This is a genomic window from Haladaptatus sp. CMAA 1909 (assembly GCF_043952005.1).
GTDB lineage: Archaea > Halobacteriota > Halobacteria > Halobacteriales > Haladaptataceae > Haladaptatus.
Window position 1 is genome coordinate 230,687 of the sequence record NZ_JBIOAV010000003.1, and the last position, 57,671, is coordinate 288,357.

General features: G+C 60.1%; 49 protein-coding genes and 1 pseudogene (2 of these 50 running past the window's edge). 28 read left to right on the forward strand and 22 right to left on the reverse strand.

The features are described from left to right. On the forward strand, nucleotides 1–115 hold the 3' end of the coding sequence (locus tag ACGYLY_RS23100; RefSeq protein ID WP_395285123.1) for an ABC transporter substrate-binding protein. It extends 1,862 nt beyond the left edge of the window; only the last 115 of its 1,977 coding nucleotides appear in the window; its start codon lies beyond the left edge, outside the window; its stop codon occupies nucleotides 113–115. Between the two features lie 38 nt (nucleotides 116–153). Here ACGYLY_RS23100 and ACGYLY_RS23105 read toward each other — a convergent pair whose 3' ends face one another. Together ACGYLY_RS23105 and ACGYLY_RS23110 are read right to left on the reverse strand one after the other, a co-directional pair. Further along, nucleotides 154–375 carry a hypothetical protein gene (locus ACGYLY_RS23105; protein ID WP_395285124.1) on the reverse strand — a complete coding sequence of 74 codons (222 nt, stop codon included), beginning with the start codon at nucleotides 373–375 and terminating at the stop codon, nucleotides 154–156. Between the two features lie 31 nt (nucleotides 376–406). Beyond that, nucleotides 407–586 carry a hypothetical protein gene (locus ACGYLY_RS23110; RefSeq protein ID WP_395285125.1) on the reverse strand — a complete coding sequence of 60 codons (180 nt, stop codon included), beginning with the start codon at nucleotides 584–586 and terminating at the stop codon, nucleotides 407–409. 64 nt (nucleotides 587–650) lie between these two features. Between ACGYLY_RS23110 and ACGYLY_RS23115 the strand changes: the two genes are divergently transcribed. From ACGYLY_RS23115 to ACGYLY_RS23135, 5 genes are all read left to right on the forward strand, one after another. Further along, nucleotides 651–1,709, forward strand: coding sequence for an ABC transporter permease (locus tag ACGYLY_RS23115; protein WP_395285126.1), 1,059 nt, complete (start codon nucleotides 651–653; stop codon nucleotides 1,707–1,709). Then, nucleotides 1,696–2,778 (forward strand): ABC transporter permease, encoded by a 1,083-nt coding sequence (locus tag ACGYLY_RS23120; protein WP_395285127.1) that lies wholly within the window; start codon nucleotides 1,696–1,698, stop codon nucleotides 2,776–2,778. The genes ACGYLY_RS23115 and ACGYLY_RS23120 overlap by 14 nt, the downstream gene beginning before the upstream one ends. Continuing rightward, complete coding sequence (locus tag ACGYLY_RS23125) at nucleotides 2,775–3,023, forward strand: hypothetical protein (RefSeq protein WP_395285128.1); 249 nt, start codon at nucleotides 2,775–2,777, stop codon at nucleotides 3,021–3,023. Before ACGYLY_RS23120 ends, ACGYLY_RS23125 begins: the two co-directional genes overlap by 4 nt. A gap of 145 nt (nucleotides 3,024–3,168) precedes the next feature. After that, nucleotides 3,169–4,281, forward strand: a complete 1,113-nt coding sequence (locus ACGYLY_RS23130; protein WP_395285129.1) for an ABC transporter ATP-binding protein — start codon at nucleotides 3,169–3,171, stop codon at nucleotides 4,279–4,281. Further along, entirely contained in the window at nucleotides 4,278–5,417 is a 1,140-nt protein-coding gene (locus ACGYLY_RS23135; protein WP_395285130.1) for an ABC transporter ATP-binding protein, read from the forward strand. The genes ACGYLY_RS23130 and ACGYLY_RS23135 overlap by 4 nt, the downstream gene beginning before the upstream one ends. A gap of 1 nt (nucleotide 5,418) precedes the next feature. Here ACGYLY_RS23135 and ACGYLY_RS23140 read toward each other — a convergent pair whose 3' ends face one another. From ACGYLY_RS23140 to ACGYLY_RS23155, 4 genes are all read right to left on the reverse strand, one after another. Beyond that, nucleotides 5,419–6,534: a mandelate racemase/muconate lactonizing enzyme family protein gene (locus ACGYLY_RS23140; protein WP_395285131.1), complete on the reverse strand. Its 1,116-nt coding sequence runs from the start codon at nucleotides 6,532–6,534 to the stop codon at nucleotides 5,419–5,421. Between the two features lie 36 nt (nucleotides 6,535–6,570). Then, nucleotides 6,571–7,050 (reverse strand): zinc ribbon domain-containing protein, encoded by a 480-nt coding sequence (locus tag ACGYLY_RS23145; RefSeq protein ID WP_395285132.1) that lies wholly within the window; start codon nucleotides 7,048–7,050, stop codon nucleotides 6,571–6,573. Between the two features lie 1,245 nt (nucleotides 7,051–8,295). Next, nucleotides 8,296–8,922, reverse strand: a complete 627-nt coding sequence (locus ACGYLY_RS23150; RefSeq protein WP_395285133.1) for an IS607 family transposase — start codon at nucleotides 8,920–8,922, stop codon at nucleotides 8,296–8,298. A gap of 96 nt (nucleotides 8,923–9,018) precedes the next feature. Then, the gene (locus tag ACGYLY_RS23155) at nucleotides 9,019–10,023 is read right to left on the reverse strand and encodes a hypothetical protein (RefSeq protein ID WP_395285134.1); all 1,005 of its coding nucleotides are present in this window, start codon (nucleotides 10,021–10,023) and stop codon (nucleotides 9,019–9,021) included. Between the two features lie 251 nt (nucleotides 10,024–10,274). Here ACGYLY_RS23155 and ACGYLY_RS23160 point away from each other — a divergent pair, with 251 nt between their 5' ends. Beyond that, nucleotides 10,275–11,495, forward strand: a complete 1,221-nt coding sequence (locus ACGYLY_RS23160) for an aminotransferase class V-fold PLP-dependent enzyme (protein WP_395285135.1) — start codon at nucleotides 10,275–10,277, stop codon at nucleotides 11,493–11,495. Between the two features lie 3 nt (nucleotides 11,496–11,498). On the opposite strand, the pseudogene ACGYLY_RS23165 reads toward ACGYLY_RS23160, so the two are convergent. Together ACGYLY_RS23165 and ACGYLY_RS23170 are read right to left on the reverse strand one after the other, a co-directional pair. After that, nucleotides 11,499–12,566: pseudogene (locus ACGYLY_RS23165) on the reverse strand (glucose 1-dehydrogenase). Nucleotides 12,567–12,571: 5 nt separating this feature from the next. After that, nucleotides 12,572–12,958: a Rid family detoxifying hydrolase gene (locus ACGYLY_RS23170; protein WP_395285136.1), complete on the reverse strand. Its 387-nt coding sequence runs from the start codon at nucleotides 12,956–12,958 to the stop codon at nucleotides 12,572–12,574. Between the two features lie 513 nt (nucleotides 12,959–13,471). Here ACGYLY_RS23170 and ACGYLY_RS23175 point away from each other — a divergent pair. Continuing rightward, on the forward strand, nucleotides 13,472–14,647 hold the full coding sequence (locus ACGYLY_RS23175) for a sugar phosphate nucleotidyltransferase (RefSeq protein WP_395285137.1): 1,176 nt from the start codon (nucleotides 13,472–13,474) through the stop codon (nucleotides 14,645–14,647). Nucleotides 14,648–14,649: 2 nt separating this feature from the next. Continuing rightward, nucleotides 14,650–16,452, forward strand: a complete 1,803-nt coding sequence (glmS, locus tag ACGYLY_RS23180) for a glutamine--fructose-6-phosphate transaminase (isomerizing) (protein ID WP_395285138.1) — start codon at nucleotides 14,650–14,652, stop codon at nucleotides 16,450–16,452. Nucleotides 16,453–16,707: 255 nt separating this feature from the next. On the opposite strand, the gene ACGYLY_RS23185 is transcribed toward glmS, so the two are convergent. Then, nucleotides 16,708–16,869 (reverse strand): hypothetical protein, encoded by a 162-nt coding sequence (locus ACGYLY_RS23185; RefSeq protein WP_395285139.1) that lies wholly within the window; start codon nucleotides 16,867–16,869, stop codon nucleotides 16,708–16,710. Between the two features lie 470 nt (nucleotides 16,870–17,339). On the opposite strand from ACGYLY_RS23185, the gene lpdA reads away from it, so the two are divergent. The 4 genes from lpdA to ACGYLY_RS23205 all read left to right on the forward strand — a co-directional run bounded on the left by lpdA (nucleotide 17,340) and on the right by ACGYLY_RS23205 (nucleotide 23,453). Next, nucleotides 17,340–18,758 (forward strand): dihydrolipoyl dehydrogenase, encoded by a 1,419-nt coding sequence (gene lpdA / locus ACGYLY_RS23190; RefSeq protein WP_395285140.1) that lies wholly within the window; start codon nucleotides 17,340–17,342, stop codon nucleotides 18,756–18,758. 101 nt (nucleotides 18,759–18,859) lie between these two features. Continuing rightward, nucleotides 18,860–21,052 carry a thiamine pyrophosphate-dependent enzyme gene (locus tag ACGYLY_RS23195; protein ID WP_395285141.1) on the forward strand — a complete coding sequence of 731 codons (2,193 nt, stop codon included), beginning with the start codon at nucleotides 18,860–18,862 and terminating at the stop codon, nucleotides 21,050–21,052. A gap of 75 nt (nucleotides 21,053–21,127) precedes the next feature. Continuing rightward, nucleotides 21,128–22,609 (forward strand): dihydrolipoamide acetyltransferase family protein, encoded by a 1,482-nt coding sequence (locus ACGYLY_RS23200; protein ID WP_395285142.1) that lies wholly within the window; start codon nucleotides 21,128–21,130, stop codon nucleotides 22,607–22,609. A gap of 58 nt (nucleotides 22,610–22,667) precedes the next feature. Then, nucleotides 22,668–23,453 (forward strand): NAD-dependent epimerase/dehydratase family protein, encoded by a 786-nt coding sequence (locus ACGYLY_RS23205; RefSeq protein WP_395285143.1) that lies wholly within the window; start codon nucleotides 22,668–22,670, stop codon nucleotides 23,451–23,453. A gap of 42 nt (nucleotides 23,454–23,495) precedes the next feature. Here ACGYLY_RS23205 and ACGYLY_RS23210 read toward each other — a convergent pair whose 3' ends face one another. The 3 genes from ACGYLY_RS23210 to ACGYLY_RS23220 all read right to left on the reverse strand — a co-directional run bounded on the left by ACGYLY_RS23210 (nucleotide 23,496) and on the right by ACGYLY_RS23220 (nucleotide 27,452). Then, complete coding sequence (locus tag ACGYLY_RS23210; RefSeq protein ID WP_395285144.1) at nucleotides 23,496–25,364, reverse strand: glycoside hydrolase family 15 protein; 1,869 nt, start codon at nucleotides 25,362–25,364, stop codon at nucleotides 23,496–23,498. Nucleotides 25,365–25,533: 169 nt separating this feature from the next. After that, a complete protein-coding gene (locus tag ACGYLY_RS23215; protein WP_395285145.1) occupies nucleotides 25,534–26,211 on the reverse strand; it encodes an HAD family hydrolase in 678 nt (225 codons plus the stop codon). 23 nt (nucleotides 26,212–26,234) lie between these two features. After that, nucleotides 26,235–27,452, reverse strand: a complete 1,218-nt coding sequence (locus tag ACGYLY_RS23220; protein ID WP_395285146.1) for an NAD(P)/FAD-dependent oxidoreductase — start codon at nucleotides 27,450–27,452, stop codon at nucleotides 26,235–26,237. Between the two features lie 206 nt (nucleotides 27,453–27,658). Here ACGYLY_RS23220 and ACGYLY_RS23225 point away from each other — a divergent pair, with 206 nt between their 5' ends. From ACGYLY_RS23225 to ACGYLY_RS23240, 4 genes are all read left to right on the forward strand, one after another. Then, nucleotides 27,659–28,822, forward strand: coding sequence for an enolase C-terminal domain-like protein (locus ACGYLY_RS23225; protein ID WP_395285147.1), 1,164 nt, complete (start codon nucleotides 27,659–27,661; stop codon nucleotides 28,820–28,822). A gap of 113 nt (nucleotides 28,823–28,935) precedes the next feature. After that, entirely contained in the window at nucleotides 28,936–29,334 is a 399-nt protein-coding gene (locus tag ACGYLY_RS23230; protein WP_395285148.1) for an amphi-Trp domain-containing protein, read from the forward strand. A gap of 97 nt (nucleotides 29,335–29,431) precedes the next feature. Then, on the forward strand, nucleotides 29,432–30,295 hold the full coding sequence (locus ACGYLY_RS23235) for an MBL fold metallo-hydrolase (protein ID WP_395285149.1): 864 nt from the start codon (nucleotides 29,432–29,434) through the stop codon (nucleotides 30,293–30,295). A gap of 86 nt (nucleotides 30,296–30,381) precedes the next feature. Beyond that, nucleotides 30,382–31,167, forward strand: a complete 786-nt coding sequence (locus ACGYLY_RS23240; RefSeq protein ID WP_395285150.1) for an SDR family NAD(P)-dependent oxidoreductase — start codon at nucleotides 30,382–30,384, stop codon at nucleotides 31,165–31,167. A 168-nt stretch (nucleotides 31,168–31,335) separates the two neighbouring features. Here ACGYLY_RS23240 and ACGYLY_RS23245 read toward each other — a convergent pair whose 3' ends face one another. Beyond that, nucleotides 31,336–32,799, reverse strand: a complete 1,464-nt coding sequence (locus ACGYLY_RS23245; RefSeq protein WP_395285151.1) for an aldehyde dehydrogenase family protein — start codon at nucleotides 32,797–32,799, stop codon at nucleotides 31,336–31,338. Nucleotides 32,800–32,888: 89 nt separating this feature from the next. Here ACGYLY_RS23245 and ACGYLY_RS23250 point away from each other — a divergent pair, with 89 nt between their 5' ends. Beyond that, nucleotides 32,889–33,755, forward strand: a complete 867-nt coding sequence (locus tag ACGYLY_RS23250) for a fumarylacetoacetate hydrolase family protein (protein WP_395285152.1) — start codon at nucleotides 32,889–32,891, stop codon at nucleotides 33,753–33,755. A gap of 737 nt (nucleotides 33,756–34,492) precedes the next feature. On the opposite strand, the gene ACGYLY_RS23255 is transcribed toward ACGYLY_RS23250, so the two are convergent. Next, nucleotides 34,493–35,371, reverse strand: a complete 879-nt coding sequence (locus tag ACGYLY_RS23255) for a bifunctional 5,10-methylenetetrahydrofolate dehydrogenase/5,10-methenyltetrahydrofolate cyclohydrolase (RefSeq protein ID WP_395285153.1) — start codon at nucleotides 35,369–35,371, stop codon at nucleotides 34,493–34,495. Between the two features lie 155 nt (nucleotides 35,372–35,526). Here ACGYLY_RS23255 and ACGYLY_RS23260 point away from each other — a divergent pair, with 155 nt between their 5' ends. Beyond that, a complete protein-coding gene (locus ACGYLY_RS23260) occupies nucleotides 35,527–35,727 on the forward strand; it encodes a hypothetical protein (protein WP_395285154.1) in 201 nt (66 codons plus the stop codon). Between the two features lie 45 nt (nucleotides 35,728–35,772). Here ACGYLY_RS23260 and ACGYLY_RS23265 read toward each other — a convergent pair whose 3' ends face one another. Beyond that, nucleotides 35,773–36,666, reverse strand: a complete 894-nt coding sequence (locus tag ACGYLY_RS23265; protein WP_395285155.1) for a bifunctional methylenetetrahydrofolate dehydrogenase/methenyltetrahydrofolate cyclohydrolase — start codon at nucleotides 36,664–36,666, stop codon at nucleotides 35,773–35,775. 316 nt (nucleotides 36,667–36,982) lie between these two features. Between ACGYLY_RS23265 and ACGYLY_RS23270 the strand changes: the two genes are divergently transcribed. After that, nucleotides 36,983–37,363 (forward strand): RidA family protein, encoded by a 381-nt coding sequence (locus ACGYLY_RS23270; protein WP_395285404.1) that lies wholly within the window; start codon nucleotides 36,983–36,985, stop codon nucleotides 37,361–37,363. Nucleotides 37,364–37,754: 391 nt separating this feature from the next. Here ACGYLY_RS23270 and ACGYLY_RS23275 read toward each other — a convergent pair whose 3' ends face one another. Continuing rightward, the gene (locus tag ACGYLY_RS23275) at nucleotides 37,755–38,009 is read right to left on the reverse strand and encodes a response regulator of citrate/malate metabolism (protein ID WP_395285156.1); all 255 of its coding nucleotides are present in this window, start codon (nucleotides 38,007–38,009) and stop codon (nucleotides 37,755–37,757) included. Nucleotides 38,010–38,095: 86 nt separating this feature from the next. Between ACGYLY_RS23275 and ACGYLY_RS23280 the strand changes: the two genes are divergently transcribed. After that, nucleotides 38,096–39,544 carry an RNA-guided endonuclease InsQ/TnpB family protein gene (locus ACGYLY_RS23280; protein ID WP_395285157.1) on the forward strand — a complete coding sequence of 483 codons (1,449 nt, stop codon included), beginning with the start codon at nucleotides 38,096–38,098 and terminating at the stop codon, nucleotides 39,542–39,544. Nucleotides 39,545–39,592: 48 nt separating this feature from the next. On the opposite strand, the gene ACGYLY_RS23285 is transcribed toward ACGYLY_RS23280, so the two are convergent. The 3 genes from ACGYLY_RS23285 to ACGYLY_RS23295 are packed head-to-tail and all read right to left on the reverse strand — an operon-like array spanning nucleotide 39,593 to nucleotide 41,898. Beyond that, nucleotides 39,593–39,820: a hypothetical protein gene (locus ACGYLY_RS23285; RefSeq protein WP_395285158.1), complete on the reverse strand. Its 228-nt coding sequence runs from the start codon at nucleotides 39,818–39,820 to the stop codon at nucleotides 39,593–39,595. Further along, complete coding sequence (locus ACGYLY_RS23290) at nucleotides 39,817–40,119, reverse strand: EamA family transporter (protein WP_395285159.1); 303 nt, start codon at nucleotides 40,117–40,119, stop codon at nucleotides 39,817–39,819. The genes ACGYLY_RS23285 and ACGYLY_RS23290 overlap by 4 nt, the downstream gene beginning before the upstream one ends. Before the next feature lie 51 nt (nucleotides 40,120–40,170). Continuing rightward, nucleotides 40,171–41,898, reverse strand: coding sequence for a formate--tetrahydrofolate ligase (locus tag ACGYLY_RS23295; RefSeq protein WP_395285160.1), 1,728 nt, complete (start codon nucleotides 41,896–41,898; stop codon nucleotides 40,171–40,173). A 231-nt stretch (nucleotides 41,899–42,129) separates the two neighbouring features. Here ACGYLY_RS23295 and folP point away from each other — a divergent pair, with 231 nt between their 5' ends. Next, nucleotides 42,130–44,520 carry a dihydropteroate synthase gene (gene folP, locus ACGYLY_RS23300; protein ID WP_395285161.1) on the forward strand — a complete coding sequence of 797 codons (2,391 nt, stop codon included), beginning with the start codon at nucleotides 42,130–42,132 and terminating at the stop codon, nucleotides 44,518–44,520. A 126-nt stretch (nucleotides 44,521–44,646) separates the two neighbouring features. Further along, nucleotides 44,647–46,023, forward strand: coding sequence for an aminomethyl transferase family protein (locus ACGYLY_RS23305; protein WP_395285162.1), 1,377 nt, complete (start codon nucleotides 44,647–44,649; stop codon nucleotides 46,021–46,023). A 172-nt stretch (nucleotides 46,024–46,195) separates the two neighbouring features. On the opposite strand, the gene glyA is transcribed toward ACGYLY_RS23305, so the two are convergent. Both glyA and ACGYLY_RS23315 read right to left on the reverse strand, forming a co-directional pair. Continuing rightward, the gene (gene glyA, locus ACGYLY_RS23310) at nucleotides 46,196–47,443 is read right to left on the reverse strand and encodes a serine hydroxymethyltransferase (RefSeq protein WP_395285163.1); all 1,248 of its coding nucleotides are present in this window, start codon (nucleotides 47,441–47,443) and stop codon (nucleotides 46,196–46,198) included. 165 nt (nucleotides 47,444–47,608) lie between these two features. Beyond that, nucleotides 47,609–48,469: a methylenetetrahydrofolate reductase gene (locus ACGYLY_RS23315; protein WP_395285164.1), complete on the reverse strand. Its 861-nt coding sequence runs from the start codon at nucleotides 48,467–48,469 to the stop codon at nucleotides 47,609–47,611. A gap of 441 nt (nucleotides 48,470–48,910) precedes the next feature. Between ACGYLY_RS23315 and ACGYLY_RS23320 the strand changes: the two genes are divergently transcribed. From ACGYLY_RS23320 to ACGYLY_RS23335, 4 genes are all read left to right on the forward strand, one after another. Then, nucleotides 48,911–51,484, forward strand: a complete 2,574-nt coding sequence (locus ACGYLY_RS23320) for an FAD-dependent oxidoreductase (protein ID WP_395285165.1) — start codon at nucleotides 48,911–48,913, stop codon at nucleotides 51,482–51,484. A 216-nt stretch (nucleotides 51,485–51,700) separates the two neighbouring features. Next, entirely contained in the window at nucleotides 51,701–54,253 is a 2,553-nt protein-coding gene (locus ACGYLY_RS23325; RefSeq protein ID WP_395285166.1) for an FAD-dependent oxidoreductase, read from the forward strand. A gap of 72 nt (nucleotides 54,254–54,325) precedes the next feature. Continuing rightward, nucleotides 54,326–55,573 (forward strand): threonine ammonia-lyase, encoded by a 1,248-nt coding sequence (gene ilvA, locus ACGYLY_RS23330; RefSeq protein WP_395285167.1) that lies wholly within the window; start codon nucleotides 54,326–54,328, stop codon nucleotides 55,571–55,573. Between the two features lie 104 nt (nucleotides 55,574–55,677). Then, nucleotides 55,678–56,121, forward strand: coding sequence for a universal stress protein (locus ACGYLY_RS23335; RefSeq protein WP_395285168.1), 444 nt, complete (start codon nucleotides 55,678–55,680; stop codon nucleotides 56,119–56,121). 70 nt (nucleotides 56,122–56,191) lie between these two features. Here the strand turns inward: ACGYLY_RS23335 and ACGYLY_RS23340 are convergent, their stop codons facing one another. Beyond that, nucleotides 56,192–56,350 carry a hypothetical protein gene (locus ACGYLY_RS23340; RefSeq protein ID WP_395285169.1) on the reverse strand — a complete coding sequence of 53 codons (159 nt, stop codon included), beginning with the start codon at nucleotides 56,348–56,350 and terminating at the stop codon, nucleotides 56,192–56,194. Between the two features lie 599 nt (nucleotides 56,351–56,949). On the opposite strand from ACGYLY_RS23340, the gene ACGYLY_RS23345 reads away from it, so the two are divergent. After that, nucleotides 56,950–57,671, forward strand: partial view of a BCCT family transporter gene (locus ACGYLY_RS23345; RefSeq protein WP_395285170.1) — the start only. It continues 1,039 nt past the right edge of the window; 722 of the gene's 1,761 nt are visible here — the first part of the coding sequence; its start codon is at nucleotides 56,950–56,952; its stop codon lies off the right edge, out of view.

A 57,671-nucleotide genomic window follows, 5' to 3' on the forward strand; every position in this document is an offset into this window, starting at 1 on the left:
CGACTTCCCGACGGGGAACGGCGACGGTGCCCAGACCGAGAAGGCGAAAAGCGAGCACTTCACGAACGCTATCGAGTTCCTGATGAAAGGGCACATCAGCGCGAAGACCAAGTGACGCCCACCGCTGTCATCTCACTCGCGGTTTTTCGGTCCTCAGGTCCGATGGCACTTCGCGAGGAGCGCCGCCGTTCCGACGCCGAGCGCGCCCGCACCGAGGACGTTGAGGACGGACACGACGTGAGTCGCCGTTCCCGGTTTCGACCAGAAGAAGAGCAGTATCGAGAGGAGACAGGCCAGACACTCGAACGCCAGCAGCATGGCGAACTTATCGGCGTTCGAGCAGACGTAATCGAAGACGGTGGGTGCGTGGGACATCCGTTCGTTCAGGCCACTCGTACGTCGGGAATTAAACGTTTCGCCCCGTCCCTTCCTCGTCGTTCGTGCGGGCGACGGCGTGTGCGGCCCCGCAGTCGGGGCACTCGTAGTACTCCCGGTCGAACGTCGCGCCGCATCTGATACACCCGTACGTCTCCGTGTCGTCCGAGTCGTTCCCGAGCAACTCGCGGAATCGCGTGAGAATCGCCATATTCGTCGATGGGCCACAGACGTAATGAAACCCTCTATTACAGAGATTCTCTCCCATACCTTTATTGCAATGGGAGAAACACAAGCACAGTAGCACGATGTATTATTGGAAGCGGATAGGCCAGTCCGTGCTGGTGTTCCTGCTGGCACTGACGGTGACGTTCGCCCTGTACCGGATGTTACCGTTCGGACCCGTCGAGATGGTGCGAAACCATCTGATGCAACAGATGATAGAGCAAGGGAGCAGTCCGTCGCCACAGCAGATGGAACGCATCAACGCGATGGTGCGGACGTACACCGGTATCGACCCGTCCAAACCGTGGTACGTCGCGTACTACGACTACCTCCGGAACATCATCCTCTATCAGGACTTCGGACGGTCGATTTTCAAGAACCGACCCGTCTTCGACATCCTGTTCGAGGCGATGCCATGGTCGCTGTTCATCAGCATCTACGGCCTCGCGCTCGGGACCACGGTCAGTCTGCTGCTCGGTGCGGTCATGGCGTACAACGAGGGAAGCACGTTCGACACCGGGATGACGATTTTCTCCATCGCCAACACGACCGTCCCGTACTACATCGTCGCCATCCTCTCGCTCATCCTCTTCTCGTTCTCCCTCGGTTGGTTGCCGAGCGGCGGACGGATGGACCCGAACACGACGGCCGGACTGAACCTCCCGTTCATCGTCGGCGTCGTCAAACACGCCATCCTCCCCGTGTTCTCCTCGTTCATCGCCGGGTTCGGGGGCGCACTGGCGTTTCGAGGGAACTGCATCCGAGAGATGGGCGAAGGCTACATCCGGGTCGCCCGACTCCGCGGTATCAGCCAGGGTCGAATCGCCATCCGCTACGTCGGCCGCAACGCGCTGTTGCCCGTCTATACGAGCATCATGATGGGCGTCGCGGGCATCTTCGGGAGCAGCATCATTCTCGAAACCATCTTCAACTACCCCGCGATGGGCCTCGTGACGTACAACGCGCTGTTGAACCGCGATTACCCGCTCATCATGGGGTCGTTCATCTTCTTCACCAGCGTCACGCTGTTGGGTATCCTCGTCGCCGACCTGACGTACGGCGTCATCGACCCCCGCGTCAAAGGAGGGAGCGAACGTGAAGCCTACTGAGGGAAACGCCGAAACGCCGCGTACCGACGGCTCTCCCCGGTCCGCCGACGAACCCGCACGAACCGACGGCGGAACGAGCAACCGGTCAGGTTCCCCTCCCGTGGACGAGAGCATCTTCACGCAAACGTCGAACGTCCCCGAACTGACGACACGCGAGAAAGCCCGACGGTCGTTCGACCGTCGCGTCTATGCGCCCATCGCGGTCCTGTTGGGCGACTGGCGGGCGCTCGTCGGGTCGCTCATCCTCCTCGGTTTCGTCCTCATGGGCATCATCGCCGCGGCCCCGTTCGGCATCGTCCTCGTCGAGAAGGCAACCGTCATGGAGGGGCCGATATTCCTCTCGCCGTTCCGAGACTGGGCGTATCCGCTCGGAACCAACGTGATGGGGAAGTCGATTCTGAAGCAGGTCGTCCACGCGACGCCCGCGATGCTGGAGATGATCCTCGCCGGGGCGCTGCTGTCGGTCTGTCTCGGAACCCTCATCGGAACCGTCGCGGGCTACCGCGGCGGGCGCACCGACTCCGCCTTGATGACGGTCACGGACGTCGTTCTCACCATTCCCGGCATCGCGCTGGTCATCGTGCTGGCGAGCATTTACCAACCGGAAAGTCCCCTCGTCGTCGGCCTCATCCTCGGCATCGACAACTGGCCGAAGTTGGCGCGGACGGTTCGCTCGCAGGTGTTGAGCATCCGCGAGGAGGCGTTCACCGAAGCCTCGCGCATCATGGGGCTGTCGGAGTTCCACATCCTCCGCAAGGACGTGGTCTCGAACTTGATGCCGTACATCTCGGTCAACTTCGCGACCAGCGCACGGAAGATCATCTTCGAGTCCGTCGCGTTGTACTTCCTCGGTATCCTCCCCCGGTCGAACCTGAACTGGGGGTTGATGATGAACGACGCCTACAACCAAGCGAACTTGACGAACCCCGACCAGATACACTGGCTGTTGGTGCCGATGGCGCTCATCATCCTCATCTCGCTGGGATTCATCCTGCTCGCACAGGGTCTCGACCGGGTGTTCAACGTCCGCCTTCGCGCACGCCACGAAACCGCCGGAGGTGACGAATGAGCACCTCGGTCACGGACGAGAACGGACGGGCGGTGTCCCTCCTCCTCGCCGTCAGACGGTCGTTCCTCGCGTTCGTCGTCGCGCTGGGCGTCGTCTGCTGGTTGTTGGCCGTCCTCCTCTCCAGCTATCTCCTCCCCTCACTGACGCACGCCGTTCTCGCCGGAATGTTCGCCATCTGGGGCACGAGCGCGTTCATCTACGCCATTCTCGGCCGTCTCGGACTCAGCTTGATAGGGTACAACTGATGACACGACACTCACCACTCGAATCCATGTCAACACCAGATACCATACACGCCGACGGAGCACCACCCGAAAACAGAGCACCACGCACCGACGGGACACGACCCGCCGACCGGTTCCACGAAACCGGCGGCCGGAGGTGACATCGATGGCGACCGAGTTCCGGTCCACGACCGACACCGACACGCCGACCGAGGAGGACGTTATACTCGAAGTCAGAGACGCCAGCGTCTCGTTCAGCATGGATCGCGGGGATTCCCGCGTCCTTCGGGACGTCAGCATCGACGTCCGCGCTGGCGAGGTGCTCGGCGTCGTCGGCGAGAGCGGGTCCGGCAAGTCGATGTTGGCCTCGGCGATGCTGGACGCCATCGTCTCGCCGGGACAGGTTGACGGGGAAGTCATCTACCATCCGCCGGACGGCGGCGAACCGGTTGACGTTCTCTCGCTTTCCCGCGAGGAACTCACGAAACTCCGCTGGAACGAGATTTCGTTCGTCATCCAAGGTGCCCAGAGCGCGTTCAACCCGACGATGACCATCGGAAGCCACTTCGAAGAGACGCTTCGCGCACACGACGCGGACGTCGCGGAGGGAATGGAGTTCGCACGCGAACTCCTCGCGGACCTCTACCTGCCGACCGAGCAGGTGTTAGGTTCCCATCCCCACGAACTGTCGGGCGGGATGAAACAGCGGGCGCTCATCGCCCTCGGCCTCGTCCTCAACCCGAGGGTCGTCGTGATGGACGAACCGACCGCCGCGCTGGACTTGCTCATGCAGCGCTCCATCATCAGCATGCTGGAGGACTTACAGGAGAAGTACGACCTGACGATGGTTTTCGTCACCCACGACCTGCCGCTCGTCGCGGACCTCGCCGACCGCCTCGCCGTGATGTACGCCTTCGACCTCGTGGAACTCGGCCCGACCGACGAACTCCTCGACGATGCGGCCCACCCCTATACCCGCGCCCTGCTCAACGCCGTCCCGAACATCTCCGACCGGGCGATGGATATTCAGGGAATCGAAGGGTCGAGTCCCGACCCCGTCTCGCTTCCGACTGGCTGTTCGTTCAACCCGCGATGTCCGCTGGCCGACGGAACGTGTGAAACGGAAAATCCGCACCTCCGCGACGTGGACGAGGGTCACGAGGTGGCCTGTTTCTACCCCGAGGAAGCCCGCGAAACCGTTCCGTTGTTGCTCGACGAACCACCGGAGTCGGCTGAAGCGCCGGACGCTGCCGACGCCAGCGGAGGTGAGCGCCGATGAGTACCCGTCGCGGCGACCCGCTCCTCTCGCTGCGGAACGTGAGCGTCCACTTCGAGAAGGAGCAGCTGTTCGGCCTCGCCGGGTCGGAAACCGTCCACGCCGTGGACGACGTGAGCCTCGACGTCTACGAGAACGACATCGTCGCGCTCGTCGGCGAATCCGGGTGTGGAAAGACCACGCTCGGCAAGACGGCGATCGGCGTCCAGCGCCCGACGGAGGGGACGGTGCTGTACCGCGGACAGGACGTGTGGGAGACGAAGAAGTCCGGCGGCCTGTTCGGGCGGAAGAAGTCATCTGGCGAGTATTCGGCGGACGAGATACGTCGCTCGCTACAGATGATTCACCAGGACCCCGGCAGTTCGCTGAACTCGAACTACACCGTCGAGTCGAGCCTCGCTGATCCGCTGAAACGCTGGCAACCGGAGATGAGCGAGGCGGACCGCCGCGCCCGCATTTACGGCCTGCTCGAATACGTGGGAATGGCTCCCGCGGAGGATTACGCCGAGCGGTATCCCCACCAACTCTCCGGCGGGGAACAACAGCGCGTGGCGCTCATCCGAGCCTTGCTGATGAATCCCGACCTGATCCTGGCGGACGAGGCGATCAGCGCGCTGGACGTTTCGCTTCGCGCCGAGATGATGGATCTCATGCTCGAATTACAGGACCAGTTCAACACCTCCTACCTGTACATCTCACACGACCTCGCCAACGCGAAGCACCTCACTCAGCGGGCGAACGGCCGCATCGGGATCATGTACCTCGGCGAACTCGTGGAGATCGGCACGCCCGAACAGATAATCCACGACCCGCAGCATCCGTACACGAAGGTGCTCCTCTGGGCCACCTCCGACCTCAGAAATCGGTCGGAGGGCGTTTCGGATCCGCCGATTCGCTCCCTCGACATTCCCGACCCGGTGGACCCGCCGTCCGGATGTCGGTTCCACACGCGCTGTCCCGAAGCCCGCGCCGCTTGTACGCAGTCGTGTCCCGAACTCACCGACCACGATGGCGACGGGCGACGAACCGCCTGTTTCCGCAACGAGGAGGACCACGTCTACTGGGAGAGCGACCCGCTCGAAGACGACGACCCGACTGGAAATCCCGCGGCACCACAAGAGACGGCGGACGGCGACTGACTCAGTCGCACCGATACCGTTCGACTTTTTCTTCGTTCACCCTCACCCCGAGTCCCGGCCCGTCCGGAACCGGGAGCGCGCCGTCCTCGACTTCGAACGGTTCCTCGATGATGTAGTCGTCCCACCCGTAGTAAGTGCTGTCCGGCGGGAGGTTGATGCCGGGCGTGCTCGCAACCGTGTGGAGCATCGCCGCCGTCTTGACGCCGAGGTCGAAGCCGCAGTGATGGGAAACCGAGACGCCCGCGTTGGCCGCCATGGCGACCTGTTCGCGCACGGCGAGGATGCCGCCGGCGGGTACGAGGTCCACGACGGCCACGTCGATGGCGTCGGCCTGCAACAGAAAGCGGAGGTTGCGCGGAAAGTACGTGTCCTCGTTGACCGCCACGGGCGTCCGAACTCGGTTGCGAAGTGACGCGTACGTCCCGTAGGTGTCGATTCGAACCGGTTGTTCGAGGTACTGGAGGAGGATGCCCTCCTCTTCGAGTCGGGTGGCGACCCGGACCGCGTCCTCGAACGCCCAGCCCTGATTGGGGTCGAGTCGGAACTCCAGTTCCCCATCTACTTCGTCGTGCATCGCGCGGATCCGTTCGACGTCCTCACGCCAGTCCGGTCCGGCCTTCGTCTTCAGGGTCGAAAAGCCGTACTCGACCGCGCGTCGGGCATACGTCCGCGACTCCTCCGGCGAGAGAATACCGAGACAGGTGGCGATGTCCACCGTCTCGCGGGTTTTCCCGCCGAGGAGTTTGTGAACCGGGACGCCGACCTTCTTCCCGAAGGCGTCCCACAGCGCGGTTTCGACGGCCCCGAGGAAGGGTCGCACCTTCACGTACGGGAAGTAAAACGACTCCACGAAATCGCGGATGTCGCCCACCTTGCGGCCGACGAGTTCCGGGGCGATGACGTCGTCCACGACCGCCTTCGTCACCGTCGCGGATTTCATCCCGACGAGCATCTCCCCCCATCCGGTTATCCCCTCGTCCGTTTCGACCTTCACGAGCATCCGCGTGACCGATTCCACTTGGTCGTGGTTGCTCACGTATGGCGCGAGGCCGAGTTCGTCTTCGAGCGGCTTGACACCCATCTCTACGGGGATGGCTGACACGTTCGTGATCGGCATATCTCATTCTCGAAGCCCACATACAAATAACCGTTCCTATTTTCGGTAACAATTGGTAGTAACCCGTGTAAAACGAGTCGTTCCAAGCATCGCTGGGCTTGACGCACAACAGTTGCTACTGTTGTTTTTCGTCTCTGTCGGGGTGACAGCGGGCGCTATGAAGCACGACCCGCCACCAGCAGTCACATCCTTCGACTGTCCGATGTACGCAAGAGGCGCTTCACCGAACGCGAGACGCATGCCAGCGGAACGGCTTGCTGGCACGATTTCAGAGTCCCCCGTATAGGAGGACGTGAAACCGTGGTCCAGCGAAGCCGTCTCACTGAAGAACACGCGAGTCACGTTCACTGCGCCAACGTAGTCACGGTCGGCTTGGAAGCCACACCGAACGTTGTCGCACCTGAAGTGGCCTCCCCACCACACCTCGTGGGAGTGGTCAGGAGACTTCGTGGTATGGCCCGTCGAACCGCACCGAGGGCACGACCGAGACGTGTTGCCCGGACGCACTCGCTCCATGTGCAATCCGGCGATGTGTGCCCGATACTCGATTTTCGAGATGATTTCTCGACGTACCCACGACGACAACTCCCACGATAACTGCCTTCACCGCGAGGCGGGGAGAGACTCCGTAGATCTTCGTGAACAATCGCATCCACGTCATACAGAAGTGCGAGGGCGAGAATTTGGTTGGCCACGTCGTGAACGATTTGTTCCCTCTTGTGTCGAATCTTATTGTTCACACGCTCGTACTCTGCTTGAACGTGCCTGAACGAATCTGTGTGGTCACGCTCCTGCCGACGCAGACACGCGAGTTTCGAGTTGAGTTGATTGCGTTCCCGAGCGAGATTCTGCATTCGCTCTCGCTCCGTGTTCTGAATGAAATATGGCGTGGAGAGTTGTTCGCCGTCTTCGTTCACGACAACCGCCGTAGCGTCTTTCCTGATACCGCCGTCAATCGCTAAGACCGACTCTACGCCATCCGATTTTTCGGTGTGTTCGACTTCAATCGGAAACAAAAGTTCGTAGTAGTTGCCCCCGGTTTTCGTCTGAGTGGGTTGGAACGAGGGGGCGGAGAGACTGCCGTGTTCGAGAAGGTCGTGAAACGCTTTGTATCCCTCAAATTCGTGTTCTGTCCATGTCCAATCCCCTCTTGTTTCGGGTTCGATTGTGTCGGGTGTTTTGAGTTTGACTGTGAGTGTTTGTGTGTCTTTGTCGTACTCGTATTTCACAGCCTGTCCCGATGTGGGGCCGTCGTCAGCGGAGTACGGCAGGACTCCCTTTGAGTACGTGGGGCACTCTTGCATATCGAAATACGACTCAGGGAACCGACCATGCCGGTCGTAGTACGAGTTGAGCTGGTTGATGAGCATGTCAACGTACCCTGATTTGATGTATTCTCCTGAGTTCCAGAGTCGTTCTTTGATTCGTCGGGTGTGGATGCGCCGAATCTTGTGGTCAGGGAGAACTGGCTGAAGAGTGTGGAATGCGGTGCGTTTGTCTGCGTGACTGCGAAGCGTCTCCCCGGCTTTCTGCATCACGCACCGCTTGTACCGACTCGGAAGGTACAGGTCACCGTCAGCGAACGCTTCGTTCTCGTCAAAATATTTCCACGCTTGGTACGAGTGGTCGTCAATTCCGGTGAGGTGTTCAGGCGTCCAGTACCACTCGATAAGCGTATTTGCAACGTTCTTTGTGAGCGCGTCTAATCGAGCGTGTGGATTTCGCCTCTCGATGGGTAAGCGGATGGGGAGTGAAAGGTGGCTACTCATCGGTTTCCACTTCTGCTTCCACCGTTTCGACTATGCGCTTTCGCTTCGAGGAACGCATCCCATACAATTTGCCTGCAAAACTGGCAGCCAGTTGGAGGAAGTCATCAACCAGTTCCTCGTGTGCAGTTTTGTCTGTTTCCTTGTTGATGACGGTGATTTCAACACCATACTGGTCGAGGAGACGTTCGAGGTACGAGAACCCAAATCGTGTGAGTCGGTCTTGATATGTAACAAGAACGCGCCCGTAATCAGCGTTTTCAGCATCATCCAAGAGTTTGTTGAGTCCTCTACGTTTTTCGTTAAGGCCACTTCCAACGTCAGAGTACTTGTTTTCGATGCTCCATCCGTGGTCGTGTGCGTATTTGGTGAGTGACTCGATTTGGCGGTTGAGGTCGCTATCTTGTCCTTGAGCGTGCCCCGAAACACGAGCATAGAGGGCGACTTTATCGGTTGCTTGTGAATCTCCCGAGAGTCTGAGGAGTTCTCGGTGAGGGATTCGTCGGTGGCCACCGGGTGTTCGAGTGTAGTCGATTTCCCCCTCGCTACACCAGTTCTTGACGGTTTGACGGTGTACTCCTAACTCATCAGCAAACTCTCCAACGGAGTACGACCGAGGCATACTACCATATTATACCGTTTGATACTTAACACTGCCGAAAATTGTAACAGTTACACAACCCCGTACGGCGGCGAAACCGGTTCCCGCGTTCGTCAGTCAGCTCACTTCATCCAAATACGCGTTCCAGACGTCCATCGGGTCCTCGCAGGCAATTTCCGAGATGGTTCGGCAGCCGTCGTACCCCCACATGAACACGCTGTCGGCACCGAGTTCGAGCGCGGTTCGCGTCGCCGTTCGAACCTCTTCCGTCGCCGAATCACCGCTCAATCCGAAACCCTGAATCCACAACTGGCTCCGCAGGTCGTTTTCGTCCGCGAGCCCGACTACTTCACGTCCGAACCGTGAGACGTACTCGGCCGGGTCGGCGTCCTCGGCGAAGGCGTCCCAGTACGGGTCCGTGGCGAGCACGTCGATGTGGTCGTTTTCGGCGAGTCGCGCCCAATTTCGCGGCCCGTGGTCCGCCGACCCTGTCGGCATGAGGCAGACGGCGTTATCCGCGCCCTCATTGTGGGTCAGTGCCATTAGCTCATCAAGGAAGTCAAGCATCGATTCTTCCCGGAACGACGAGACAGTTTCGGTCTCCGTCGCGGGCATCGGTTCGCTGTACTCCTCGCGGTAGCCCTCCCGGCAGTGTTCGCAGCGACAACACCACACATCACGGGGATGATCATCGCCGTACCAGTGAACGTTGTGCCAGTGTGGTTCGTCCCAAAAAAGTACGTCCGCGCCGAGTCCAGCGGCATCGCGGGTCCACTCGCGCATGAATTCGCGGAATTCCGGATCGTTGAAGCAAGCAGCGGGTACACGCTCTCCAGTAGAGAGAACCTGTCGACTGTCCGGATTATGTGCGACGAATCGGGAGAATTCCTCGCCACCGAAGACGCCGCCAACGGCCCACGGGTTGACATAGACCGACAGTGACTGGTCGTGGCTCGCGGCGACGATATCACTCATCGTCTCGCTGTAGAAAGCTTGGTCGCGCTCGCTAAAAGTGTGGAGGATGGCAGTCAATCCTTCCTCACGCAGTCGTTCGAGGTCATCCGCTGCATGTTCGGGGTCCTGTACGCCGAAGTAGCTCGCTCCGCATTCAATGTCGGACATGATCGTGGTGTTGCATTGATGCACAGTCAGTGACCATGAACATATCGATATAGAGGATAGAAACGAAGCAGCGAATGAGCTATCAAGGATCGGTTCTCCATTTCATGCTTGTTGTATTATCCCGATTTTCCAGTACTTCCTCATCACTCAATAGACGTGGAAGCACTATTCTAATGGTAGGGTTCCAGTATCTATTAATATGAGATACGAACGACGAAACTAATTTATTCTGCGCCATCGGAGAGATTCGTATGCCAGAAGAAACCATCTACGAGGAGTTGAGCATCCCGCACGTCGTTAACGCGACGGGAACGAAAACACGAATCGGCGGCAGTCGAATTCGTTCTGAAGCCGTGGAGGCCATGGCCCGCGCATCTGAGGCGTTCGTTCGTCTCTCTGATTTGCAGGCCAAATCTAGTGAATTGATCGCCGAGGCGACGGGTGCAGACGCGGGATACGTCACCGCAGGTGCGTCGAGTGCCCTAGCGCTCGGGGCGGCTGCCTGCATCGTGGGCGATGATATCGGCGCAATGGCGCGATTGCCCAACACTGCGGACGTACCGAACGAAATCATCATGCCCCGAACGCACCGATCGGGTTATGACCACGCGCTTCGGAGCGTCGGCGCGCAAATCGTAGACGTGGGAACCAACGACTGCCACCTCGGAACCGGGTCCCGCAACATCGAACCTTGGGAAATCGCCGACGCTATCAACGAGGAGACGGCCGCAGTGGCCTACATGGAGAAGACCTATACCGAACCACCGCTGGAAGTCGTCTGCGAGATTGCACACGATCACGGTGTTCCAGTCATTGTAGATGCTGCCGCCGAACTCCCGCCCGTGAGCAACCTCACTGCGTTCATTGAGACTGGTGCCGATCTCGTCGCGTTCAGCGGTGGCAAGGCGATTCGCGGTCCCCAAACCACTGGTATCCTTGCTGGAAGAGCGGACCTCATTGAATCGGTCGCCGCCCAACACCTCGACATGCACGCAGCGGAGCAGGTATGGGAACCAGCCCCGACACTCGTAAACTCAAAGCGACTTGGCGGTGTCCCGCGTCAAGGAATTGGACGCTCAATGAAAGTCGGCAAGGAGGAAATTGTCGGCCTGATTCGTGCCCTCCAACTCTTCGTGGAGGAAGACCACGACGCTAAAATCGAGGGGTGGCTCGATCGTTCGCGGCGAATCTCCGATAGACTTGATGAGGTTCCCAGTCTTGAAACATCGCTTACGTCCGACGACAAGACCGCTGTTGCTCCAGAAGTCGTCGTTTCGGTCGATTCCGATGTCGCTGAAGTAACTGCAACGGATGTGGTCGGCGGTCTCAGACGCGAAAAACCACGTGTGTTTGTCGGTGCAGATGCACTCTCGGTAGGTGAATTCACGGTGAATCCGATGTGTCTCACAGACGAAGAAACCGAATACGTAGTCGAACGAATCATCGCGCAAGTCGAGAAGAAATCGAGCTAAATGTTAACGTGTGTCAAACTCGACAACACTTTTTATCACGTGGTCACCGGTTTCGAACGCCTTTTCGGCGTTCTTGGGACCATATACTCCCGTAATCAGCATATCAGTGAACCAGTCGGGGAACGCTGCGAGTGACTCCTTTGCCGCCTCGAAGTGCCGAATGTTAGAATTGACACTGCCTAGCAGTGCCTTGTTCTGGAGAACCATTTCTCGATGGAGTTCACCGCCGTTGATTTCGAACCCGTGATCGCTGGGGATGCCGAGCAGTGCAGCGACGCCATTCGGTGCGAGCGAGGAGACCGTTTCGAAGGCGTGGGGAGCATAGCCCGTCGATTCGTAAACGAAATCCATTGGCTCATGAGCGTCGGAAATTCCGGAAACGGATGTTTCGCGCGAATCGACATACTTTGCGCCCAATTTCTCGATGATATCTACTGTGGGGTCGGGGCGGTCACGGCGGCCAAGACAGTAGGTCCGCTTAAACGTGTCGTGGTTTACAAGCATCGCCAGCGTAAGGAGCCCGAGTGGACCATTGCCGAGCACAAGTGCTGATTCGGGGGTCCACTCGAACGGTGAACGACTAGCGAATGCATACTCGATGGCTTTTTCTGAGTTACTGACGGGTTCTATCAGAAACCCAGTCTCCGCGAACTCGTCAGCTATGGAAACAAGGAATTCCTCAGAACTAGTGAAATACTCTGCCATATAACCATGTGCACCAACGATACCGCGTTCGACGAATGCTCCGTCGGGAGCCACGTCTGGTTCGCCGCGTTCAAAGTATTTGTTCCACTCTCCAGGTGGTCTACGGACGGTCGGAACAACGAAATCTCCTTCTTCGAATCGAGTTCCGTTCGGGTCCTCCACGACCCCAACTGCTTCGTGCCCGAGAATTTGATAGTTCTCGCCTTTCGGAAAGCCGCCGTGATTTCCCTCGATAACTTCGTGATCCGTTCCGTCGATCCCGACACGGAGTGTTCATACGAGAACTTCTCCATTGTCCGGTTCCGGCTTCGGAACTTCAATTAATTGCGGGCCCGATTCGCTGCGGCGTACTGCAACCGCTCTCATACTCTTTACTTCTCCTCGTAGGCGCTCGCCACTACTTCGATTTCAACGCCGATATCGATGGGTAGATCTTCGACCTGAACCGCGCTTCGAGCAGGATACGGCGAAGTGAAGTTGTCTGCATACACTTCGTTTATCTCCTCGTAGTCCTCCATGTCCTGGACGAACACAGTTGCTTTCACTACGTCGTCTAGAGATCGCCCCGCCGCTGAGAGAACCGCTCCAATGTTCTCAAGTGTTCGCGTCGTTTGCTCTTTGATAGTATCACCGACGATGTCGCCGGACTCTGGGTCGACCGGTCCCTGCCCAGAGACGTAGATCCGGTTGCCGTCACGAATCGCTTGTGAGAACGGGCCAATGCTTGGCGGTGCGGCGTCAGTGTTTATCTCCTCCATAGTTAGTAGGTTCCTGATTTTATTGTTGTCGATTCTCTGCCAATTCTCGCGTCATTTCTCATTGCGAATACTTCTGCACAGGCGGTGTTAATTAGCATCAAATTAGTCTCCAAGTTGCCGAATTATAAAACTTCCTAAATAATATATCTCCCTCTTTGGCTTAAGCTTCACAGTTTAATTGATAGTCCTCTGGTGTATAAACTCCATTAAGCTATATTATTTTTCCGTCAATCAACAAGTGCATTCAAAACATACGCGTGGTTATATAGCACTGAAAACCACGTATTGAAAAAGTACACCACAGAGTATGAATTGCTGGACATCCTCTCTGAGATAAATTGCGGTTTTTGCGCTTTTCATTCTCATAATCGCTGTTCTTCCTGAACCACTGCCTGATAATTTTCGACATCATTTTTAGAATAAATAATAGCAAATTTGCCCTCCTATTACGGATTCAACTTGTTTGCCCATGAATAGAAAGAGATATACCGTAGGATTGGTGTATTTATGGTGATGAAAGCGGTCATTCTCGCTGCTGGTGAAGGATCGCGGCTCCGACCCCTTACAAATCGCCGTCCGAAGACTATGCTCCCTGTTGGCAACCAGCCACTCTTAGAGTCAGTCATCAAGTCGGTATCTGCGGCGGGAGTGACTGAAATTGTACTCGTTGTCGGCTACCACCGTGAGCGAATTCAGACATACTTCGGTGATGGTCAACAATGGGGTGTCGAGATCACCTATGCGGTACAAGAAAAGCAATTAGGAACTGGCCATGCCCTCCGGCAGGCTGAACCGTACATTGGATCGGACTTCATTGCGATGAACGGTGACCGATACATCGAACGAGAAATCATCGAGAATCTCATCGATGACCATCGAGAATCGGGGTCGGCGGGAGTAGCAACGACACGGGTTGAGACGCCCAGTAGGTTCGGCGTGATTGAATTCGACGGTCAGTACATCACTGATATTATCGAAAAGCCAACGCCAGGGACGACGAAGTCAGAACAAATCAATGCCGGCGTTTACGTGTTCGGACCGGACATTTTCGCAGCAATTCGCCAAACCGAGAGTCACGGAGAGATAGCTCTGACGCGGACGCTATGCAACTACGCAGAATCTCACTCACTCCGTGCGGTTCCCTACGACGGCCTTTGGGGCGATGTCTCACACCCCTGGGATTTGCTCTGGCTCAACGGTTACATTGCAGACAAGCAGAAAACCACCGACAATTCCGGCTCTACCGAGTCAGCATATGTTGCTCCCACAGCTGTTATTCACGACGACGTGACGATAGGGGATGATGTGACGGTGTCTTCGGGTGCTGCCATCCTTCGAGGAACATCGCTCGGGGAAAGCGCGACGGTTGGAATAAATGCCGTCGTCGAGAACGCTGTCATTTTCCCTGACGCGACCATCGAGGCGGGAGCGATCGTTCGAGACTGTATTGTTGGCGCGAATGCTACTATTGGGCCGAACACTACGGTTGAAGGTGGAAAAGCGGACGTTACTCTTGGGCAGACAGTTCACAGTGATGTGACATTTGGTGGCCTCATCGGAGACAACGGTAAAATTGGTGCTAACGTCACGGTGATGTCGGGGACGATTCTTGGAGAAGGAGTGACGGCAGAGAGTGGTACAGTACTTCGGGATCGAACTCAAGACGGTTCAATAATACGGAGAGGATAATTATGTGTGGAATCACAGGTTACATTGGAAATGACAATTGCTCGACCATCGTTGCACAGTGTTTGAAAAATCTCGAATATCGGGGCTATGATTCGACGGGTATTGCCCTGCTCGATGACTCGTTACGAGTACACAAACGGAGTGGTGAAATAGACAATCTGACCGTTCCGTCCACGTCGAACGCCAATTGTGGCATTGGTCACACGCGGTGGAGTACCCATGGGGCACCAACGGAGCGTAATGCGCATCCTCACACAGGGTGTTCAGACCAAGTAGCTGTTGTTCACAACGGAATTATCGACAACTACGAAGAATTCAAGGCTGACCTTCTCCCCAACCACACATTCACGAGCGAGACGGACACCGAGGTCATTGCACACCTCATCGAAGATGCCCTTCTGGACGACGTTGATCTCCGCGAGGCAGTCGAACGTGTTGTCTCAATGCTTTCTGGAAGTTTCGCTATTGCGGTCACCGCCGTCGGTTACGACGGTATCGTTGCCGCACGACAAGACAGTCCCCTTGTCATCGGCCACGCCGAGGATGCAACGTTCCTTGGGAGCGACGTGACCGCCTTCGTAGAGTATACGCGCACAGTGACGTTCCTCGAAGATGGCGATATTGCACATCTTACCGAGGATGGCGTGACCATCGTAAATGGAGGACAAGTCATCGATCGTGACTGCCAAACCGTCGATTGGGATGCCGAAGCGGCGGAAAAAGGCGGTTACGACCATTACATGCGGAAGGAGATTCATGAACAACCACGGGCAGTACGGCAGGCCCTTTCGGGCCGTATCGACGAACTCTCCGGAACGGTCGATCTCGATCTCTCTCTTTCAAAGGAGTACTGTCACTCCCTCGACGAGATTCAGATTGTCGCTTGTGGAACATCGTACTATGCGGGAATGTACGCTGCCAAGTTACTGGAGGAGGTTGCGGACGTTCGTGTCTCGGTTCATATCGCCAGCGAATACGAATTCAAAGCTAACCGCGACCCATGGCGAACGCTTGTCGTCGCGGTCACACAAAGCGGCGAAACCGCCGATACGCTCCGTGCCCTTCGCAAGGCCGCTGGTGCAGGTGCTCGGACGCTCGCAGTGACGAACACAGTTGGTTCGACTATCACCCGCGAAGTGGATGACACTGTGTACATTCGCGCCGGACCAGAAATCGGTGTCGCGGCCTCAAAGACATTCGTTTCGCAGGTAGCGACATTGACACTGGTCACGGTGTATCTGGGAGAACAACGGGAAGCGCTCTCCTCGAGCGAACGAACAACTGTTCTGAAAGAGCTATCAGCCATGCCGAGCGCGATTCAGCAGGTCCTTGACGCAGAAGAGACAGTACAGAGTGAGGCAGAGGCCTTTGCAGACAGTGATTCGTTCTTTTTCATTGGACGTCATTTTGGTCACCCAGTCGCGCTCGAAGGCGCGTTGAAACTCAAAGAAATTTCTTATGAACACGCTGAGGGATTTGCGGGCGGTGAACTCAAACACGGCCCGCTCGCGCTCGTGACTGAGAAGACCCCGGTCATCGCAATCCTCACCGACGAGACGAACGCCGCCGAGACGCTTAACAACGTCAAAGAAGTCGAATCTCGGGGTGCTCCTGTCATTGGAGTCACGTCCGAGACGGATCCGAATTCCGTGTTCAATACGGTATTCGAAGTTCCCTCGATCGGTCTGATGGAACCCGTTATCGCGAACATATATCTGCAGCTGTTTGCTTATCACGTGGCGAAGGAGAAGGGTCGAGCCATCGACAAGCCGCGTAACCTCGCCAAGAGCGTTACTGTAGAGTAGCGGCCGCGAAACGACCCTAATCTTCTTTGACACCCTCCTCGGCCTGCAGAGTGAGGTTTTGCACCTGTGATTCACATATGAAACTCTTGTTCCTGAGTGACGCCTTCAAGTGCCAGAACGAGCGACTTCCAAACGCGAGTCCCCTACCTTCGCTTTCGACGAGCCTCTTCGCAGTGATTGTCTTGGTCCGCTCGTCTTAGACGAAAGCTTGGACAACGGTGGCGATGACCCTTTTGCCGCGCTGGCCGAACCCGGTTAGTTCGCGTTCAAACTCCACGTCACTGCCGAGTTCATGTAATCGCTCGGCGAGCAGGCACTCGATCCGATTCTGGTCAAGATCCAGTAGGTAAGGATACGGATGTCGACCAAATCGGTGCTGAGTTGGAGTACCTGCTCGTTCCGGTCGTGCAGCGGCATTCCATCCCTTAGGCTAACCTCTGCCATCACGGCATCGAGGCCGCTAGCAATCCGGGTTCTCCTGCTGAAAATACACTTGACATCGGGGGTGTGACCTTTGGAGGGGACTGTGGGCCACGTGTCGAGTGTATCCGAGAACTGTGCGGCGCCGTTTCCCCTCTTACTCGTTCCCTTCGGTCGGTCGTTGAGAAAGGAGCCTTAGCCTCTCAATGAAGGAGACGCAACTAGCCAGCAGAAATTATGTGCTGGAGGTTGCGTACCTATTCGGTTCGATGCTGTCGGACGAACCCCTCTCCCGAACTCGGGATGTGAGAACCCATCGCGCGATACCTCCTGCGAAGTTGCGATTGGTCCTCACCGGATCACCATCATCGTGCCGTCGAGCGCGACACCGTTCGAGCAGGGTGTCGGGCAATCGATCGAGCAGCACCGTATCGCACGATAACCGACCCAGCTGATTTCGAACACTCATGTCTGATACGAACGTTCCGGACGAAACGGAAGTCGTCATCGTCGGCGCGGGACCGGGTGGCTACGTCGCGGCGATTCGCGCCGGGCAACTCGGCCTCGACGTCACGCTCGTAGAGAAGGAGGCGTACGGCGGAACTTGCCTCAACTTCGGGTGTATCCCATCGAAGGCGCTCATCTCGGCGACCGACGCCGCCCACGAGGCGGCGTCGGGCGAGGACCGCGGCATCCACGCCGACCCCGAAATCGACCTCTCCGAAACCGTCGATTGGAAGGACGACGTCGTGGACCGACTCACGGGCGGCGTCGAGCAACTCTGCAAGCAGGCGGGCGCGACGCTCGTCGAGGGCCGCGCCGAGTTCGCCGACGAAACGACCGTCACGGTCCACACCGACGACGGCGAACACGAACTGTCGTTCGACCACGCCGTCATCGCGACGGGTAGTCGTGCCATCGAACTTCCCGACTTCCCGTTCGAGGAGGACTCGATTCTCGACTCGCGAGGGGCGCTCGCGCTCGAAGAAGCGCCCGAATCGCTGGTCATCGTGGGCGCCGGCTACATCGGCATGGAACTCGCAACTGCCTACGCCAAGGCCGGAACCGACGTGACCGTCGTGGAGATGTTGGACGAGATCCTCCCCGGCTACGGAGCGGCGGCGAGCGAACTCGTTCGCGAGCGCGCGACGGACCTCGGCGTCGATTTCCACTTCGGCGAGCGGGCGGCGGACTGGCGCGACCGCGACGGTGGCATCACCCTCGTTACGGAGGACGAAGAGGGGGAAGAAGCAGAGTACGACGCCGAAAACGTCCTCGTCGCCATCGGCCGCGAACCAGTCACCGATACGGTGAACCTCGACGCGGTCGGCCTCGAACCGACCAATGACGGCTTCATCGAAACCGATGGACAGGGCCGCACCGAACACGAGAACGTCTTCGCCATCGGCGACGTGGCGGGCGAACCGATGCTCGCACACAAGGGGATGCGAGAGGGCGAAGTCGTGGCCGAAGTCATCGCGGGAGAACCGGCAGCCCTCGACTATCAAGCCGTCCCGGCGGTCGTGTTCACCGACCCCGAAATCGCGACGGTCGGGATGACCGAGGACGAGGCCACCGAGGACGGTTACGACGTGATAACCGGCGAGATGCCGCTCCGAGCGAGCGGCCGCGCGCTTACCCTGAACGACGACGAGGGATTCGTCCGCGTCGTGGCCGACGCCGACGAGGGATATCTCCTCGGCGCGCAACTCGTGGCTCCGGAGGCGTCGGAACTGGTCGCCGAGTTCGGACTCGCACTCGAACTCGGCGCGACCGTCGACGACGTCGCCGCGACGATTCACACCCATCCGACCCTCTCGGAGGCCGCGAAGGAAGCCGCGGCCAACGCACGCGACCACGCCATTCACACCCGAAACGACCGATGAGACCCTACAACCCATGAACCAGACTTCGACTTCACCCACGAACGAATCGCACCGCGCCGACACGAAACCACCGGTGATTCCGGTATCCACGGTGTCCGACCATGTCTGAAGAGAAGTGGTCTGAACGCGACCCGCCGCGCGACTTTCACCGACTCCTCGACGACGAGGGACACCTCCTCGACGGGGCGGACGTGCCGAGCTTCGAAGACGACGAACTCGTCGACTTTTACCGGACCATGGTCGCGACGCGGCGACTGGAGGACACGATGTTGGACATGCAGCGAAGCGGGGAGGCGAGCCTCGTCGCCCGCGAACTCGGCGAGGAGGCAACCCCGCTCGGTGCCGCCGCGGCGCTGAAGGAGGACGATTGGCTGTTCTACACCTACCGCCAGAACGCGGCGCTCCTCCACTGGGACGTGCCGATGGAGAAGGTAATCCTCGGGACGACCGGACAGGAACCCGAAACCATCGCCGAGGGCATCGACGACTGGGACTCCCCGGTGAACTTCTCGCCGGACTACACGCCCGTCGCGGTGAACGTGACGAACGCGGCGGGGTCGGCGATGACCGACCGGTTCCGCGACCGGGACACAGTCTCGATGGTCTTCATCGGGGACGGGTCCACGAGCGAGGGGTCGTTCCACGACGGGATGAACTTCGCAGGTGTCTTCGACGCCCCGGCGGTCATCGTCGTGCAGAACAACCAGTGGGCGATTTCTGAACCGTCACAGCGCCAGACCGCCGCCGAGACGTTCGCCCAGAAGGCCGAAGCGTACGGCGTTCCGCACGAACGCGTCGACGGCAACGACGTTCTCGCCGTCTACGACGCAGCGAGCGAAGCGGTCAAACGCGCCCGTGAAGGCGGCGGGCCGACGCTTGTCGAATGCGTCACCTACCGGATGGGGAACCACAACACCTCGGACAACGCGGACCTCTACCGCGACGAGGCCGAACTGAAAGACGAATGGGAGGGCCGCGACCCCATCGACCGGTTTTCGACCTACCTCGGTAACCGGAATCTCCTCGACGACGACCGGCGAGAGGAGATACGAAACGAGGTGGACGGGGCGGTGGACGACGCCGTCGAGACGGCCCGGAGCGTTCCCGACACCGACCCGATGCGGATGTTCGACCATCACCTCCACGGCACCTCGTGGCGAGAAGCCCACCAACGAACCGAGTTCCAGCGCGAACAAGAGGGGAAGAATCCGTTCACCGATTTCACCGGGGAGGAGTTCGATACGGAGCAATGGGACGGACACGGTCCCGACCTCGGCGTCGAAATCGCGCCGCTCGACCCCGACGAGGATGACGTGGAGACAGAAGACTGGAACATCGTGACGGCCGTGAACCGGACGCTCCGTCAGGAGATGAGCCGGGACGACGCGATACGAATCCTCGGGTACGACATCGGCCCCATTGGCGGCGTCTTCCGTGCCACCGAGGGACTCCTCGACGAGTTCGGGTCGAACCGCGTGATAGACACGCCGCTGTCCGAAAACGGCATCGTCGGCACCGCGGTGGGAATGGCGATGCGGGACGACCGACCGGTCCCCGAAATCCAGTTCATGGGCTTTTCGTACCCCGCCTTCGGCCAGTTCATGTACGCCGTCGCCAAGATGTACGAGCGCACCGGCGGCGACATCGAACTGCCGATGACGATTCGGATGCCGTACGGCGGCGGTATCAAGGCGCTCGAATACCATCAGGAGTCGACCGAAACGTTCCAGATTCACACCCCGGGCGTCCGCGTCCTCTGCCCGAGCACGCCGTATCAGGCCAAAGGGTTGTTGGCGTCGAGCATTCGGTGTGACGATCCGGTCGTGTTCATGGAGCCGAAACGCATCTATCGAGGCTTCGACGAACCGGTGCCGACCGAGGAGTACACGCTCCCGTTGGACGAGGCGCGAACCGTCCGCGAGGGCGAGGACGTGACGGTGCTCACGTGGGGGGCGATGGTCCGCCACGCCGAGAGCGCCGCGGAGGAAGTCGATGCGGACGTCGAAATCATCGACCTCGTCACGCTCTCGCCGCTCGACGTGGAGACGATTTTGGAGTCCGTGAAGAAGACCGGCCGGTGCGTCGTCGTCCACGAGGCGCGGCGCACGCTCGGCCTCGGCGCGGAACTCTCGGCGCTGGTCAACGAGTACGCGTTGGACCGATTAAAAGCTCCAGTCAAGCGGGCGACGGGATACGACGTCCACTTCCCGGACAACGACATCGAGGACGACTATCTCACGGACGCGGAGCGGGCGAAGTTCGCCATCGAGGCGGTGATGAGCTATGAGTACTGAACACGCGACAGGCCGACGGCGATTCCCAGCGGAACCGTTCGAGGACCACACCATCACCCGAAGGAGGTGGTCGGCGTGACCGCCTACGAGTTTGAACTCCCCGACCCCGGAGAGGGGTTGACCGAGGCGGAACTTGTGGAGTGGCACGTCGAAGAAGGAGACGACATCGAGGAACACGACGTCCTCTGCGAGGTGGAGACGGACAAGGCGGTCACGGACGTCCCGTCACCGTGTCCCGGAACCATCGAGGAGCGACGGGTCGAACCGGGCGACGTCGTGCAGGTCGGCGAAGTCGTCGCCGTCATCGAGACGGACTCACCGCCGAGCGGCGGTGATGAAGCCGAGGCGGCCGAGGAGGCAGCGGAAGAAGCCGACACCGAACAGGAGACGAAAGCCGAGGAGGAAGGTTCCGAGGAAGCTCAAGCGGACGCCGAGGAGGAGACGGAACCGACGGAGGAATCCGAAGAGGAATCGGTAGCGGAAGAAGCGGCGGAGGAGGAAACGGAACCAGCGGAAGAGACGGCCACAGAGGAATCCGAATCCGATGAGGCGGAGGAAAGCCAAGTCGAGGAGGAAGCCGAGAGCGAAGCGGAGGGCGAGGAGTCACAGTCTCCCACGACGTCGGAAGACCGGGTGTTCGCGGCACCGCGGACCCGAGCCTACGCCCGCGAGCAGGGCGTCGACCTATCGGACATCGACGGGTCGGGACCGAACGGACGCGTCGTCCGCGACGACATTGACGCGCGAGTATCCGGTGGAACGACGGGAGAGACGGCCGAAACGGGTGACGAGGCGACCTACGCCATCGAGCATCCGACGACCGAAATCGAACCGGTCGAAATCGACGAGGACGAGGAGCGCGCCGAACGGCGTGACCTCTCGGGACTTCGCGCTCGAATCGCCGAGAACATGTCCCGCTCGGCCGCCGTCGTCCCGCAGTTGACCTCCGGGTTCCAGGCCGACGCCACCGAACTCGTCGAACTCAAGGAGCGTCTCGACGCGGAACACGACGTTCACATCACCTACACGCCGATTCTGCTCAAGGCTGTCGTTCCGGCGCTGAAGGAGTTCCCGATGGTGAACGCCAGCATCGACGACACGACGGACGAAATCGTGGAGAAGTACTACTACAACGTCGGGTGTGCGACCCACACCGAGAGCGGACTGATGGTTCCCGTCATCAAGGACATCGACAGCAAGTCCATCGTCGAGGTGGCGCGTGAACTGTCGGACCTCACCGAACAGGCGCGTGAACGGTCCATCGACGCGGCCGACATGCAGGACGGTACCTTCACCGTAACCAACCTCGCCAGCTTCGGCGAACATCGAACGTTCGGGACGCCCATCATCAACTACCCCGAAGTCGCGATTATGGGTATCGGACGGATTCGAGAGGAACCGGTCGCTACCGAGGACGGCGAGGTCGAGGTACGACCGCAGATAGACCTCAGCCTCTCCTACGACCACCGCCTCGTGGACGGGGCGAAGGCGAACCAGTTCATGGAGTACGTCATCGACGGCATCGAGGACACCGACCTCCTCCTTGGTCGCCTCTAAAGGACGGCGTCGTCCCGTCGGCCACCATTTATGTGTGTCTCGCACACGACCAACCGATATGACCCGAATCGCAGTCACGGGCGCGTCAGGTAACGTCGGAACGGAAGTCAGGAAGGCCTTCGATGACCACGACCTCACGCTCATCACGCAGCACGAGCGCGACGACATGGACAGCATTCCGGTCGACGTGACAAACAGGGACGCGTTCGTCGACGCCCTCTCCGACGAGGACGTTCTCATCCACCTCGCGGCGAACCCCTCCCCGTACGCCGACTGGGACGACGTTCACACGGTGAACGTCGAGGGGACGTACAACGCGTACAAAGCGGCGGTCGAGAACGGACTCGACCGGGTTGTCTACGCGAGTTCGAACCACGCCATCAACGGGAACGAAACCGTCGACCCAGACGAACCCGAAACGTTGCAGGAGGACACGCCGGTCGTCAACCACGATGCCCGACCGCATCCCGATTCGTGGTACGGCGTGACGAAAGTGTCGAGCGAAGCCATCGGCAACCGCTTCGCCAGTCAGAGCGGCATCGAAGCGGTGAACCTCCGCATCGGGTGGCTGATGTCGCGCGAGAACCTCCGGGAAAGCCAGGAGGACCCCGATACTGACTACCCGGAAGCGTACGCTCGGTTCGCACGTGCGATGTGGCTCAGCCCCCGCGACTGTCACGACGCGTTACGGTCCGCCGCGTTCGCCGACATCCCGACGAACCCGGTCACGGCCCACGCCATATCCCGAAACGACGAACGCTGTCTCTCGCTCACCCACACGCTCAAGTCCATCGGCTATCGACCGAGAGACGACTCGGCCGAAGTACTCGAAAACGACGGCTAATGACACGTCGTTGTCATCCGCACAATAGACGTTCGACTCCGCTCAGTCCCGGGTCTCCGGCCCGTGTCCGTACGGGTCTCCCTCGATTCCGGCGGTGTCGAACGTGAACTCGTCGTCCTGTTCCTCCGCGATGTAAAGCGCGCTGTTGAGCAGGCCGATGTGGCTGAACGCCTGCGGGAAGTTCCCTAGTTGTTGCCCTGTCTCGACGTCCAATTGCTCGGCAAGGAGTCCAACCGGACTCGAATAGCTCAAAACGTTGTCGTATATCTCCCACGCCCTGTCCACTCGACCGGAGCGGGCGAGCACCGAGACGAGCCAGAACGAACAGAGGAGGAACACCCCTTCGTCGCCGGGCAATCGGTCACCTCCCTCCTTGTATCGATATACGAAACCCTCCGGTGTGGCGAGCGTCTCTCTGATCGTCTCGATGGTTCCCTGCACTCGGTCGTCGTCTATCGGGAGGAAGCCCATGAGGGGAATCAAAAGCCCCGTCGCGTCGATGGTATCGCCCTCGAACGTTTGCGTGAAACTGTGTTTCTCCTCGTCGAACCCCCGTTCGATAATCGCCTCCCTGATATCGGAACGGTAGTCCCGCCAGCGTGCCTCCGGTGCGTCGAACCCCTCCTTTTCGGCCATATCGAGAGCGCGGTCTATCGCCACCCAGCACATTACCTTCGAATACACGTAGTGGCGTTCCTCCCTGCGTGGCTCCCAGATTCCCGAGTCCGGTTCGTCCCATCTGCGACAGACGTATTCGACGATGTCGTAGACGGCATTCCAGTCGTCCTCGCTGATTCTTCTGTCGGTTCCAACCAACTGGTACACCGCCTGCACGAGTTCGCCGTAGATGTCGAGTTGAAATTGGTTCGCAGCCTCGTTCCCTATCCGAACGGGTTTCGACCCACGGTAGCCCGAGAGGTGGTCGAGTTGCTCCTCAGGAATATCGGATTGGCGCTTCAGGCTGTACAACGGTTGGAGGCTCCTCGGATTGGTCGAGCGACTGAGGTCGAGGAAGTGGTCGAGATAGGCTTCCGCCTCTTCGGCGTGTCCGAGGTGCGTCAGTGCACGGATGGTGAACGCGCTGTCCCGAATCCAACTGTACCGATAGTCCCAGTTCCGAACCCCGCCGATACTCTCCGGCAGCGACGTCGTCGGGGCCGCACAGATGCTTCCGGTGTCCAACTGCGTGAGGAGTTTGAGGACGAGTCCCGACCGAATGATGTGGTCGTGTCCCAGTTCGTCGAAGGGACACTCGGATCGCTCGCAGGTGTGACTCCACTCCCGCCAATACTCGGCAGTCTCGTCCAGTACCTCTTCACAGGCGTTGTGACTCACCGGTTCGTGGGTGTCGTACTGGAACACGTACCAGTCGCTCTCGTCCTCGTCGAGCGCGTACGTCGCGTGAGCGATGCCGTCCTCGATGTACGTGTTCCTCGTCGTCGAGAGGAACGCACGTTCGTCGTCGCTAGTCGCTCGAACCCCACCTGACGTAGGTTCGAGGCTGGTCTCGGCGCGTGCGTAATCGAAGCGAGGGCGGAACTCCACGTCGATATCGACCGACCCCTCCGTACACGTCACCTGCCGGTAGACGGCGTGTTTCGGATACTCCTTCGCGACTCCTTCTCCGATGACCGGCATGAAGTCGGTGACGACGCACTCGCCCGACGACGTCCGAAACGTCGTTTGGAGGACGTTCGTGCGGCTGAGATACTGTTGGCTAGCCTCGTACTCCTTGACGGGCGAGATGGCGAACCGCCCGCCCCGGTCGGCGTCGAGAATTCCGGCGAAAACGCTCGACGAGTTCACGCTCGGAAAACACGCCCAGTCTATCGATGCGTCGGTGCTTACGAGGACGCATGTCTCCAAATTCCCGATAACTCCGTACTCCGAAATCGGCGTAAACGAACCCATCTATACTCACTCCCTTTTCGATCGAATCACTGTCATACCCTCGAAACTCCCTGTATCCATCGTCGTCGGACTCCCGGCTACGACCCTGTTTCTATTCATTATTGTGCTCCGTCGAACGCTCGACCGTGGTCCATTCCCGTGTGCTGACCGTCGGCACTGGACTCACGAATCACAACGCATCGTCCACGGCCTCCATAGTGAGTTCGGCGAGCGACGGGACCGTGACGTCGGCGACCCCGGAGCCCTCGTCCGAAATCCAAACGGTGACGAAGCCGTTCTGCCTTGCCGGAACGAGGTCGTCGCCGAGGCGGTCGGCGACGTACACGTACTCGTCCGCCGGCCGCTCGCTCTTTGCCCCCGTGAACATCTCGTCCTTCGGCTTCATCGTGTCCAACTCGCCCGAGACGAGGACGTGTTCGAAGTAGTCGGCGATGCCGTGTCTCGCCAGTTTCTCCCGTTGAATGTCGCTCGCACCGTTGGTGATGATTCCGAGGACGGTGACGTCGGAGAACCCGTCGAGAACGTCCTTCGCCCCGTCGGCGAGGCGGGTGTTCTCCACCTTTCGCCATTCGAGGTCGCGGGTGAACGCGTCGGTATCGACGTCGATTCCGAGATGGTCCGTGAACGTCTCGACGGCCTCCCGGTAGCCGTCCGCGACGTTTCGCCGGAAATACTGCTCCACCAACCCGTCGAACTCGTGGACCGATTCGTCGTCGAGTTCGATATCGAACGCTTTCGCGGTTTCGACGATTTCCTCCTCGTCGCGTCGTTTTTCGAGGAGCGTTCCGTCGATATCGAAGTAGACAGCGACGGTCCGCTCGGACTTCCCCGTCTCATCTCGTACCATCTCGGGCTCGCCTCCGTTTCGCCTCACATGTCGTTCCACGCTCTCGCCGCCGCTACCCACGAGTACGATTCCCCTATCCACCGGGCCGATATCGCCTTCTTGAGCATACGGGCTCCCGGCCCACCGAACGTGTTGAGCGGGATTCCGATGACGTCGTGTGCGACCGCCCTGTCTCCGACGGAGACCAGCGTGCCCTTGTTGATGTACGACCAGTGGACTGGTTCGCTCCCCGCTATCATGCGCGCCACGTTCTCGCCGACGTGTTCTCCTTCCTCCATGGCCGCTTCGGCCGTCGGCGGGGGAACGTCGTCCGTGTCGGGGTGGACGATGGCTTCCCACGCGTCCTGTTCGGAGAGCGGCCCGCCCTCGGCGTCCTGTTCGACGAGCGCCGCGTCGCCGATGGCGAGAACGCGGTCGTCGCTCGTTTTGAACGTCGAATTCGCGTAGGCGCGGTTGTGTTCTTTCTCGATATCGACGTCGGAAAGCGCGTCGTCCCCCTGCACGCCGCCGGCCCACACGAACACGTCGTACTGGAGCGGGTCCTCCCCCTCGAACTGAATCGTCGTATCGTCCACCTCGGACACCGTCGCACCCGTCATGATGTCTATATCCTTCCGTTCGAGTTCGTTCTGAATCGCCCCTTGGAACTCGTGGTCGTGTCCCGGGAAGATTTCGTCCTCCATCTCGATGATTCGTATCTCGATGGGGAGGTCGCGTTCGTCGCGTAACGCGGCCACCTCACCCGCGGTTTGGATGCCGGTCAGTCCGGCACCCCCGATGACCACCTGTGCCGGGTCGTCTTCGGTCGCATCGGTTGCGGCCGCCATGACCTGCTGGTGTATCGTCATTGCGTCGCCGAGGCTCTTGAGCGTGAGCGCGTGCTCCGCCAACCCGTCGATACCGTAGAACGCCGTCTGGCTGCCGAGGCAGACGATGCAGTAATCGTAGTCGATGGAGTCCTCCCCTTCGAGATGAACGACGTGGTCGTCCACGTCGAGACCGTTGACCGTCCCGTGGACGAACTCCGTGTCCTCCGATTTGAGGTCGTCTATCGGAATGACGACCTTGTCACGGACCGCCGGTTTCCGTATGCAGCGATGGACCTCGTGTAACACCAGATGATGGTTCGTCTCCGATACCCAGACGATATCGGCGTCCTTCTCCTCCAACTCGTCTTCGAGGCTCTGTACGGCCGCGACCCCGGCGTATCCCGATCCGAGGACGGCGATTGTCGTTGACATGGTTTTGTGAGTCGTCGTGATCGATTTCGAAATCGGTCGTTTGTCCGTTCTTCTCCCGTTTCCTGTCCGTATATCTCTCCGCCACAGCGGCAGGTTCGCGTGGTCGTACGCTACGACGGTTTCGGTGTTAAGCCTCGTGCCTGCCAACGCCGGACTCGGACGAACGCGGCTACAAATTTTACCCGGACGGACACCGTGGAGGAGATATGGAGATTTCGAGAATCGAATCCACCGAGTTCTCCTATCCCATCGAAAACGTCGGATCGGACGACGGCTTCAACCTCGTTTACGACCCGGATTCGACGACGGATCGGAGCCTGTTCGCCATCGAGATTCACACCGACGAGGGTCTCACCGGCGAGTTCGTCGGCGGAAACTCGCCCGGATTCGCCCAAATCAACGAAATCGCCGACAACCTCATCCGTGCGGACCCGCTCCGCCGCGAGCGACTGTGGTCCGAGATGAAACGCGGCCTCAGGAAGTACGATCGAATGGGTATCGGACCCGTGGATATCGCGTTGTGGGACCTCGCGGGGAAACGCTACGACGCGCCGATTCACGAACTGCTCGGGTCGTACCGTACACGCCTCCCGGCCTACGCGTCGACCTATCACGCCGACGACAACGGCGGTCTGGACTCGCCCGGTGCCTACGCCGACTTCGCCGAGGCGTGTCTCGAACGCGGCTTTTCCGGCTTCAAAATCCATGGGTGGGGCGGGAGCGACGAGCGACGGGACATCGACCGCGAAATCGAAACGGTCCACGTGGTCGGCGAGCGCGTCGGCGACGAGATGGACCTCATGTTGGACCCTGCGTGCGAGTACGAGACGTTCGGCGACGCTTTGCAAGTCGGTCGCGCGTGCGACGACGAGGAGTTCTATTGGTACGAAGATCCGTACCGCGACGGGGGAATTTCGCAGTACGGCTACCGAAAGCTACGCCAGCAGATAGACACGCCGCTGTTGCAGACCGAACACGTCCGCGGGTTGGAGAGCCACACCGATTTCCTGCGGAACGACGCCACCGACTTCCTTCGCGCGGACCCCGCCTACGACGCGGGTATCACCGGCGCGATGAAAATCGCTCACATGGCCGAAGGGTTCGGCGTCGACGTGGAGATTCACTCGCCCGGTCCCGCACAACGCCACTGTATGGCGGCGATTCGGAACGCCAACTACTACGAGATGGCGCTCGTCCATCCCGAGTGCGAAAACACGACGCCGCCCGTGTACGAGGGCGACTACGTGGACGACCTCGACGCCATCGACGACGACGGCACCGTTCCCATCCCGGACGGTCCCGGATTGGGCGTCGAGTACGATTGGGACTACATCGAGGACCACCGGGTCGGCGGTCGCACCTACGAGTGAAGCTTTGTAGCCGTGCGGCCGAACGACGGTCGTGAGCCGCCGTCCACCGTTAAATAAAGGGGGCTTGTTATTGCAACCAGCATGATTATACAGCGGCTTCGGCAATCGAGGGTATGGCAGAACTGGAAGCCGAGTTCGAAAAGAGTCGGTCGGAGGTCGCGACGTATCTGCGCGAGTTCGCGGACAAACTGGATTCCGACGGAACGGGTCGTTCCGACGGGACCGGTCCCGAGACGGGTATCGCAACGAACGAGTCCCGGGAAGCCGGTTCCGCGACCGACTCGGTGGGGAGTTCCCCGTCGGAGTCGCTCGAATCGACGAGCACGCAGAAGGTGACGCTCCTCGTCGGGAACGAGAGCGCGACGATGAACCCGCCGGAGACGGTCTCGTTCAGCGTCGCCGTCGATTCGGACTCCTCGCTGATGGACTCCGGGTCCGAAGAGAGCGTGAGTTTCGTCCTTCGGTGGGCGAGCGACGAGGTCGAAACGGACGACGAACTCAGCGTTCACTGATTCGGATCGACGATCTTCGACCGATCGTCACCAGCAGGACCCACCTCCGACGGTGGCAATCACTGTTATGCGTTTCCGTCCGTTAGTTCATGCCGTCATGGTTCACTCGACTTGGGGCGACTGGTTCGTCCGTGACGAGGTCGAAGCGGCGAACGTGGACGGATTATCGGTATGGTATCTCGGCTGTAACGGGTACATCCTGCGCACCGAGGAGACGACGCTGTACCTCGACCCGTACTTCGGGGACGGGTCGCCGCCGCGAACGATTCGGATGATTCCGGTTCCCATGGACGCCGCCGATGCGACGATGTGCGACGCGGTGTTCGTCACGCACGAACACATCGACCACATGCACCCGCCGTCCTACGGCCCGGTCGTGGAGAACCTCGGTGCGAACGTCTACGCGCCGAACGAAGCGTTCGAGAACCCCGCCTACGACGGCGACCTCCGCGTATCGGACGTCGACCGGAACGTCGTCTCGCCCGGCGACGACATCTCGATCGGAGACCTCGACGTCCACGTCCGGAGCGCGAACGACCCGGATTCAGCGGAACCCGTGAGCTACGTCGTGGAACACGAATCGGGGACGTTCTTCGCGCCGGGCGACTCGCGTCCCGCCGACGCGTTCTACGAAATCGGTGATGAGTTCGACATCGACCTCGGCGTTCTCGCTCACGGGACGACCGGAAACATCTATCATACCGAGGACGGCGAAACCTACGTCACCGATTGGTACAACGACGGGACGCAGGTCGCGCAGGCGGTCAACGCGCTCTCGCTCGACCGCTTCGCCCCGGTCCACTGGGACGTGTGGCGGGGCGTCGAAGCGGACCCGAAAGCGCTCCGCAAATACCTCTCGTCGTACGAATACCCCCGCGTCTTCGAAACCATCCGTATCGGCGACCGACTCGCCATCGACCGTCCGGGCGTCATCCGCCCCAAATCGATCCGGGAACACTGAGAGTTCCGGCGCGTCGCGATTCGAGGGGCCTCGCTTTCGAACGCAACGAGTATACTTACCATCCTCTCTCGCGTACGTTTCCAGCCATGGGAGCCGTTCACTTCGATTACGACGGGGAAACGGTCATCGTCACCGGTGCGAGTTCGGGTATCGGCCGCGCAATCGCGCTTCGATTCGGCGAGGCGGGCGCGACGGTCATCAACGCCGACGTGCGCGAGGAGCCGAAATCCGACGGCGAGCCGACGCACGAGAAGATCGTGGACGAGCACAAAGGAACGGCGGAGTTCGTCCACACTGACGTCTCCAAACCCGGCGAACTGGAAGCCATGGTCGAGGCGGCCCGCGAGTACGGCGGTGTCGACGTGATGGTGAACAACGCCGCGATGCAACACAGCGAAGCCTTCCTCGACGTGGATCAAGAGGCGTTCGATAAGCTTCACCACACCAACATCCGCGGGTACTTCTTCGGCACGCAGGCCGCCGCCAGGGACATGATCGACCGAGGGGAGGAAGGCTGTATCGTCAACACGGCGTCCATCAGTTCCGAAGTCGCCCAGCACGACCAAGTGCAGTACGACTCGACCAAGGGCGCTATCGAGATGATAACGAAAGGGACGGCGCTCGAACTCGCCGACCACGGCATCCGCGTCAACGCCGTCGCCCCAGGCCAAATCGCCACGGAGTTCACGGAGGGGTGGAGCGACGAAGCGCAGGAAGCGGCCGGCGAAGGTGGCTTCATCAAACCGGTTCCGCTCGGTCGGGCGGGATTCCCGGAGGACATCGCCGGACCCGCGCTCTTCCTCGCGAGCGACGACGCCGACTACATCACCGGCGAACTGCTGTTCGTCGACGGCGGCTGGACGGCGATTTAGGCGGCTTCGACCTCTGATGTGGTCGGTTGTCGAGGTGTCCTAGCGGGTGCCGGGAAACGCCACTATTTTTTCTCGTTTGCAAACCACGAGTGAGAAACGACCGTCCGATAGCCGCTTCACCGACTGACGTGGAACTCGAAGAACTAAAAAATCGGTTCGAAACCGTCGTCAGTAGTTGTCGTAGACGGTCTTGATGATGGTGAAGTAGTCCATCCCCTCCTCTCCCTGCTCGCGGTACGTCTCGCTCGACGAGGCGTTCATGCCGCCGAACGGGACGTGCAGTTCGAGGCCGGTCGTCTTCTCGTTGACTTTCAGAACGCCGAAGTCCGCGTCCTGTACGAAGCGGTTCGCTTCGGAGTGATCATCCGTGACGATGCCCGCCGACAGGCCGAACTCAACGTCGTTGGCGATTTCGATTGCTTCGTCGAAGTCGCTGTACGACATGACGCCGACGAACGGGCCGAACACCTCCTCCTGCATGATCTGCATGTCCGAATCCACGTCGGAGAAAATCGTCGGTTCGACGAAGTAGCCGTCCTCGTGCTCTCCGTCGTCGAGTTTCTCACCGCCGTACTCCAACGTCGCTCCCTCTTTCTGCCCCGTTTCGACGTACTCTAAGGTGGATTCGAGTTCGCTCTCCGAGACCTGCGGACCCATGTCCGGGTCGTCCAGACCGGTCCCGATGTCGAGGTTCTTGGCGTACTCCACGAGTTCGTCCACGAAGTCGTCGTACATCGAATCGTGGACGATGACGCGTTCGGTCGCCGTACACGCCTGTCCGGTGACGCCGAATGCACCGCCACCGACCACTTCGACGGCCGTTTCGAGGTCGGCGCTCGGCGTGACTACGGTCGGATTCTTGCTTCCCATCTCGGTCTGTGCGCGCTTGTGGGCGTCCGTCGCCTGTTCGTACACCATCTCCCCGATCGACTGACTCCCGGTGAAGGAGACGGCGTCGACGTCCTCGTGTTCGATGATGGCGTTTCCGACGTCCTCGCCGCTTCCCGTGACGAAGTTGAAGATGCCGTCCGGAGCGTCGTACTCGTCGGCGGCCTCGTCGATACACTCGACCACTTTCGCGAAGACGGTCGGCGCGTCCATCGCGGGTTTGAGCACGACCGTATTTCCGGTCGCTAACGCCGGCGCACTCTTCCACGACGGAATGGCGATGGGGTAGTTCCACGGCGTGATGAGCGAAGCGACGCCGATGGGTTCGCGTATCGTGTAGAGGTTCTGGTCCTCGGAACTCGGTCGTTGCCGGGTTCCGGCGTAATCCATCGCCCGCTCGGCGTAGTAATAAAAGATGTTGATGGCGCGATTGACCTCCGCGTTCGCCTCCGCTCGGGTCTTTCCCTCCTCGCGAACCATCGTTTCGGTGAGTTCGTCCTCACGGTCGTCCATGCGTTTCGCCGTCGCACGCAACACCTTCCCGCGAGTCGGTCCGGGCGTGTCGGCCCACTCCTCCTGTGCCGCTGCCGCCGCTTCGACCGCACCTCGTGCGTCCCCGGCGGTCGATTGCGGGAACTCCGCGACGATTTCCTCCGTATCTGCGGGATTGTGGACTTCAAACTGTTCGCCCGATTCCGATTCTCTCCACTCCCCGTCGACGTAGTTGGTGTAGGTTTCGGGCATCGACAGAACGTATGCACGTGAATCACTCCGTTCTTTTGGCTCGTCGGTTCGCCGCCGGATCTTAGTGAGTCAAGACCCTACTCGTTGCTATGCGCTACCATCACATATCGTCGGATGATGGCCCCCGTCTCCTCGCGCGAGAGGAGGAGAAGGCGTACGACCTCACTGCCGTCACGGACATCTCCTCGTTCCGTGAGTTGGCGCTGGCCGCGTCCGCCGTCGGAGCGGACGTGGACGACGTGTGTCGAAACCATCTCGACGAGGCACCGTTGCTCGATGCCACCGAACTCGCATCGGAGTCGGACCGCCCGGCGGTTCCCGACGAGGTTTGGGCCGCCGGTGTGACGTACGAGACGAGCAACGACGCCCGCAACGAGGAGAGTGGACGCTCCTCGATGTATCAGGGCGCGTTCGAGAACGACCGACCGGAACTGTTCTTCAAGGCCACGCCCAGTCGAACGGTTGGACCGGAGGAGGCCGTCGGTATTCGTTCCGACTCCGAGTGGGACGTTCCGGAACCCGAATTGGCGGTCGTCGTCGCCCGCGGGAACGTCGTCGGGTACACGGTCGGAAACGACATGAGCAGTCGGTCGCTGGAGGGGCAAAATCCGCTTTACCTCCCGCAGGCGAAGATATTCGATCGGTGTTGTGCCATCGGGCCGTGTATCGCCTCGCCGGAAACGGTCGGTGATCCCCGCGACCTGACGATGACGATGCGCATCGAACGCGACGGAGAAGTGATGTTTGACGGTTCAACGTCGACGTCACGGATGGTGCGAACCTGCGAGGAACTGGTCTCGTACCTCACCGAACACGACTCGGTGCCGGAGCTGACGGTCCTCCTGACCGGTACGTCGCTCGTCCCGCCCGACGACTTCACGCTCGCGGCGGGCGACCGTATCGAAATCGAAATCGAAAACATCGGGACGCTCCGCAACAGCGTCAAAACGTTGTAATCGAAGGCACGAACGACGGATAATCTTGTACTAAATTATCAATATTAACCGGAATAAAGTAGCTTTTAGTTTCCTATACGTTCCAAAGGACAAACGTCTGTGACGAAGGTGAAATTCCAGAATTCACAGAAAAAGCGACATACAACGCGGTTAATCGTTTCCCAGAAATATTAGGAATATTATCGTTCGTGACCGGCCGATGCAGCGTGACGATCCCATGATTTCGTCCAATACCATCGAAAAAGCGTTCTATACTCTCTGTGATCGCCTACTGCTTCAAAATGTGGTGGGTGAGGAGATGAGAGATCATCAACGTTTAGTATTGTGATAATAATGCAATACTAATGGCGTCCACGACGATCTCCTTTCCCGGGAACGAGGACGCAGGAGGATGGCAACGAAGACGGTTCGGCGTCGATCGGTGATCGTACGACGGGGACGCGTTTTCGAACGGATCGTTCCGACGACGTGACCGAGTGGGATTACAGGCCTACGAATGTAACAGGTGTTCGTCGCACGCGCTTCGCTACCCGTCAGCGAACGAGGAATCGGTTCGACCGGAAACCTCGACCCGCTCCGAGCCATTTTGACTCCTAATCACGCCATCTTCGATGACCACATTCCAAAGTACAGTCACGTCAACGCGTTGTGGTTCCTTTCGTCGTTCGATTCCCAACCTCAATGCGTCACATAATCGATCGTTTGTGGAATCGCGCTACCGTTTTCGGCCGACCATATCACGCCTGTCTCGCCGTGGCGTCGACCACGTTGCGCAGAAGTAGTTCGAGCGTCATGGGTCCGACGCCGCCCGGAACGGGCGTGATGGCGCTCGCTTTCTTCCTGACGCCTTCGAAGTCGACGTCACCGACGAGTTCGTACCCCTTGTCATCGTCGGTTTCGACGCGGTTGACGCTGATATCGACGACAGAAACGCCGGCCGAAACCATCGACTCGTCGATCAGTCGCGGAGCGCCCGCGGCCGTCACGAGAATCTCCGCATCGCGGGTCTTGGCCGGTAGATCCGTCGTCGCCGTGTGACAAACCGTGACCGTTGCGTCCCCGCCCGAACCGCGGGCGAGCAGCAGGTTCGCGAGCGGCTTACAGATGGCGGTGTTCCGACCGACGATGACCACGTCTCGACCCGCCGTTTCGACGTCGTAGGCCGCGAGAAGCCGCAACACGGCGGCGGGAGTGGCGGGCGTCACGCGTGGCGATCCGACCACGAGACGCCCCAGGTTCACAGGCGCGAAGCAATCGACGTCCTTCGCCGGGGGCACGCGGTTTCTGACGGCGCGTTCGTCGACGTGGTCCGGGAGGGGTACCTGTACGAACAGCGCCGTCACGTCTTCGTCCGCACCGAGCCGTTCGACCGCTCGGTAGAGTTCCTCCGCCGGCGCGTCCGGCGGAACGTCGACCCGCTTCGTCGATATCCCGACCTTCTCGCACGTGTCGTGCTTTTTGTCCATGAACGCCTCGTCCGCCTCGTCGTCGCTCATCAGCACCGTTCCGAGCGTCGGCGTGACGCCCCGACTCCGGAGCACGCCGAGTCGCTCGCTCGTCCGTGTACGCAAGTCGTCCGCGAGCGGTCGGCCCCGCATCAGTGTCGCGTCTGTCATCGATTTCGTATGCTCCGCCGGGAGAGAAGTATTCTTCGGGGAATCGACCGCCGCGACGATTCGTCGCTTGAATCCGACGGCAATGTGACGGTCCGTCGGGTAGTCACGCTGGCTCGCGGGATACATATTTGGCGGAGGGTTACGATGGTGTACCCATGACCGGCGAGTGTTACTACTGTCACGGAATCGTGCTTCCGAGCGAGGACGGCGATATCCTGTTGGACGGCCACGCGAACCACCGAATCTACATGCACGAACAGTGTGGAGCGAGCCACGACGTCATCGTACAGCGGACGGACGGAACCGACGCCGTCGAGATAACCTGTCCGGAATGCGGTGCCGTCGAGACGCACTGACGACCGCCGTCCCGATCGACCGACCTAGGAGCGCGTCCGTCGACGCTACGGGAGATCGATGGAGACGCCCGACCGCAGGCTCGCCGCCTTGACGGTGTTGTACATGAGCATCGCTATCGTGAGCGGCCCGACGCCGCCCGGGACGGGCGTGATAGCGTTCGCCTTCTCCTTCGCGCTGTCGAAGTCGACGTCGCCGACGAGTTCGTAGCCCTTCTCGTTGTCGGCGGTGACGCGACTGATTCCCACGTCGATGACGGTCACTCCCTCCGAGAGCATGTCGCCGTCTATCATCTCGGGAACGCCCGCCGCGGCGACGACGATGTCGGCACCGCGGGTCTTGGCGGCGAGATCATCGGTCCGGGAGTGACAGACGGTCGTCGTCGCATTCCCCCCTTCATCCCGTTGGATGAGCAGGTTCGCCATCGGCTTTCCCACGATGTCGGAACGGCCGACGATGACGGCATCCTTGCCCTCGGTATCGACGTCGTACGCCGCGAGTATCTTTTGCACGCCGTGGGGCGTACAGGGTTTGTAGCGGGCGTTTCCCGCGACCAGTCGTCCGACGTTCTCCGGATGGAAGCCGTCAACGTCCTTCATCGGGTCGATGCGTTCCAAAACCGCCCGTTTTTCGATGTGCTCCGGAACGGGCATCTGGACCAGGATCCCGTCGACGGCCGGGTTTTCGTTCAGTCGGTCGATGCGGTCGAACAGCGTTTCGGCCGGTTCGTCCGGGTCGATCTCGTGGTGGATTCCCTCGATACCGACCTCCTCGCAGGCCCGCTGTTTCATCGAGACGTACGTCTCGCTGGCCCCGTCCGTGCTCATCAGTACCGTCGCCAGTCCGGGCGTCACCCCCTCGTCGGCCAACTGGTTCGAACACGTCTTCACGTCCGTTCTGATTCCATCCGCAATCTCGTTGCCGTCGATTATCGTAGTCATGGTTCGTGAACTCGCCGTCGTCGGTGGCGCCGTTCGGTTCGCTCGCTCATCGTTCGAGCGGGAATTCCGGCACGTCGATACGCTGACCGGAGGCGACTCCGCTGCCTAGCCGACGCTCGGCTATCGCTATCGTGTTCGGATAGTATAGGCGGGAATGGTGAATAGTTCACCCATTGAAGTGATGATGAATATTCGCACGAACGGCGGAAGCCGAGTATCGCGTCCGAATCTCCACGAACGGTAGAATATCCGTAACGATGTGCTCTCGTCGGTGGTAAGGCCGGATTTTAAGACGCTCGAACGGGAAACCCCGACCGTGAAGCGAACCATCAGTACCGACGATGCACCGGAAGCGGTCGGCGCGTACAGTCAGGCGACGACTGCCGGAAACATCCTCTTCACGGCGGGGCAGTTGCCGTTGACGACCGACGGGGAGTTGCTCGACGACGAATCGGTCGCCGAACAGACGCGACAGTGCCTCGAAAACGTCGAGGCGATTCTCGAATCGGAGGGGCTCTCCCTCGAACACGTCCTCAAAACGACCGTCTACTTGGACGACATCGACGACTTCGACGAGTTCAACGACGCTTACGGCGAGTTCTTCCGGAACGACCCGCCGGCACGGAGCGCGGTCGGCGTCGGTGCGGTACCGAAGGGCGCGGCGGTCGAAATCGAGGCGATTGCAACGACGGAGTGAACTACCTACCCTACCTCTCGGGCTGACGCTCTCGCACTTGAGGAGCGCTCTTTGAGGAGGGGGCCTTAGCGCCTCAATTCAGGTAACCGACGGCGCCCAGTTCACTATAATGCAGGGAGTGGATGCCCCGTCATCACCGCGCAAAGCGCGTAGGACGGGGAGGAAACTCCTGTCTTCATCATCAAAAGTCCCCCTGTCAAAAGACTCAGGTTCTCTTTATCGATTGTTTGAATTAGTGTCGGTGGGTCTAAAACGGACGCCCGTGCCGGGCGGCCGTAAACACGCCCTGAACAGCGGAACTGACATAGCACCAGCGGAAGCCCAAGACTTTAGTCGTGGGTCTAAGCGATAGGCAGAGTTGCACAACCACTTATATCGACAGCCTGTGATTCTACTGTTCGCTACTGTCAACTTCCCACCAGACGACAGCTCTTCCCCCTACTTTGAGCCGATCCACGGATTCTTCGTCATGCAGTTTTTGGAGACGTTCATACACTGCTTGGCGACCAACTGGCAGTTCATCCGCTATCATTTGTGCTGTTAGCACTGGAGACTCTGCAATACATAACACATCCAGTAAATCCTCATCCGTCACTCGTGCCTGAAATTCACCGCCATTATCTCGCTCTCGGTCGTTTGCAGTCATACTCTTCCGTATTCTATAGGTAAGGTTAATGCTTCGCATTCTTAAAACCATACCTTTAATACTTCCTACCACGTAATAGATGGTGGATGCGGCGCACCAACACTGTCGATGTCAGACCACGCTCCCACAAAGAGCGCCTGCTCTTGCTCGAAGTGCTGGATGCGTCCTCTGCCTGCTTTAACGAAGTCAACTACGAACGTCGCCAAGCGTTCATCAACAAAGCCAACCAAAGTGACCACCGAGTACCAGTAATCGAACTTAAAACCGCTGTTAAAAGCACAGTCACGCAAGAAAAATACCGACAGAAATACATCCAACAACTCGGATCAGCTGCTCCACAACAACTCGTACAGAAAAACTGGAGCGCATGGAAAAGCTACTTCGATGTGCTTTCCAAATACCGTGACCCCGACAACAACAAAGTCACGGAGAAACCGAGTATCCCCGGGTACTGGAAAGAAGACCGGAAACGGAAACTGCATACGGTCGTTCGAAACGACCAGTACACTCTCGAATTCGGTAATCGAAGCCGACTCGAAATCCCTATTGGAAGTAATCTTAAAGAAAAATACGGTCTTGGCTACCATGACCGCTTGCGACTAGAAGTATCAGGTCGGCCTCATTGGGAAGGGAAGCAGGGTCGTCTCGAACTCGTGTATGAAAGAGACGCCGAATCGTTCACCGCACATCAAACTGTCAGCGATGAAAACACGGTACTTCGCCGACGCGATATTGATTCTCCAACATCACTGGCCACCACCTCTGGCGAGGACGTGGTAGCAGCGGTGGATATCGGCGCGAACAACCTCGCCGCTATCACGACAACCGAAGGCGATCAACTGATTTTCCATGGCCGACAACTCTTTGAACGATTTCACGCGCTCACAAGAACCATAGCTACCGCAAAATCAAAACTTGCACACGGTGATTGGTCTAGTCGTCGGATTACGGAATTGTATAGTCAGCGTGGTGAACAGCGTGACCACGCTCAAGATGCGTTGGTTCGACAGCTCGCTGAGTGGCTTCACGAGAGAAACGTCACGGAGCTTGTTGCCAGGAAATTGGACGATGTGTGTAAGAAACACTGGTCTGCGACAGTGAACGAGAAAACGCATTTGTTCTGGGCGCATGGTCGGTTCCGTCGCCGCCTTCATGAAGTGTTGGAGGGCGAATACGGTATCAAAGTCCGTGAAGAGAGTGAAGCCGGAACGTCTTCGATGTGTCCTGTCTGTGAAACCGGAGATGTGCATCGAAGCGGGGATCATTTTCAGTGCATGGAGTGCAAATTTGAGGGGCATTCGGATGTGGTTGGAAGTGTGAATTTCCTTCGTGGGCAGGTGGATAGTGCGATAAGTTGGCCGATGGCTCGGCCTGCGGACTCCCGAGAGAACACGACGGAGAGCGGACACCAGACGGTGTCGTGCCTTGAGTGGGATGATCACTGCTGGCGACAGCAGGATCGTTCGACCAAAGAGGAACCCGCAAACCAGAGTACTCACGGTGTGAGGAAAGTTGCCTCCGGGGTTTCAGACTAGCCGAATCACCCACGAGAGGAATCCCACGACTTCAGTCGTGGGAGGATGTCAAGCCCACCGAATCAGGACGCTCCCTACTGCCAACCCCAGAACGCCGACGAAAAGCAGCGCTTTTCCGACCAGCGCGGCGGTGACGGTTGCCAAATCGGACGGCCAAACCATGAGGACCGCACCGGAGAAACTGACGAAGAGGCCGACCAACGAAGCGACCGTCAACCGGTCCTGCGGGAGCATGCCCCACGAAATGGCGACGGTCGCGATGGGGGTCAGGCTCATATTAACCCGGAGAGCACGCTGGTCGTGAGGCCCTGTCCGACGAACCAGACGCCGTTTCCGATGGCGATCCAAAAGACGCCGCCGCCACAGATGGCGACGACGTCCATACCCGTTCGTGGGTACCACCGCTCGGTCACCACACCCACGTAGCTCAGTAGGATTGCTCCCCCTATGTAGTAGCGAAACGCCGAGAGTAACAGCGGCGGGAAGGAGCGAAGACCCACCTCTACGGCGGCCAGACTTAGCCCCCACAAGAGGGCGACTGCACAGAAGGCGACCACGTTTCGGTATCGAACCATCGAGTAGCAGGTGGTGGGAGAGAAATTGGCGGAGTGGCTACGGACGGATTCTCAGAACAGGCCCGAGATGTTGCCGTCGCCGTCGATGTCCATGTCGGCGGCGGCGGGATCGCTCGGCAGTCCCGGCAACGTCAACACGTCGCCCGTGAGCGCCACGAGAAAGCCGGCACCGGCCGACGGATAGATTTCGCGCACTTCGAGTTCCCACCCTTCCGGAGCGCCTTTCTGGGTCGCATCGTCGCTCAGCGAGTGGAACGTTTTGGAGAGGCAGACGGGGTACTCCTCGAAGCCGAGGTCTTCCATCCGTTCGATGTCGTCCTCCGCGCCGCCGGTGTACTTGACGCCGTCCGCGCCGTACACCTCGGTGGCGACCGTGTGGATCTTCTCCTTGATGGAATCCTCGTCGTCGTACAGCGGCGCGAACTCCTCTTCGTCGTTCGATTCAACCTCTTCGACGACGTGTTCGGCGAGGTCGATACCGCCCTCGCTCCCGTTTTCGAAGACTGTGGACTCGGCGGCTTTGATGCCGAGATCGTCCCGGCAGTGGTCGAGAACCGAGTCGACTTCCTCGTCCGAGTCTTCGGGGAACCGGTTGACCGCTACGACGACTGGAACGCCGTATTTCTGGAGATTCGAGACGTGTTTATCGAGGTTTTCGAATCCGGATTCGACGGCGTCGACGCCGGCCGCGTCGATTTCGTCGAAGTCCGCCGGCCACATATCCAACCCGTGATACTTGAGCGCGCGGACCGATGCGACGAGGACGACCGCGTTCGGCGTCATGTCGCCCAGCCGGCAGACGATGTCCATGAACTTCTCCGCGCCGAGGTCCGAGCCGAAACCGGCCTCGGTGACGAGGTAGTCGCCCATTCCGAACGCGGCTTTGTCGGCGATGAGCGAGTTCGTTCCGTGGGCGATGTTCGCGAACGGTCCGCCGTGGACGAACGCCGGTGTCCCCTCGATGGTTTGGACGATGTTCGGCTTTATCGCGTCCCGAAGGAGCATCGTGACTGCACCGGTCGCTTCGATGTCGTCGACCGTTATCGGGTCGCCGTCCTCGCTGTACGCGATGACGATGCGAGCGACGCGTTCCTTGAGGTCGGCGAGGTCGGAGGCCAAACAGAGGACGGCCATCAGTTCGGACGCCGCGGTGAGGAGGAATCCGTCCTCCCGCGGCGTCCCGCCCGTCTTTCCGCCGAGACCGATTACCGTCTCCCGAAGCACTCGGTCGTTCATGTCGAGTGCGCGGGGCCACGCGACGTCGTTGACGTCGATTTCCAGCCCGTTGCCCTGTGAAATCTTGGCGTCGAGCATCGCGGCGATGAGGTTGTGTGCCGACGTGAGCGCGTGTAGGTCCCCGGTGAAGTGGAGGTTTATGTCCTCCATCGGGAGGACCTGCGAGCGACCACCGCCCGCCGCGCCGCCCTTGACGCCGAACACCGGCCCGAGCGACGGTTCGCGAATGGCGATCATCGCGTCCTCGCCGATGTGATTGAGCGTCTGGCCCAAGCCGACGGTCGTGACGGTCTTTCCTTCGCCCTTGGGAGTGGGCGTCATCCCCGTTACGAGTACGAGGTTTCCTTCTTTGTCCTCGGCTTGCTCCCGCAGTCTATCGATGGCGTGGTGTTTGACTTTCGCGGTGTATTCGCCAAAGTACTGGAGGTCGTCGAGCCCCAGCCCCCATGGCTCGACCAACTCCCAAATCGGTTCCATGTCGGTCGATTGTGCGATCTCGTAATCCGTGGGGATCGGACTGTGACTATCGTCCGGTGATGACATCTCACGTCAGTATTCGCCGTATCGAGGTAAGAATATTGGCATTACTGAAACCGAGTGGATAGGATGTGTTTGAGACCGCGGGGGCGACACCCCGTCGCTCAACACGTAACGACCGTTGGAGGACGAGGTTCGACGGGTGTCCCGACGGCGACGACCGAGGATTCTACCGCCACCGACCGCTTTCGTGGCGGCGTCGATACCTTAATCACCTCGCCGCTGTGGGTATGTGTCATGGAGTATCACGACGCAGCCGACCTTCTGACGTCCCTCCGTCGTCGACGCCCCAAATTCGGAACGGAGACGACGGCGCGAATGCTTTCTCATCTCGGGAACCCACAGGACGACGTCGATTTCGTACAGATCGCCGGCTCCAACGGGAAGGGGAGCACCGCTCGTCTGCTCGAAAGCGTCCTCCGAACCGCCGGCCTCGATGTGGGACTGTTCACCTCCCCGAGCCTGAACGACTTTCGCGAACAGATCCGAGTCAACGGTCGGAACGTGCCGAAGGATCGTATCGCGGAGTACGTCCAACGTATCGATCCCTGCCTCGATAGGCTCCGGGCGGACGATGATGCGCCGACTCACTTCGAGGTCCTCACGGCGCTCGCCATCCTCCACTTCGGCGTCGAGGACGTGGACGTCGCGGTTCTCGAAGTCGGTATCGGCGGGCGCTACGACGCGACCAGCGCGGTCGACCCGGTCGCGAGCGCGGTCACGAGCGTGAGTTTAGAGCACACCGAACTGCTCGGCGACACGGTGGCCGAAATCGCACGCGACAAGGCACAGGTCGCTCCGACCGCGGCCCCGATCGTTACGGGTGCTGACGGTGCGGCGCTGGAGGCCATTCGGTCGGAAACGGACGCGATAACGGTGGGTCCCGACGATGCGGACGTCATCGCGGTCGAGAACGGAATGCGGTCCGACGTCGAGAGCGACGTCTCCATCACTGCACCCGATTGGACGTTGGAAACCAACCTTTCGCTGCTCGGCCGGTATCAAGCGACGAACGCGGGCGTGGCGGCGACTATCGCCCGACAAGTTGCCGCGGTCGACCCGTCGACGATAGCGACCGGACTTCGCAAGGCGACGTGGCCGGGACGGTTCGAAATCGTCTCCACCGATCCCATGACCGTCCTCGACGGCTCCCACAATCCGGGCGCGACCGCGAAGGTGAGCGACCTACTGGAACGCTACGACTACGACGACCTCCACGTCGTCTTCGCGGCGATGTCGGACAAGGACCACGAACGAATGGTTTCGGAACTCCCGTCGGTCGACGCTGCGTTCGTCACCCGCCCCGACGTGAGTCGCGCCGAGGATGTCGCCGTGCTGGCGGACGTATTCGACGGGCACGCCGATTCCGTTCACCCGGTGGAGTCCGTCGCGGAAGCGACGGAACGGGCGCTCGCCGAAGCGGACGAAACGGACTGCGTGCTCGTCACCGGCTCGCTGTACGCCGTCGCGGAGGCGCGGGACCGGTGGACGCGATTGCTCGTCCCGAAACGCGGCGGACGGCGGGGAAATTCGCCCGCGTTTCCCGCGGATGCGTTTCCCGAGACGCCCGCCACTGACGTCGATCACCGTACTTTCACGACCCGACTACGCCGGGATCAGGCCGCACGCGTCGAGCGTTCCATCGAGGCCGTCGGCGGCAAGTGCGTGCGTTCCGAGGCGGGTGCGCCCGAAAAGCTCGTCGCGACGATGCTCGCCGGGACGGTCACGCAGCTTCGGGAATTCACGGATATCGTCGCGACCGAGGGTCTCGGATTGGGACATCTCGCACGACAGGTCGAAGAAGCACTGGACGGCCCGAAACCGGACGCCCCGTTCGGCGGCGAGGGCACGGCCGTGATGGGCATCGTGAACGTCACCCCGGACAGTTTCCACGACGGCGGCGAGTACGAACAGGCCGACCTCGCCATCGAACACGCCGAACGGTTGGTCGCCGCCGGCGCGGATATCGTGGACGTCGGCGGCGAGAGTACGCGACCGGGTGCCGCCCCGGTTTCGGTCGGCGAGGAGATCGATAGGGTCGTCCCCGTCATTGAGTCGGTTTCGTCGCTCGACGTTCCCATCTCCGTCGACACTCGGAAGGCGGCCGTCGCGGAGGCCGCCCTCGACGCCGGGGCCGACATCGTCAACGACGTCTCGGGCCTCGCCGATCCGGAGATGCGTTTTGTCGTCGCCGACCACGACGCGTCGCTCGTCCTGATGCACAGCCTCGATACCCCCGTCGATCCCGACCGAACGAGGAGCTACGACGACGTGGTCGAGGACGTGATGGACGAACTCGCCGAACGGATCCTCCTCGCCGAACGGGCGGGTATCGACCGGGAACGGATACTCGTCGATCCGGGCTGCGGGTTCGGCAAGAACGCGGCCGAATCGTTCGAACTGGTCAACCGGCTTCCCGAGTTTCGCGCCCTGGGCTGTCCCGTGATGGTTGGTCACTCTCGAAAATCCATGTTCGATACCGTCGGCTCCCACAGCGAGGATCGACTCCCACCGACCCTCGCGGTGACGACCATGGCCGCCGAGCGGGGTGCGGACGTGGTTCGGGTCCACGACGTGGCGGAAAACGCGGCGGTCCTTCGGACGGTGACGGCGACGAACGATTCGTAGCCGACACACCTCCGTTTCTCCGTCGGACGTCGGGTGATTCGAAGTGCTCCGATACGTGAGGGCATTTAAATGGCCGGTACTATTAACACCGTCTTTTATTATCATATCTGAACTCACTCTACAACGATGCCACAGAATCACGACCATCCCAACCACCCGAGTGTCGACCAGTCGGATCGCACGGTTCCGAGAAATCTACGGCAGACCGGCGACCCCGGCATCGAGATGTTGGTTTCGACGCGCGTTCGAAAGTCCCCCTTCTTCGACAAATCGTTCAACGAGGAGGAGGCGTGGCGGTGTACCGTGTACAACCGAATCTATCACCCGCGCGGCCTCGTCGATCCCGAGGAGGGCGGCGCGATGGCCGAATACGACGCGTTGGTCAACAAGGTGACGCTCTGGGACGTCGCCGTCGAGCGCCAAATCCGCGTGAAAGGCCCGGACGCCGAGGCGTTCACCAATCACGTCATCACCCGGGACGCGACCGAAATCGATACGATGCGCGGCAAGTACGTCATCCTCTGTAACGAGGACGGCGGCATCCTGAACGACCCGGTGTTGCTACGTCCCGAGGAGGACGAGTTCTGGTTCTCCATCTCCGACTCCACGCTCATGCAGTGGTTGCAGGGCGTCAACGTCGGCAAGGACTTCGACGTCGAAATCGACGAGATCGACGTCGCACCGATGCAGATTCAAGGTCCCCTGTCCGAGGACGTGATGATCGAAGTGATCGGCGAGGAAGTCAGCGACATTCCATACTACGGCCTGATGGAGGCCGAAGTCAACGGCGCACCGGTGTTGGTGAGCCAGACCGGGTTCTCCGGCGAAAAGGGCTTCGAGATCTACGTGAAGGACGCGATGGAGAACGCCGAACGCGTCTGGGATCCGGTCCTCGATTCCGTCAAGGACCACGGCGGCATGCAGATCGCACCCGGACACCACCGGCGCATCGCGGCAGGAATCCTCTCGTGGGGACAGGACATGGACCACGAGACGTCCCCGTTCCAGGTCAACTTGGGCTATCAGGTCCCGGACGACAAGGAGGCGGACTACATCGGCAAGGAAGAACTGGAACGGCAGAAGGAGCGCATCGAGGACGGCGAGTACCCGTTCACCCACAAGATGATCGGGTTGAAGATGGCCGGCGAACCGATACGGGATTACGCGCCGGACTTCTGGCTGATCTCCGACCCGGAGACCGGCGAGGAATGTGGCTACATGACGTCACCGTGGTGGAGCCCCGATCTGGAGACGAACATCGGACTCGGCTTCGTGCCGGCCGAAAAGCTTCAGGAGGAAACGGACGCGGACCTCAACGACGAAATCTACGACGAGGACCTCGACATCGAGTTCGAGGTGCACCTCCCCGACGAGTACGCCGAGGAACCGGGCGAGTCGGTGTACGCCACCCTGGCGAGAGTGCCGTTCAAGGAATCGGTCAACCCGAGCGCCCGCGAACAGGCCAAGTTGAACGCGAAGAAGGAAGCCGAAGCGAACGACTGATCGACCCGGCCCGTTCCCTGCTGGCACTGTTCTTTCCTTTTTCTGCCCGATTTAGTGCCTTTCTCCGTAATCGAGTATGAGAATACCGGACGGCGCGTCTCTCGTCGGCCGACAGACGGGTATTCGGCCGTGCCCTCACGGTCTTGGTGACGGCACGGGGTGTTCACCCCGCTCAGTCGTAGAGTGTGTACTCGTCGGTGAGGCCGTCGATGCGGTTTCGAACGTCGGTGATTACGTCCTCGTCGTTCGGTGCGTCGACCACCTCGAAAATCAGATCGGCGACTTCGCGGCAGCCTTCCGCACCGAATCCACGGGTGGTGAGCGCAGGTGTACCGGCGCGTATCCCCGACGGGTTGAACGCAGACCGCGTTTCGCCGGGTACCGTGTTCGCGTTCAAAACGATACCGGCCCTCTCCAGCGCCGATTCGACGTCTTTGCCCGTCGTGTTCGGGTGCGACGGGCGGAGGTCGACCAGCACGAGGTGATTGTCCGTGCCGCCGGACACGAGGTGGAGGCCGTGCTCTTGGAGGCGGCTACCGAGCGCCTTCGCGTTAGCGACCGTTTGCTTCGCGTACGTCTCGAACCTGGGGTCGAGCGCCTCGCCGAACCCGACCGCCTTACCTGCGATGTTGTGCATCGCTGGGCCGCCCTGCGCGCCGGGAAATACCGCGCTATCTATCGCATCGGCGTGCTCCCGGTTGCACATGACGATACCGCCGCGGCCAGCGCGGATCGTCTTGTGGGTCGAACCGGCGACGAAGTCCGCGATGCCGACCGGCGACCGATGAACGCCCGCGGCGACGAGACCCGTTATGTGCGCGATATCCGCGAGGTGATACGCGTCGACGGTTTCTGCCGTCCGCTGAATCCGCTCGAAATCGACCTCGCGGGGGTAAGCGGAGTATCCGGAAACGATGATGTCGGGGTCGAACGTCTCCGCTTTTTCGTTCAGCAGTTCGTAATCGACGTATCCCGTTTCCGGGTCCACCTCGTACTGCTCGACGTCGTACATCTTCCCGGCGAAATTGGCGGGATGGCCGTGCGAAAGGTGGCCGCCGTGAGTGAGATCCAGCGAGAGGATCTTGTCGCCGGGGTCCAAAACGGCGAGGTACACCGCCATGTTGGCCTGTGAACCCGAGTGCGGTTGAACGTTGACGTGGTCCGCACCCCACAGTTCTTTGGCGCGGTCGATAGCCATCTGTTCGGCTCCGTCCGCGAATTCACAACCCGCATAATAGCGTTCGCCCGGATACCCTTCGGCGTAGTTGTTGGTCAGTTCGGAACTCTGGGCTTCCATGACCGCCTCCGAAACGTGGTTCTCGCTTGCGATCATCGCCAGCGTATCGTTCTGTCTGGATCGCTCGTTTTCGAGGACATCAGCCATCGCCGGGTCCGTCTCGCGGACGATTTCGTACGTCATCGATTGCATATCGATACGAACAGGGAATAATCTGGCCGTCGGCTTAAAACAACGGAAATTTGACATCCTGTGTTCCCTCCAAGGCGTGACAGGCGGAGGACTGTTCGGCGAGTCCGGTCGTAAGGAGTTAGAAGAGTGGTTCGCCCGCCGCCATCGCGTTCGACGTCAGTTCGGGAGGCTCTCGAGACGCCACGATTCGGCGTCGGCGGTCTGGTTGAACGTGTAGATGTGAACGCCGCGGATGTCGTAGGTTTCGTCGTTCGCGTACGGTGCGAGGCCATCGACGAGTTCGTCCGGCTTGAACTTCCCCCGTGAACTGACGAGTTGACGAACGAATCCGAGGATGCCGGTCGTTTTCTTGAGGAAGGCTATCGAATCGCCGACGCCGACCTTTTGGGAGATGCCGATCAACTTCTGGTACTTCATCACGCCCGGAATCCCGATTTCGACGGGGAGATCGATACCGCGGGCGCGAATCTCTTCGATCCATTCGAGGACCGCTTCGGGATCGTAACACAGTTGGGTGACGATGTACGTCGCGTACGGTTCCTTCTTCGCCATCGAATCGCTCAGTTCCTTTTCGTCGAGGAAGGCGTGACCTTCCGGATAGCCGGTGATACCGACCTCGTCGAAGGAGTACTCCGTGGCGTCGAGCGCGGAAAGAAGGTCGTGGGCCGACTCGAACTCCCCGGCCGGTTCCTCGCGGTCGCCGCCCGGGACGAAGATGTCCGTGACGCCGGCGTCGGTGAGCCGTCGTGCGATATCTTCGAGGTGGTCCCGGTCGGTGACGTACCGAGCAGCCACGTGGGGAACGACGTCGTAGCCGCGTTCGGCGACTTGTTCGGCCCGTTCGATCGTCCGCTCGATACCCAGTTGCGGTGACGTGGTGATGGCGACGGTCGCGTCGTCGGGCAGATACGATATCTCCTCGTCGAAGCTCTCGAACGGCATTAACTCGAACCGCGCGCCGGTGAGGAGGTCCTCGACGCCATCGGATTTGGTACTGTCACGCAGTCTCAAGGACATCTCTTACCGAAACATGGTGAGTCGGATACTTTTGTCTGTGGGTGGATCTGCTAACATATTTATATAGGATGCACGAACGCCGGTTCGTCCGCCAGATATCAGCGATGGAGTCCGACAATGTGCGGGACGCGTGCGTCACCGCCGCGAAAATTCGAGACGCTAGCGGCGATTCGCAATCGAGACGCGCACGTCAAATGGCGTGTCGATCCGTGAACCCCAAACTATCCCACGAACGACACGTTGTGGTTGGCGAGGACACTCGAAAGGGACGTCCAGCCCATCTCCGAAGAAGGCCGCGGGAATGACCGCGCTGGCCCGTTTCGTCTCAACCCCCTTCGAACGCTGCAAACTCAAATAGTCTCTGCTCGGACATTCCCGTCCGTGAAACGAACGCGGGCGATAGCTATATTTGTCCGCCACAGCCATTTTCGAACCGAATTTATGGACACCACTGACGACGTGCCGAACCGAGCCAACACCGTCATCGTGGGTGCTGGTATCGTCGGCTGCAACATCGCGTACCAGTTGACGAAGCTGGGCAGGGACGACGTGGTCGTCGTCGATCAAGGACCGATGCCGACGACCGGCGGGGCCTCGTCCCACGCACCCGGCATCATGTTCCAGACCACCGAGTCGAAGATCCTCACCAAGTTCGGGAACTACAGTCGGAAGCTCTACTCCTCGCTCGAAGGCCAAGACGGACGGCAGGCCTACAACGAGGTCGGCGGCATCGAAACGGCCCGGAGCGAGGAACGGATGGATTTCCTCCAACGCCGCGTCGAATCGGCGAAATCGTGGGGCATCGAGGACCCGCAACTCCTCTCGCCCGAGGAGGTGACCGAACACCTCCCGTTGGTGAACGAGGACGCGATTCTCGGGGGGTACTACTCGCCGACCGACGGGCAGGTGTCGGGCGTCATCGCCTGCGACGCGCTCGCTCGGGAGGCGATGGAACGCGGTGCCGAGTTCGTTCCGCACACCCGCACCGAGGACGTCGAGGTGGAGGACGACTCGGTGCAAGCGGTCGTCACGGAGAATGGCACCATCGAGTGTGACGAGGTCGTCATCGCGACGAACATCTGGGCTCGACAACTCGGCGAGAAACTTGGCGTCCACCTGCCGGTCGCTCCCGTCGAACACCAGTACACGATAACCGAATCGCTCGACGAAATGGGGGACGCCGCCGTCGACATCACCGACCACCCGTTGTTCGAGAACTACCGGAACGTCTCCGGCGAGAAGGCGAAGCGCCTCCTCATCGGTCCGGACCGGCCCATTCTCCGGGATCAGGACAACGCGATGTACTACCGGACGCACGGTGACGCCTACGGCATCGGTTCGTACAACCACGAGCCGATCGTTCCGAATCCGCAGGAACTGGGCGGCAACGACCCGGACGGCGAGCAGGGGTCGATCCACGAGTTCACCGACTACCACATGAACAACGCGACCCACCCGGACCGCCCGGATAAGGCTCCGCGGCAAGCGAGCAACGAGTTCATCCCCGCCACGGCGGGGAAAGACCTCGAGTTCAAGTACAACGGGATGTTCTCCGAATCGCCGAACGGCCTGCCGATAATGGGTCCCGTCCAGGAGTACGACGGACTCTGGACCGCGGCGGCCATCTGGGTCACCCACGCGGGCGGTGCCGGCAAGGCGCTCGCCGAGTGGATGGAGAACGGCGTTCCGCGTCTCTCCGACGGCCCCATCGACCTCGCGCACGCCGACGTCAACCGGTTCGACGCCCACGAGGGAAGTTGGGATTTTACCCACGACATCGGCGGCGAGGAGTACCGCATCGTCTACAACATCATGCATCCCAAGTGGGTGTGGACCGACAAACAGCGGAACATCCGCCGGACGCCGATGTACCACACCCACGAGGAATATGGCGCCGAACTGTGGGCCGAAGCGGGATGGGAAGAACCGCAGTGGTTCGAGTCGAACGCCGACCTGCTGGCCAGATACGGCGATCAAATCCCGGACCGAGAGGGCTGGGAAGCGAAGTACTGGTCGCCCATCGAAGGTGCGGAGGCGCTGCACGTCCGCAACGAGGTCGGCCTGCACGACATGACCTCGTTCAACAAGATGGAGGTCGTCGGCAGCGACGCCGGAGCGTTTGTGCAACGCCTCTGTACGAACGACATGGACATCGGCGTCGGCGACGTCAAGTACACGCTAATGTGTAACGAGGGCGGCGGGGTGCGCGCGGACATCACGGTCACACGCACGGACGAGGATCGATACCTCCTGCTCACGACCGGTCGCGAGGTCGGTAACAACCACGTGGCGTGGGTTCGGGAACAGGCACCCGAGAGCGTCGTCGTCAACGACGTCACGTCCAGTCTCGCCGCGATGGTCTGCACCGGACCGAACGCCCGCAACGTGCTCTCGAAAATCGCCACCGTCGACCTCTCGGACGACGCCTTCCCGTTCTTCACGAGCCAGCAGTTCTTCGTGAAGAACGTCCCCGTAACCGCTCTCCGAGTCTCCTACGCCGGCGAACTCGGCTGGGAACTGTACACTCCGTCCGAGTACGGTGAGACGCTCTGGAACCACGTTCTGGAGGCGGGCGCGGAGTACGACATCCGACCGTACGGAAACGGCGCGCTGAACGCTCTGCGAATCGAAAAAGGGTTCCGGCTGTGGGGGAGGGACCTCCACACCGAGCACAATCCGTACGAGGCCGGTCTCGGTTGGGCGGTCGATTTGGATACCGACTTCATCGGCAAGACGGCGGTCGAGGCGGCCGCCGAAGGCGACAACATCGATCATACGGTCGCCTGTCTCACCTTGGACGACGAGGACGCGGTGATACTGACAGACCGACCGGTTCTCGACGGCGAGACGCCGATCGGCTACGTCCACAGCGCGGAGTACGGGTACGACGCCGAAGCCTGTGTCGTCTACACGTATCTGCCGCCAGAGTACGCCGAACCCGGTACGGAAGTGGAGATTCTCTACGAAGGGGACCGGTACGCCGCGACCGTCCGCGAGGAACCGCTCGTCTCCTGACGACCGCTCTCGACGGCGAGCGGGCGACCAGTTCGTATCTTTTTTCTGTCACACTGTGGTTCGGATCAGTCCGTGTCATACTCTCTCGACTCGGTTCGTCGATTTCCCGACAGGACTGTCAGAGCGGAGTAACGGCGTTGAGGCGCTTGAATTCGCGGAGGCGAACCGTGTCACCGATGTATTTATGATCGTGACAGATACATTCGAACGTGTGCTATGAGTACGATGAATCTCCCGTCACGAGCGAGCACCGTCGTCATCGGGGCCGGTGCCGTCGGGTGTAGCGTCGCGTATCACTTGACGGACCTCGGGGCCGACGACGTGGTCGTCGTCGACCAAGGCCCGTTACCGGTTACCGGCGGGTCGTCGGTTCACGCGCCCGGCATCATGTTTCAGACCTCGCCGTCGAAGATTCAGACGAAGGCGGCTCACTACACGAGTCGCCTCTTCTCCGACATGGGGGTGTACGACGAGGTGGGTGGAATCGAGTTAGCCCGAAGCGAAGAGCGCATGGATTTCCTCCGCCGCCGCGTCGAGTGGGCGACGTCCTATGGGTTGCCGAACCCGCAGTTGCTCTCGCCCGAGGAGGTGACCGAACATCTCCCGCTGGTGAACGAGGACGAAATCCTCGGGGGATACTACTCGCCGACCGACGGCCGCGTCGACGGTATCGAAGCGCTTCAATGGTACATCGAGAACACGTCGGCGAACTTCTTCGGAAATACCGAAGTAACCGACTTGGACGTGAGCGGCGGCGAGATACGTGCGGTTATCACTGACCGCGGTCGAATCGAATGCGACCGCTGTGTCGTCGCGACGAACAACTGGGGGTATCAGACCGGACAGAAGGCGGGAATCGACCTCCCTATCGCCCCCGTCGAGCACCAGTACGTCGTGACCGAACCGATGGACGAGTTGGCCGGGGCCGGAACCTCCCTCGGCGACAACACCGCCGACCTGACGGTGCCGGGTAACCGCGACATCCAGGAGTACATGAGCGAGCGACCGAATCGCCCGGTCGGCAGGGATCAGGACCACTCCCTCTATTTCCGGACCCACGGCGACGCCGTCGGTATGGGTTCGTACAACCACGAAGCGCTGTCCGTCGACCCCGATGCGATGGGGAAGAACAGCGAGGAACGACAGGCGTCGGTCAGGGGTTTTTCCCGAACGCACTGGGAGCGACCGACACACCCCAACCGCGACAAATCCGCCAAGCAGGCGTTCGAAGAACTCCTTCCGGCGGTCGAGGACAAGGAGTACGCCGTCACGGAAAACGGGATCTTCGTCTTCACGCCGGACGGGATGCCGGCCGTCGGCGAGACGGCGCAGGTCGACGGACTCTGGACCGGACTCGCCATCTGGTGGACCCATTCCGCCGGATACGGTCACATCCTCGCCGAGTGGATGGAGAACGGCGTTCCGCGGCTTCCGTCGGGACCGGTCGACACCGGCGGCATCCACGTCCAACGGTTCGCGCCCCACGCCGGCGAGAAGGAATACTTCGTGGACCGCGGAGGAACGCAGTACGAACAGGTCTACAGCATCGTCGAACCGCGGTGGCAACCGGACGATCATCGCGGGCTCCGAACCAGTCCGTTCCACCATCAGCAGACGGAACTCGGCGCGGAGTTCTACCAGTCCAGCGGCTGGGAAACGCCGCAGTGGTACGAATACAACGCGGACCTGGTGGAGCGATACGAGGACCGAATCCCCGAGCAGGACGGCTGGCAGTCGATAAACCGCTCGAAGATAGAGGGTGCCGAACACCTCCACACGCGGGAGAACGTGTCGATGTTCGACATGACCACGTTCAGTTCGATCATGGTCAAGGGCGAGGGCAGCGGCGATTTCCTCCAGCGGGTCTGTAGCAACGATGTAGACATCGACGTAAATCAGGTCCGCTACTCGCTCCTGTTGAACGAGGGCGGCGGTATCCTCGCGGACGTCACCGTCGTCCGCCTCGACGAGAACCGGTACATGGTCACAACCGGCGGCGGAAATTCGCCGAACATCCACGGCAACTGGCTCAAAGATCGCTCCCCGGAGGCCGTCTCGGTTACCATCGAGGAGGGTGCGAAATCCACCATCGGGCTGTGGGGTCCGAAGTCGCGGCTCCTGCTCCAACGGTGTACCGACGCGGACGTCACCAGCAACGGATTCCCGTATTTCGGTTCGAAGCAGATCTACGTCGGCGAGGTGCCGGTCATCGCGCTTCGCGTCTCCTACGTGGGCGAACTCGGTTGGGAGCTGTGGGCTCCGAGCGAGTACGGACAGCGGTTGTGGGAGACGCTGTGGGAGGCGGGGCAGGACCTCGACGTGCGGCCCATGGGCGGCGGCGCATTGGAGTCGATGCGATTGGAGAAGGGATTTCGGCTCTGGGGGACCGACATCGACACCGACGCGAACCCGTTCGAGGCAGGCCTCCCGTTCGCAGTCGATATGGACACGGACTTCGTCGGGAAGGAAGCGTTGGAAGCGGCGAAAGAACGCGGTATCGACACCAGTGTCTCCCCCATTACGCTGGACGACTCGACGGATATCGTAGCGAGCGGTCGACCGGTTCTCAAGAACGGCGAACCCATCGGCTACGTGCAGGCGGGCGATTACGGGTACTCCATCGGCGAGTCCATCGCCTATTCGTACCTTCCGAGCGAGGATGCCGAGGCCGGGACCTCGGTTCGGATACAATGCGAGGGTGAACTGTACGACGCCACGGTTCGCGACGAACCGCTGTTCGATTCCGGCCGGGAGAAAATACTCCGGTAAGCCGATCCGGTAGGCCGAAATTGCATCGCACGATAACCATCTAGGGGGATTCCCCCACTGCCACTACAACCAATGACATCGACCGAATCCGACGAACTTCCCGTACAGTACGCGGACATCGAACGTGCCCGTGAACGACTCGACGACGACTCCGTCGTCAAGGAGACTCCAATCGAGCGGAGTTCGTCGTTGGACGAGTTCGTCGGCGGAGAGGTGTACCTCAAGATGGAACACCTCCAGTGGACGGGGTCGTTCAAAACGCGCGGCGCGTACAACAAGATACGGCAGGACGTCGACCGCGGCGTGGACGAGTTCGTCGCTGCGAGTGCCGGAAACCACGCGCAGGGAGTCGCGCTCGCCGCCACCAAGTGCGGGGCCGACTCGACCATTTACATGCCCGAGAACGCTCCGCAGACGAAGGTCGATGCGACGCGGGAGTACGGTGCGACCGTCGAACTCGTCGGAAAGGACTTCCAAGAGACCATGACGCACGCGAAGTCGACGGTCGAGGAATCCGACGCCGAGTTCGTCCACGCCTACGACGATACCGACATCATCGCCGGGCAGGGGACGCTCGGCATCGAGATGTACCACGACCGTCCTCACGCCGACACCGTCGTCGTCCCGATCGGCGGCGGCGGACTCATCAGCGGGATTTCGACGGCCATTAAGCATCTCTCCCCGGAAACTCGCGTGGTCGGCGTCCAGGCGACCGGTGCCGAGACGGTCCACGAAAGTCTGGACAAGGGGATGCCGGTGACGCTCGATGAGGTGAACACCATCGCCGACGGCATCGCGACCGGGGGAATCTCCCGAACGACACTGCGTATCATCCAGCAGAACGTCGACGAAGTGGTGACGGTTACGGACACCGAAATCGCTCGCGCGATCCTCCTTCTGTTGGAGCGGGCGAAACAGGTCGTCGAGGGTGCGGGTGCCGCGGCCGTGGCCGCGATTCTCAGCGACGAACTCGACATCACCGACGAGACGGTGATGCCGTTGCTCTGTGGGGGGAATCTCGATATGACGAGACTACAAACGGTGTTGGTTCACGCGTTGACGGAACGCCAACAGCTCCTCCGACTCCGCGTTCGTATCGACGACCGACCCGGGAAGATGGAAGCCATCTCCGGAGTCATCGCGGACGAGGGTGCGAACATCCGAGACGTCCGCCACGACCGGTCCGTCGACGATCTGGAGATCGGCGAGGCGTATCTCGTGTTTCGGGTCGAGGCCAGCGGCGCGGGGCACGCGGCGTCGATAATCGACGCCCTCGAAGCGGCCGACTACTCCGTCGAAAACATCACGAAGACGATATAGTTTCTCTCCATCGTTCACCGGTCGTTCGACCTTCATCCGACCGTTCATCACGCGGGGAAACATATTTACCGACGGGTTGCGGAGCAACGATCGTACGATCGGTCATGTACGATACCATACTGATTCCCTACGACGGGAGCGACGAAGCGAAGAACGGTGCCAAACACGGAATCGAACTCGCGGCCGCGCTCGGGTCGTCCGTCCACGCGCTCTACGTCATCGATCTCCCGGGAGTTCCTCGTGCGCCCGCGCTCCGCGACGACGAAGAACAACTTCGACGGGAGTACGAGGAGTACGGAGAGAAGATCATGGCCGAAATCAGCGCCGTCGCCGCGCAACATGGCGTCGACTGTTCGGCCGAAATTCGGAGCGGGTCCGTAAGCGACCGGATAGTGGAGTACGCTGACAGGGAAGATATCGACGCCATCGTGATGGGATCTGCCTATCGAGGGAAACTCGGCAACCTCTTGGGAGGAACGACGGACAAAGTCGTTCGCAGCGCCACGGTGCCCGTAATCACGAAACGAATGAATGCCGACGAACTGTGACGACCCGGTAACGTTGGTTTCGCATCGATCGCAACGCGCGACCGATGGGTCGCGTTCGAGTTCGATACCGTTACGATTCCGTAAGCATCGTCTCCCTGAGGTAAATCACGATGCTCGCGCTCAGAAAGCTCACACCGGCCACCCGCAAGCTGCCGTTCGTCATTGCCGCGAGCGCGATGACGAACAGAAGTACACTGAGGGCGGCCGCTGCCGTCGCCGGTACGTTCATCGTATCATCAGTATGTCGAGAGAGTAATAAAACGTTGATGTACGGTTTTCGATGATTCTTCGACACTCGCATTTTATTTCATATTTGTATCCAGAACTGATACATTGTCTATTCCAAGACGTTCGAACGAACTCACCGACCGCGTTCGACTCCTCGGACGAATCGGTCCCCATCGGCGACGGGACGGAAGGGAAACACAACGTTTCATCGAAATTAAAACTCCTGCCAGTGCCGAAATTCAGCCGCTCCATACCGAGCAAGCCCGAACCGGTGTCCTCGATACCGTTCGTGTCACTCGAATCGCCGGTACGAATAACGTGGCCGATGAACGGCGTCGAAAATTTGTGCCGAAGTTTTATTATAATTCGTTCAGACTAATGGGGTGAGGCAGTATAACATACTGCATCCCAACGGAAGACCCGAATCGATAGCGGGGCTATTAACAACCCTCGTTGGACGACTACTAGGGCGCGAGATGCGGTGGACGAAACCCGCGTCGAAACGGCACGAGAGACCGAACGAGTGAACCAACCCATGACGTAGAACGAGATTCATGATACACAATGGACAATCCCGGTTACGTACGACGGTGGTAACGTATGGCGGAAAATGAAGAAAGCGCGGACGAGATGTCGAGTGGACTTCAGGTGGACCTCTTCCACCCTGAATCCGACCGCGAGCCCGGTGACACGAATATCAAGGGATACGGGTTTGATGTTCACCCGGTAGTATTTCCTGTCGCACTCGGCATTATCGTACTATTCGTCGCGGCAACTATCCTCTTAGGCAATCAGGCCGAATCAGCTTATAACTGGTTGTTCAATACCATTAACAGCACCTTCGGCTGGTTTTACATCCTAGCAGTGAACATCTTCATCGTCACCATTTTGTACTTCGCGTTCAGCAAGTACGGCAACATTAGAATTGGCGGGGTTGAAGCGGAAAAGGAGTTCAGCGACTTCTCATGGATGGCCATGCTGTTCAGCGCCGGTATGGGAATCGGCCTCATGTTCTTCAGCGTCACCGAACCGCTCGGTTACTTCCAAAGTGTTCCGGGCTTTTTCGGTGATGTCCAGTCGGGAACGGGTAAAGCCGGTGCAGTCGCATTGGCCCAGACGTTCTTCCATTGGGGGTTTTCACCCTGGGCGATCTATGGGCTGGTCGGACTTGGACTGGCTTTTTTCTCGTTCAACCGTGGGCTGCCGCTCACGTTCCGGTCGATTTTCTGGCCCCTGCTCGGCGACCGAATCTACGGATGGCCGGGCCACATCATCGACCTCGTGACGGTGTTCGCCACACTATTTGGGTTGGCCACTTCGCT

Bases quoted from the DNA above. Each gene is read 5' to 3' on its own strand.
- ACGYLY_RS23105 (WP_395285124.1), bottom strand. From the start codon at position 375: ATGTCCCACGCACCCACCGTCTTCGATTACGTCTGCTCGAACGCCGAT.
- ACGYLY_RS23110 (WP_395285125.1), bottom strand. From the start codon at position 586: ATGGCGATTCTCACGCGATTCCGCGAGTTGCTCGGGAACGACTCGGAC.
- ACGYLY_RS23125 (WP_395285128.1), top strand. From the start codon at position 2,775: ATGAGCACCTCGGTCACGGACGAGAACGGACGGGCGGTGTCCCTCCTC.
- ACGYLY_RS23130 (WP_395285129.1), top strand. From the start codon at position 3,169: ATGGCGACCGAGTTCCGGTCCACGACCGACACCGACACGCCGACCGAG.
- ACGYLY_RS23135 (WP_395285130.1), top strand. From the start codon at position 4,278: ATGAGTACCCGTCGCGGCGACCCGCTCCTCTCGCTGCGGAACGTGAGC.
- ACGYLY_RS23140 (WP_395285131.1), bottom strand. From the start codon at position 6,534: ATGCCGATCACGAACGTGTCAGCCATCCCCGTAGAGATGGGTGTCAAG.
- ACGYLY_RS23145 (WP_395285132.1), bottom strand. From the start codon at position 7,050: ATGGAGCGAGTGCGTCCGGGCAACACGTCTCGGTCGTGCCCTCGGTGC.
- ACGYLY_RS23150 (WP_395285133.1), bottom strand. From the start codon at position 8,922: ATGCCTCGGTCGTACTCCGTTGGAGAGTTTGCTGATGAGTTAGGAGTA.
- ACGYLY_RS23155 (WP_395285134.1), bottom strand. From the start codon at position 10,023: ATGTCCGACATTGAATGCGGAGCGAGCTACTTCGGCGTACAGGACCCC.
- ACGYLY_RS23160 (WP_395285135.1), top strand. From the start codon at position 10,275: ATGCCAGAAGAAACCATCTACGAGGAGTTGAGCATCCCGCACGTCGTT.
- ACGYLY_RS23170 (WP_395285136.1), bottom strand. From the start codon at position 12,958: ATGGAGGAGATAAACACTGACGCCGCACCGCCAAGCATTGGCCCGTTC.
- ACGYLY_RS23175 (WP_395285137.1), top strand. From the start codon at position 13,472: ATGAAAGCGGTCATTCTCGCTGCTGGTGAAGGATCGCGGCTCCGACCC.
- glmS (WP_395285138.1), top strand. From the start codon at position 14,650: ATGTGTGGAATCACAGGTTACATTGGAAATGACAATTGCTCGACCATC.
- ACGYLY_RS23185 (WP_395285139.1), bottom strand. From the start codon at position 16,869: ATGCCGCTGCACGACCGGAACGAGCAGGTACTCCAACTCAGCACCGAT.
- lpdA (WP_395285140.1), top strand. From the start codon at position 17,340: ATGTCTGATACGAACGTTCCGGACGAAACGGAAGTCGTCATCGTCGGC.
- ACGYLY_RS23195 (WP_395285141.1), top strand. From the start codon at position 18,860: ATGTCTGAAGAGAAGTGGTCTGAACGCGACCCGCCGCGCGACTTTCAC.
- ACGYLY_RS23205 (WP_395285143.1), top strand. From the start codon at position 22,668: ATGACCCGAATCGCAGTCACGGGCGCGTCAGGTAACGTCGGAACGGAA.
- ACGYLY_RS23210 (WP_395285144.1), bottom strand. From the start codon at position 25,364: ATGGGTTCGTTTACGCCGATTTCGGAGTACGGAGTTATCGGGAATTTG.
- ACGYLY_RS23215 (WP_395285145.1), bottom strand. From the start codon at position 26,211: ATGGTACGAGATGAGACGGGGAAGTCCGAGCGGACCGTCGCTGTCTAC.
- ACGYLY_RS23220 (WP_395285146.1), bottom strand. From the start codon at position 27,452: ATGTCAACGACAATCGCCGTCCTCGGATCGGGATACGCCGGGGTCGCG.
- ACGYLY_RS23225 (WP_395285147.1), top strand. From the start codon at position 27,659: ATGGAGATTTCGAGAATCGAATCCACCGAGTTCTCCTATCCCATCGAA.
- ACGYLY_RS23230 (WP_395285148.1), top strand. From the start codon at position 28,936: ATGGCAGAACTGGAAGCCGAGTTCGAAAAGAGTCGGTCGGAGGTCGCG.
- ACGYLY_RS23235 (WP_395285149.1), top strand. From the start codon at position 29,432: ATGGTTCACTCGACTTGGGGCGACTGGTTCGTCCGTGACGAGGTCGAA.
- ACGYLY_RS23240 (WP_395285150.1), top strand. From the start codon at position 30,382: ATGGGAGCCGTTCACTTCGATTACGACGGGGAAACGGTCATCGTCACC.
- ACGYLY_RS23245 (WP_395285151.1), bottom strand. From the start codon at position 32,799: ATGCCCGAAACCTACACCAACTACGTCGACGGGGAGTGGAGAGAATCG.
- ACGYLY_RS23250 (WP_395285152.1), top strand. From the start codon at position 32,889: ATGCGCTACCATCACATATCGTCGGATGATGGCCCCCGTCTCCTCGCG.
- ACGYLY_RS23255 (WP_395285153.1), bottom strand. From the start codon at position 35,371: ATGACAGACGCGACACTGATGCGGGGCCGACCGCTCGCGGACGACTTG.
- ACGYLY_RS23260 (WP_395285154.1), top strand. From the start codon at position 35,527: ATGACCGGCGAGTGTTACTACTGTCACGGAATCGTGCTTCCGAGCGAG.
- ACGYLY_RS23265 (WP_395285155.1), bottom strand. From the start codon at position 36,666: ATGACTACGATAATCGACGGCAACGAGATTGCGGATGGAATCAGAACG.
- ACGYLY_RS23275 (WP_395285156.1), bottom strand. From the start codon at position 38,009: ATGACTGCAAACGACCGAGAGCGAGATAATGGCGGTGAATTTCAGGCA.
- ACGYLY_RS23280 (WP_395285157.1), top strand. From the start codon at position 38,096: ATGCGGCGCACCAACACTGTCGATGTCAGACCACGCTCCCACAAAGAG.
- ACGYLY_RS23285 (WP_395285158.1), bottom strand. From the start codon at position 39,820: ATGAGCCTGACCCCCATCGCGACCGTCGCCATTTCGTGGGGCATGCTC.
- ACGYLY_RS23290 (WP_395285159.1), bottom strand. From the start codon at position 40,119: ATGGTTCGATACCGAAACGTGGTCGCCTTCTGTGCAGTCGCCCTCTTG.
- ACGYLY_RS23295 (WP_395285160.1), bottom strand. From the start codon at position 41,898: ATGTCATCACCGGACGATAGTCACAGTCCGATCCCCACGGATTACGAG.
- folP (WP_395285161.1), top strand. From the start codon at position 42,130: ATGGAGTATCACGACGCAGCCGACCTTCTGACGTCCCTCCGTCGTCGA.
- ACGYLY_RS23305 (WP_395285162.1), top strand. From the start codon at position 44,647: ATGCCACAGAATCACGACCATCCCAACCACCCGAGTGTCGACCAGTCG.
- glyA (WP_395285163.1), bottom strand. From the start codon at position 47,443: ATGACGTACGAAATCGTCCGCGAGACGGACCCGGCGATGGCTGATGTC.
- ACGYLY_RS23315 (WP_395285164.1), bottom strand. From the start codon at position 48,469: ATGTCCTTGAGACTGCGTGACAGTACCAAATCCGATGGCGTCGAGGAC.
- ACGYLY_RS23320 (WP_395285165.1), top strand. From the start codon at position 48,911: ATGGACACCACTGACGACGTGCCGAACCGAGCCAACACCGTCATCGTG.
- ACGYLY_RS23325 (WP_395285166.1), top strand. From the start codon at position 51,701: ATGAGTACGATGAATCTCCCGTCACGAGCGAGCACCGTCGTCATCGGG.
- ilvA (WP_395285167.1), top strand. From the start codon at position 54,326: ATGACATCGACCGAATCCGACGAACTTCCCGTACAGTACGCGGACATC.
- ACGYLY_RS23335 (WP_395285168.1), top strand. From the start codon at position 55,678: ATGTACGATACCATACTGATTCCCTACGACGGGAGCGACGAAGCGAAG.
- ACGYLY_RS23340 (WP_395285169.1), bottom strand. From the start codon at position 56,350: ATGAACGTACCGGCGACGGCAGCGGCCGCCCTCAGTGTACTTCTGTTC.